Annotated in this window: 40 protein-coding genes and 1 pseudogene; 19 read left to right on the top strand and 22 right to left on the bottom strand. The window is 40.4% G+C overall.

Annotated features, from left to right (window positions below; all coding sequences use genetic code 11):
- A partial coding sequence (locus tag P20439_RS04805) for an L-threonylcarbamoyladenylate synthase (protein WP_036932933.1) occupies positions 1–871 on the top strand: 871 nt, incomplete at its 5' end.
- Between the two features lies 1 nt (position 872).
- Here the strand turns inward: P20439_RS04805 and P20439_RS04800 are convergent.
- Positions 873–3,050: an EAL domain-containing protein gene (locus P20439_RS04800; RefSeq protein ID WP_008464963.1), complete on the bottom strand. Its 2,178-nt coding sequence runs from the start codon at positions 3,048–3,050 to the stop codon at positions 873–875.
- A gap of 508 nt (positions 3,051–3,558) precedes the next feature.
- Here P20439_RS04800 and P20439_RS04795 point away from each other — a divergent pair.
- The gene (locus P20439_RS04795) at positions 3,559–4,044 is read left to right on the top strand and encodes a hypothetical protein (RefSeq protein ID WP_008114385.1); all 486 of its coding nucleotides are present in this window, start codon (positions 3,559–3,561) and stop codon (positions 4,042–4,044) included.
- A gap of 36 nt (positions 4,045–4,080) precedes the next feature.
- On the opposite strand, the gene P20439_RS04790 is transcribed toward P20439_RS04795, so the two are convergent.
- Positions 4,081–5,286, bottom strand: coding sequence for an anhydro-N-acetylmuramic acid kinase (locus P20439_RS04790; protein WP_008464962.1), 1,206 nt, complete (start codon positions 5,284–5,286; stop codon positions 4,081–4,083).
- A 152-nt stretch (positions 5,287–5,438) separates the two neighbouring features.
- Here P20439_RS04790 and P20439_RS04785 point away from each other — a divergent pair, with 152 nt between their 5' ends.
- The 3 genes from P20439_RS04785 to P20439_RS04775 all read left to right on the top strand — a co-directional run bounded on the left by P20439_RS04785 (position 5,439) and on the right by P20439_RS04775 (position 7,800).
- On the top strand, positions 5,439–5,945 hold the full coding sequence (locus tag P20439_RS04785) for a GNAT family N-acetyltransferase (protein WP_036932935.1): 507 nt from the start codon (positions 5,439–5,441) through the stop codon (positions 5,943–5,945).
- A gap of 160 nt (positions 5,946–6,105) precedes the next feature.
- A complete protein-coding gene (locus tag P20439_RS04780; RefSeq protein ID WP_008464960.1) occupies positions 6,106–7,134 on the top strand; it encodes an NADP-dependent oxidoreductase in 1,029 nt (342 codons plus the stop codon).
- Positions 7,135–7,182: 48 nt separating this feature from the next.
- Positions 7,183–7,800, top strand: coding sequence for a glutathione S-transferase family protein (locus P20439_RS04775; protein WP_008464959.1), 618 nt, complete (start codon positions 7,183–7,185; stop codon positions 7,798–7,800).
- 71 nt (positions 7,801–7,871) lie between these two features.
- Here the strand turns inward: P20439_RS04775 and P20439_RS04770 are convergent, their stop codons facing one another.
- Together P20439_RS04770 and P20439_RS04765 are read right to left on the bottom strand one after the other, a co-directional pair.
- Positions 7,872–8,180, bottom strand: a complete 309-nt coding sequence (locus tag P20439_RS04770) for a YkgJ family cysteine cluster protein (protein ID WP_036932929.1) — start codon at positions 8,178–8,180, stop codon at positions 7,872–7,874.
- 70 nt (positions 8,181–8,250) lie between these two features.
- A complete protein-coding gene (locus tag P20439_RS04765; protein ID WP_008464957.1) occupies positions 8,251–10,179 on the bottom strand; it encodes an ATP-dependent DNA helicase RecQ in 1,929 nt (642 codons plus the stop codon).
- Between the two features lie 231 nt (positions 10,180–10,410).
- On the opposite strand from P20439_RS04765, the pseudogene P20439_RS04760 reads away from it, so the two are divergent.
- Positions 10,411–11,714: pseudogene (locus tag P20439_RS04760) on the top strand (NAD(P)/FAD-dependent oxidoreductase).
- A 93-nt stretch (positions 11,715–11,807) separates the two neighbouring features.
- Positions 11,808–13,307: a DUF2235 domain-containing protein gene (locus P20439_RS04755; RefSeq protein ID WP_008464954.1), complete on the top strand. Its 1,500-nt coding sequence runs from the start codon at positions 11,808–11,810 to the stop codon at positions 13,305–13,307.
- Between the two features lie 68 nt (positions 13,308–13,375).
- Here P20439_RS04755 and nagP read toward each other — a convergent pair whose 3' ends face one another.
- From nagP to P20439_RS04730, 5 genes are all read right to left on the bottom strand, one after another.
- Positions 13,376–14,671: an N-acetylglucosamine MFS transporter NagP gene (gene nagP / locus P20439_RS04750; protein ID WP_036932927.1), complete on the bottom strand. Its 1,296-nt coding sequence runs from the start codon at positions 14,669–14,671 to the stop codon at positions 13,376–13,378.
- A 32-nt stretch (positions 14,672–14,703) separates the two neighbouring features.
- On the bottom strand, positions 14,704–15,831 hold the full coding sequence (gene nagA / locus P20439_RS04745) for an N-acetylglucosamine-6-phosphate deacetylase (RefSeq protein ID WP_008464951.1): 1,128 nt from the start codon (positions 15,829–15,831) through the stop codon (positions 14,704–14,706).
- Complete coding sequence (gene nagB-II, locus P20439_RS04740; protein WP_008464949.1) at positions 15,832–16,830, bottom strand: glucosamine-6-phosphate deaminase NagB-II; 999 nt, start codon at positions 16,828–16,830, stop codon at positions 15,832–15,834.
- Positions 16,830–17,741 (bottom strand): N-acetylglucosamine kinase, encoded by a 912-nt coding sequence (gene nagK / locus P20439_RS04735; RefSeq protein WP_008464947.1) that lies wholly within the window; start codon positions 17,739–17,741, stop codon positions 16,830–16,832. The genes nagB-II and nagK overlap by 1 nt, the downstream gene beginning before the upstream one ends.
- 162 nt (positions 17,742–17,903) lie before the next feature.
- Complete coding sequence (locus P20439_RS04730; protein ID WP_008464945.1) at positions 17,904–20,594, bottom strand: family 20 glycosylhydrolase; 2,691 nt, start codon at positions 20,592–20,594, stop codon at positions 17,904–17,906.
- Between the two features lie 572 nt (positions 20,595–21,166).
- Here P20439_RS04730 and P20439_RS04725 point away from each other — a divergent pair.
- Both P20439_RS04725 and P20439_RS04720 read left to right on the top strand, forming a co-directional pair.
- The gene (locus P20439_RS04725; RefSeq protein WP_008114359.1) at positions 21,167–22,183 is read left to right on the top strand and encodes a LacI family DNA-binding transcriptional regulator; all 1,017 of its coding nucleotides are present in this window, start codon (positions 21,167–21,169) and stop codon (positions 22,181–22,183) included.
- Between the two features lie 265 nt (positions 22,184–22,448).
- Positions 22,449–23,174 carry a MauE/DoxX family redox-associated membrane protein gene (locus P20439_RS04720; RefSeq protein ID WP_008464943.1) on the top strand — a complete coding sequence of 242 codons (726 nt, stop codon included), beginning with the start codon at positions 22,449–22,451 and terminating at the stop codon, positions 23,172–23,174.
- A gap of 87 nt (positions 23,175–23,261) precedes the next feature.
- On the opposite strand, the gene eat is transcribed toward P20439_RS04720, so the two are convergent.
- From eat to P20439_RS04705, 3 genes are read right to left on the bottom strand one after another with little or no spacing between them, the layout of a single operon-like run.
- Complete coding sequence (eat, locus tag P20439_RS04715) at positions 23,262–24,674, bottom strand: ethanolamine permease (protein ID WP_008114357.1); 1,413 nt, start codon at positions 24,672–24,674, stop codon at positions 23,262–23,264.
- Positions 24,675–24,711: 37 nt separating this feature from the next.
- The gene (eutC, locus tag P20439_RS04710; protein ID WP_008114356.1) at positions 24,712–25,584 is read right to left on the bottom strand and encodes an ethanolamine ammonia-lyase subunit EutC; all 873 of its coding nucleotides are present in this window, start codon (positions 25,582–25,584) and stop codon (positions 24,712–24,714) included.
- Positions 25,581–26,987, bottom strand: a complete 1,407-nt coding sequence (locus P20439_RS04705) for an ethanolamine ammonia-lyase subunit EutB (RefSeq protein WP_008464941.1) — start codon at positions 26,985–26,987, stop codon at positions 25,581–25,583. The genes eutC and P20439_RS04705 overlap by 4 nt, the downstream gene beginning before the upstream one ends.
- Positions 26,988–27,208: 221 nt before the next feature.
- Here P20439_RS04705 and P20439_RS04700 point away from each other — a divergent pair, with 221 nt between their 5' ends.
- Complete coding sequence (locus tag P20439_RS04700) at positions 27,209–28,192, top strand: helix-turn-helix domain-containing protein (RefSeq protein ID WP_008464939.1); 984 nt, start codon at positions 27,209–27,211, stop codon at positions 28,190–28,192.
- Positions 28,193–28,515: 323 nt separating this feature from the next.
- On the opposite strand, the gene arfA is transcribed toward P20439_RS04700, so the two are convergent.
- The 5 genes from arfA to P20439_RS04675 form a co-directional block, all read right to left on the bottom strand.
- Complete coding sequence (gene arfA, locus P20439_RS04695) at positions 28,516–28,716, bottom strand: alternative ribosome rescue factor ArfA (protein ID WP_008464937.1); 201 nt, start codon at positions 28,714–28,716, stop codon at positions 28,516–28,518.
- Between the two features lie 175 nt (positions 28,717–28,891).
- Positions 28,892–31,420 (bottom strand): TonB-dependent siderophore receptor, encoded by a 2,529-nt coding sequence (locus P20439_RS04690; protein ID WP_008464935.1) that lies wholly within the window; start codon positions 31,418–31,420, stop codon positions 28,892–28,894.
- Between the two features lie 439 nt (positions 31,421–31,859).
- Complete coding sequence (locus P20439_RS04685) at positions 31,860–33,017, bottom strand: HDOD domain-containing protein (protein WP_008464933.1); 1,158 nt, start codon at positions 33,015–33,017, stop codon at positions 31,860–31,862.
- Complete coding sequence (locus tag P20439_RS04680) at positions 33,014–35,023, bottom strand: EAL domain-containing protein (RefSeq protein ID WP_008464931.1); 2,010 nt, start codon at positions 35,021–35,023, stop codon at positions 33,014–33,016. Before P20439_RS04680 ends, P20439_RS04685 begins: the two co-directional genes overlap by 4 nt.
- A 3-nt stretch (positions 35,024–35,026) precedes the next feature.
- Positions 35,027–35,605, bottom strand: a complete 579-nt coding sequence (locus P20439_RS04675) for a response regulator (protein WP_008464929.1) — start codon at positions 35,603–35,605, stop codon at positions 35,027–35,029.
- A 209-nt stretch (positions 35,606–35,814) separates the two neighbouring features.
- Between P20439_RS04675 and P20439_RS04670 the strand changes: the two genes are divergently transcribed.
- From P20439_RS04670 to hemH, 4 genes are all read left to right on the top strand, one after another.
- Positions 35,815–36,999: an FIST signal transduction protein gene (locus P20439_RS04670; protein WP_008464927.1), complete on the top strand. Its 1,185-nt coding sequence runs from the start codon at positions 35,815–35,817 to the stop codon at positions 36,997–36,999.
- Positions 36,996–38,408 carry a sensor histidine kinase gene (locus tag P20439_RS04665; protein ID WP_008464925.1) on the top strand — a complete coding sequence of 471 codons (1,413 nt, stop codon included), beginning with the start codon at positions 36,996–36,998 and terminating at the stop codon, positions 38,406–38,408. The genes P20439_RS04670 and P20439_RS04665 overlap by 4 nt, the downstream gene beginning before the upstream one ends.
- 89 nt (positions 38,409–38,497) lie before the next feature.
- Positions 38,498–39,835 carry an HD domain-containing phosphohydrolase gene (locus tag P20439_RS04660; RefSeq protein ID WP_008464923.1) on the top strand — a complete coding sequence of 446 codons (1,338 nt, stop codon included), beginning with the start codon at positions 38,498–38,500 and terminating at the stop codon, positions 39,833–39,835.
- Positions 39,836–39,908: 73 nt separating this feature from the next.
- The gene (gene hemH / locus P20439_RS04655) at positions 39,909–40,928 is read left to right on the top strand and encodes a ferrochelatase (RefSeq protein ID WP_008114337.1); all 1,020 of its coding nucleotides are present in this window, start codon (positions 39,909–39,911) and stop codon (positions 40,926–40,928) included.
- Positions 40,929–41,073: 145 nt separating this feature from the next.
- Here the strand turns inward: hemH and P20439_RS04650 are convergent, their stop codons facing one another.
- Positions 41,074–42,231 (bottom strand): benzoate/H(+) symporter BenE family transporter, encoded by a 1,158-nt coding sequence (locus tag P20439_RS04650; protein ID WP_008114336.1) that lies wholly within the window; start codon positions 42,229–42,231, stop codon positions 41,074–41,076.
- Positions 42,232–42,598: 367 nt separating this feature from the next.
- Here P20439_RS04650 and P20439_RS04645 point away from each other — a divergent pair, with 367 nt between their 5' ends.
- The gene (locus P20439_RS04645) at positions 42,599–43,312 is read left to right on the top strand and encodes a hypothetical protein (RefSeq protein ID WP_008464920.1); all 714 of its coding nucleotides are present in this window, start codon (positions 42,599–42,601) and stop codon (positions 43,310–43,312) included.
- A 65-nt stretch (positions 43,313–43,377) separates the two neighbouring features.
- The gene (locus P20439_RS04640) at positions 43,378–44,121 is read left to right on the top strand and encodes a zinc-dependent metalloprotease family protein (RefSeq protein WP_008464918.1); all 744 of its coding nucleotides are present in this window, start codon (positions 43,378–43,380) and stop codon (positions 44,119–44,121) included.
- Positions 44,122–44,190: 69 nt separating this feature from the next.
- Here P20439_RS04640 and P20439_RS04635 read toward each other — a convergent pair whose 3' ends face one another.
- From P20439_RS04635 to P20439_RS04625, 4 genes are all read right to left on the bottom strand, one after another.
- The gene (locus tag P20439_RS04635) at positions 44,191–45,405 is read right to left on the bottom strand and encodes an alkaline phosphatase family protein (RefSeq protein WP_008115262.1); all 1,215 of its coding nucleotides are present in this window, start codon (positions 45,403–45,405) and stop codon (positions 44,191–44,193) included.
- A gap of 99 nt (positions 45,406–45,504) precedes the next feature.
- Positions 45,505–46,296, bottom strand: coding sequence for a hypothetical protein (locus tag P20439_RS18935; protein ID WP_242375998.1), 792 nt, complete (start codon positions 46,294–46,296; stop codon positions 45,505–45,507).
- Complete coding sequence (locus P20439_RS04630) at positions 46,254–47,828, bottom strand: hypothetical protein (RefSeq protein WP_008464915.1); 1,575 nt, start codon at positions 47,826–47,828, stop codon at positions 46,254–46,256. The genes P20439_RS18935 and P20439_RS04630 overlap by 43 nt, the downstream gene beginning before the upstream one ends.
- A gap of 14 nt (positions 47,829–47,842) precedes the next feature.
- Positions 47,843–49,249 (bottom strand): glycerophosphodiester phosphodiesterase family protein, encoded by a 1,407-nt coding sequence (locus tag P20439_RS04625; RefSeq protein ID WP_008115257.1) that lies wholly within the window; start codon positions 49,247–49,249, stop codon positions 47,843–47,845.
- A gap of 186 nt (positions 49,250–49,435) precedes the next feature.
- On the opposite strand from P20439_RS04625, the gene dgt reads away from it, so the two are divergent.
- The 3 genes from dgt to P20439_RS04610 all read left to right on the top strand — a co-directional run bounded on the left by dgt (position 49,436) and on the right by P20439_RS04610 (position 53,608).
- Positions 49,436–50,899: a dGTPase gene (gene dgt, locus P20439_RS04620; RefSeq protein WP_008115255.1), complete on the top strand. Its 1,464-nt coding sequence runs from the start codon at positions 49,436–49,438 to the stop codon at positions 50,897–50,899.
- A 192-nt stretch (positions 50,900–51,091) separates the two neighbouring features.
- Positions 51,092–52,597: a hypothetical protein gene (locus P20439_RS04615; RefSeq protein ID WP_008115253.1), complete on the top strand. Its 1,506-nt coding sequence runs from the start codon at positions 51,092–51,094 to the stop codon at positions 52,595–52,597.
- A 162-nt stretch (positions 52,598–52,759) separates the two neighbouring features.
- Positions 52,760–53,608, top strand: a complete 849-nt coding sequence (locus tag P20439_RS04610; RefSeq protein ID WP_008115251.1) for an ABC transporter substrate-binding protein — start codon at positions 52,760–52,762, stop codon at positions 53,606–53,608.
- Positions 53,609–53,835: the final 227 nt, after the last annotated feature.

The following is a 53,835-nucleotide window of genomic DNA, read 5'->3' as shown; positions in this document are numbered from 1 at the left end:
AGATGCCGTAGCGAAAATATTTACCGCAAAAGGACGCCCAACAAATCACCCGCTCATTGTGCATATTCCCAATCAGTCGCATCTACACAATTGGGCAAAAAATGTAAATAAGGCAGCCATCACACTTGCTGATGCATTTTGGCCCGGCCCACTCACCCTAATTTTAAATGCTAAAAATGATTTAAACAGTCCGGTAACAGGCGGTTTGCCCACCATTGGGCTTCGCGTGCCTGCGCACCCTGAGTTTTTAGCGGTATTAAAGCAATTAAACACCGGTCTTGCAGCTCCCTCGGCTAATCGCTATAAGCAATTGAGCCCAATCAGTGCAGCTCATGTAATACGCGATTTGAATGGTCGAATTAGTGCGGTATTACAAGGAGGTGAATGTAATGTAGGTATTGAATCGACCATTGTAGATGCAAGCTCACAGCAGTTACGCATATTACGCCCAGGGCCAATTTCAGCAGCTGATATTTTGCAAAAAACTGGACTGCATGTCAGCACGCCACATTCACATAACGAAGTGGTACCGGGTAATGTAAAAGCGCATTATCAGCCTCATGCACCAGCCATGTTGGCTAATACTGAAGATTTCGCTAAAATTTTAAGTGAAAACTCTCAGGGTAAAAGTCACTATTTAATCTATTCGACTCAAGTGCAACAGCAATTATTAGCGAGCGACATTCCATCCGAACGTATTACTAAGCTAAGTAGTTGCCCTATTGAATACGCTAAAAATATGTATAAAGCACTGCATCTTATTGATGAGAAAACACCATTGAATATTTATATCGAAAAACCGCCAGTAGGCAGTGAGTGGGCTGCAGTGAATGACCGACTTAGTCGCGCCACCACAGTATTTGTAGGATAAGTTAATTAACCGTTAGGTATTCAATAACCGTTGCTGCTGCCACTGGTTTATAAAAGTAATACCCCTGAAAGCGTTTACAGCCAATATCCACTAACATATCAAACTGTGCCTGTTCTTCCACGCCTTCAGCGATAACACTTAAGTTATGGCTGTTGGCAATGGCGATAATACTTTGCACCATACTGTTAGACTTAGGGTCTATTAAAATATCATCTACAAAGCTTTTATCTATTTTCAGTTCATCTATGGGTAAGCGCCTTAATAAACTCAGTGATGAATAACCTGTACCAAAATCATCCATCGAGAAGCGTATCCCTCTAGATTTTAAGCTATTTATCGTATCAATCACATGCTCAAGGTTATCCATAAACAGTGACTCTGTAATTTCTAAGATTATACTTTGCGGGGCAACATTATGGGTTTCTATGCTTTGCAATAATGTCGGAATAAAAGCACTGCTTTGAAATTGCATCACTGAAATGTTGATTGCTAATTCAAGAGGGGTATCGCTGTGTTGTTGCATCTTTGCAAATTCACTAATAGAACGCGCTAAAACAAAGTCACCTATTTTAAATATTAAATCACTTTGTTCTGCAATAGCAATAAACTCGGCAGGTGAAACCATACCCAATTCACCGTCATGCCAACGAATAAGTGCTTCCATAGCATGGATTTTTCCCTGTTCATTCACTTGGCACTGATAGACCATAGAGAATGATTGTTCACTTAGCGCTACATTTAATCGCTCTTCTACTTTTAAACGGCGCAAATAAGCTTGTTTTATATCTGCATGGTAATGGCACAGCCATTGCCCTGTATCTTTTGCCCATTGATTAGCCAAATGCGCACTGCGGACCAGCTTACTTTTGGTTATGCCATGCTCTGGGTAGTTGGCCACACCGACACTCATATTTAAAGGACGTTCGGTATTTTTGGTTTCATATTGTTCAATAGAAGATGCTAATATTTGTTCAAAAGCGTGCCTATTTTGCTCATCCGATAAATGCGGTGTAATAATGCAAAACTCATTACCACTGTTTCTAAAAACTAGGTATGGAACTGCGAATGTAGCTTGCAACATTGCGGCATAGGCTTTAATTGCCTTATCGCCATACTCCATACCAAAGCGATTATTCATTGAGCGTAAATTGGTAATGTTTATGATTGCTAGACTAAAAGATGTCTCTTTTTTTGCTTCAAAGCTATCACGCAGTGCTTTTCGATTGGGTAACTTTGTTAAATCGTCGTTCCGAGAAAGGTAAAACAGTTCATCAACTCGTTTTTGCTCAGCACGAGCAATAAACCTAAAACCAAAATATAACACCGTACAAATCAGTAAGTAGATTAAAAAGTACCAGCATACCTTCCAATAAAAGACGTTTTTTATTGGCTGCATTGCCCGATTTGAGAGTGTCCATAATTGATAGCGATTATCAAATTTTGCAGATGTTAAATAAGGCTTACCACCTACATGTGTATCAATACTAAACACCTCTTCTGAGGATTTAAATATTTCTTTATCCTTGCCTGTTTGCTTTATCAAAGCATTATCAGATAACCCTAATGCCTGCTTAATTTTGGTTTTTGTATAGCTAGCTATATCTGCATCTTTTACGGAACTGTATTGAATAAAACCATCAATTTCTCTTGCTAGCATTATGTAATCGTCACTATTACTTTGCAAAATATTGAGGTATTTAGCGCCTCTTGATACCGCCATCCCTGCAGTCATTACAGCAATCACAGTGCCACTTTTGTCTCGTAATGACTTCCTTATTGGAATAACCCATTCTTGTAACGATAGATTAAAATAAGTTTGCCCTAACACCATTTTGTCTGAGCTAAGGGTTTGTGAAAAACTTTGGCGGGTTTTTTCATTTTCTTTCAGATTAATCATTGTTGAGGCATTTAAATTTGAGCTGTAGTAAATAATTTCCCCTTGGGGATTAAACAGTCCAAAGCCTAATAACACAGGATTCTCTAGTAAAATATTGTCTAGAAGTTTAATTGTTGATGTTTTTTCGGTTAAGTTATTGTTTGAAAGGATGTCTCTGCCAATTAAATCCAGCATAAGTTCTTTATTTCTAAGGGTGCTTTTAAGTGCTTGCGCAGAAAATTCGACACGGTTTTGGGAGCTTGTGCGGTATTCTTTTTCGATATTTCGCCATTCATAAGCCAACAAAACGCTTAATAGGACTAGACCGCCCAATAGCAAAAAACAAAAGAGTTTCCATAAATTATTTTTTATTAGTGCCATCTAATTTCTCACAACCCGTTTGGTAGTGTGTTATGTATTTGGGCCCTTAAATGCACTTTATGGCTAGCTTGGTTTTTTTTCAAGCTGTTTTATTGCAAAGTTGAGAAAAACACATAAAAAAAAGCCCATTATTTAACATTAAAAATAAAATAAATTAACAATAAAGTTGGTAAGTGTTTTATTTTATTGTTAAGACAAGGCTCGTATACATTTGAACCCGGTAAACTGTATTTACGTTTATCGCAGAGGTTATTGAGCGACTATTATAGTTTATTTATTAAATATAATATTGATTTAAAACAATAGCTTTAGTTATAAACTGCAAGTCAAATTAACCCTTGCATCAAGCGCTTTAGTTTAGTCATAATTTTGCAATAATCATCAGCGATAATAGCTGCATTATTAGTCAACAAAGCTTTATAAGACCCTCATGAGCGAATCTATGGTGCAATTAACCTTTGCACTACCGTCATTTGAAGATCCAATGTCTGCGGCATTAAGCCACAGCATGGAATTTGAAACGCTGTCATTGCATGCTAATAGCCAGCATCAAATTGCTTTGCAATGCGTTTTGCCTGAAGCGGCCCATGAAGGTGATATTATTTCGCTGAGCGCAACTTTACCAAATGCACGAGCAGCTCAGTACTACACAGAAAAAAAGCTCAATCAATTTGATTTAGAACAGGGACGGGTCACGCTTAGGTTGAACCAAATAGCGCATAGTCGTGGTTTTGTAATGCAAATGATTTTGCACGGTAAACACGGCACGTTAAAGAATAGTTTGCAGTTCGATATGCATATTAACCAATTTGGTAGTGGATATACTATACCAGTAACTTCGATTACCCCACCAAAGCCGCACCGCGTTCGTCAGTACCTCGCCAGTATGGGAACAGCTTTAATCTCACTTTTTTAGCTCTTGTTATAAATTTTACCATTAAGCTTTAATTAGTTAATCAGCAAAGCTCACTTTACCCATAGTAATATCTAAAATTCCACCTCTTTTATTTTTAGCACTTTGTCGCTGCCCTGCTAAACATTCGTTTGCCAAAATAGCAAACAGCACCGCCTCTTTGGCATCAGGGTGAACACCCAAATCATCAGTATTCTTAAACGCCTTAATATTTAGGCAGTGTATTAGTAATTGCTCCATCAATAATGGATTATGAATACCTCCACCACTGGCATATACCACACAGTTTTGAACCCCTTTAGCACAGTCATTTAACGCCCTAGCAATCGTAGTCGCAGAAAGCGCATTTAATGTCGCCAACACATCTTCATGGCTTAAATCTTGGGTTGCGGTTTGGGCTTGGGCTGCACGTAATAAGGCTAAATTAAACACCTCAGGTCCTGTTGTTTTTGGCAGTGGTAATTTAAAAAACGCATTATCGCTGAGCGATTTTAGCAGTATTACATTTACCTTGCCTGCTTTGGCAAGCTTTGCGCCCTCATCATAATGCATTCCTTTAAAGTAATACTGTACGTAGGCATCCATAATGGTGTTACCTGGGCCTATGTCGCTACTAAACACGCTACTAGCATCACCGCTTTTAGGTAAAAACGTTAAATTAGCAATGCCACCCATGTTTAATAAAATGCGGTTTTCGTCAGGGCTGGCAAAAAATAAATAATCGCCATACACGGCCAGCGGCGCACCTTCTCCACCAGCGGCAATATGCTTTTGCCTAAAATCGCCAACAGTGGTAATGCCTGTAGTAACGGCTATTTGGTCACTATCACCTATTTGCAAGGTGCCATGTTTAAAGTCATGATGGTTATGCTGCGACTGCGGACAGTGATAAATAGTTTGCCCGTGGCTTGCAATGGCATCAATACTCGCAGGATCAATTCCCCATGCAATTAAACACTGATTAACCATCTCGCCATGGAGTTTGCCCACCCAAGGATGTAATAAAGTCAGCACTTCTAAATCGCATTCGCGCTTAGCAAATACCTGCTTTATTTTAGTTTTATATTCGTCGTTATACTCAACCGTAGTAAAATTTAACACCTCTATTTGTGTATGCAAACCTGCACCGGTTATTTTACATAGCGCTACATCTAAACCATCCAAAGAGGTGCCACTCATTAATCCAATAATTAAACGGCTGGGCTTTTTAGCGCTATTATAAAGGGCTTCGATATGAGGATGCATAGAGACTCTGTCTGGGTGTTTTTTTACATTTTAAAAGAGTTTTAAGCAAAGTTATACCTGTATACACTTTAATTTTAATGAATTGTTTTTCATTGTTTAAGCGTTTAAAGCTTGCTAAGTTATTGGCTGATAATAACAAACTCATTTGTAGCATGATCACTTTACGAGCATTTAAACAACACGATACCTGCCAAATAGTCACCATTTTGAACGATCAACAAGTAGCTCGCTATTTGTCCTCTAAAATTCCATTTCCTTATACTCAAGCAGATGCAAACTGGTGGGTAAACGAAGGAGCAAAATGTGGCATCATTAAAGCTATTGAAGTTGATGGCCTATGTGTTGGTTGTATTGGTGTTATCCCTGGTGAGTTTGAGTATAGCCGCAGTGGCGAAATAGGTTATTGGCTTAGTCAGCAATATTGGGGGCAAGGTCTTATTACCCAAGCCATAGAGTTGATTACTAAAGAAGTGTTTGAAAGTACTAACTTAAACCGTATTCATGCGGCTGTATTTGCTGGTAATGTTGGCTCAATGAGCGCGTTGCTTAAAAATGGCTTTAATAACGAAGCTATTTTAAAGAAAGCAATTTATAAAAATGGTCACTATTTAGATAGCCATGTATTTAGTGTGCTAAAACAGAGTAATTGTTCTAATTAAATTCTTTCGACGGTTGAATTAACCACCTCTCGCCCAAAGCTCGTGTATCAAGGTACAAATCTTTTCTACCTATCCGCGCATTATTGTTGAGCAATGTATAGTTTTAAAGCTTAAACATTCGGTATATAGGTCGTTTTTTCACTCTATCATGGAGATTTTTATGTCCACAACCAGTCGTCAATTTACTTTAGCATCACGCCCACATGGCGCTCCTACTAATGAAAATTTTGAACTTAAAAACGTAGCGTTACCATCATTAAAAGATGGTGAAGTATTGCTGCGTACTATTTATTTATCACTAGACCCTTATATGCGTGGCCGCATGAGCGATGCTAAATCGTATGCCGACCCTGTCGAAATTGGTGATGTAATGGTCGGTGCAACGGTTTGCCAAGTAGAATCATCTAAAAACGATACCTTTAGCGAAGGCGAATGGGTATTAGCATATACAGGCTGGCAAACTTACGCTATCTCAAACGGCGAGGGCTTAATGTCATTAGGCAAAGAGCCTAAAAATCCATCTTATGCACTCGGTATTATGGGTATGCCTGGTTTTACTGCCTACATGGGATTGTTAGATATTGGCGCACCTAAAGCAGGTGAAACTGTGGTCGTTGCAGCAGCAACAGGGCCTGTGGGGGCCACGGTTGGTCAAATAGCGAAAATTAAAGGCTGTAAAGTAGTAGGGGTTGCCGGAGGCAGCGAAAAATGTACGCATGCTGTTAAAAATCTTGGCTTTGATGCCTGTATTGACCATAAAGCAGATGACTTTGCCGAACAATTAGAAAAGGCATGTGAGCAAGGCATTGATGTTTATTATGAAAATGTGGGCGGAAAAGTATTTGATGCCGTATTACCTTTGCTGAATACCTCAGCACGCGTACCTGTGTGCGGGTTAGTATCGCAATATAATGCCACTAGCCTGCCTGAAGGCCCAGATAGAATGGGCATGCTTATGGGTCAATTGCTTACTAAACGAATAAAAATGCAAGGCTTTATAATTTTTGATGATTACGGCCACCGCTATGACGAATTTGCCCAAGACATGCAACAGTGGCTAAAAGACGGAAAAGTTCAATACCGCGAACATCTTGTCGATGGGTTCGAAAAAACCATCGGCGCATTTAACGACATGATCAGCGGGAAGAACTTCGGTAAAACCGTAGTAAAGGTTAACGGCCCACTATAATAACATTCAGGCTGTGTTGTAATTCAGCACAGTCCAATAAGGAAGATAATGATTAAACTACACCACTTAAATAAATCTCGCTCTAAACGTATTATTTGGTTACTCGAAGAGCTTGAAGTTGATTACGAAATTGTTGCTTATCAGCGCAACACTGAAACCTTTTTAGCCCCTGATGAACTAAAAAATGTGCATCCACTGGGTAAATCACCGGTTATCGAAGATGATGGCTTAGTGATTGCCGAGTCTGGCGCTATCACAGATTACCTGATCACTAACTATGGCAAAGGTAAATTTGCACCAGCCACAGGTACTGCGGAATTTGTAGACTATCAGCAATGGCTTCACTTTGCCGAAAGCTCTGCTATTTTACCATTATTGCTGAAAATGTTTGTACAAAAAGATGGCGCTAAAACGCAATTTTTAGAGGGCTATGCCGATGCTGAAACCGCTAAAGTAATTAGCTATTTTAACAACCGCCTTGAAGGTAAGCGCTATTTAGTAGGCGACACCCTAACTGGTGCCGATTTCATGATGTCGTTTATTGTTGAAATAGTTAAAAACGCTGGCCAGCTTACACACTTTAAAAACCTTGTTAAATATGATGAGCAATTGCAAAGCCACGAGAAGTTTCATACTGCTAACGAGCTTGAAGCTAAATACGATTAACTGGTTAAACACGAATGAAGAAAGGGTCATAAGATCCTTTTTTTTATGATCACCCTTTGCAAAATTGCATTTTAAATACCCGCCAACTCTCGCTCAGTAATACACTCACCCGATGCCATTTCGAATTCTCGACACGTTAATGGGCGATTTTCGTAAATAGTACACATTAACGTGTTTCTATCGAGAGCTTGACACCAGCCATCGTCGCCACGCTTCATAACTTCACTGCCCCATTTGTCGTAATCAATATACTGAAAAGGCACACCGGTATCACTAACAATACGCACTTCTAATTGACAACAACACGCTTGGCAATTAGCGCATGTGATGGGTTCGTTAGTCGGGGTTATATTTCTTACAGGGATAACGTTGTGCGGCATAATGGCTTACTGTTTAGAATAAGCCACCAGAATACAGGAACTAATAGCAATTGCATTAAATTAATATAATTTATCGTGCCAGTAATATCGCTTTAGTTTCGCTGTAGCGCTGTTGCTCACACAGTGCAAAACCACTTAGCTGGCGTACCTTATTACGCGCAAATAGCGGCACACTCATTCCCGCTAAAAACCGACATTGGGTTTCAATGCCCACATTGTGCGCTCCTTTCGTTGCCATATGCGCCAAAAACTCATCCACCTTTTGATAGATAAGTGACTCATTAATCTCTGGTGGGGTGAGTGAATACTCAAGCTTGACCGCATGCCCACGGCACACACTACAATGCCCACATTGCTGTGGCGCATTCGCATCATCAAAATAACGGGCTAAGTTATAGCTTAAGCAAGATTGCAGCTCAAAAAAGCGTACTAGTGCAGCAATTCGTTTTATTTCAGCTTGCTCTTTATCGGTAAAATAATCGTGTAACTGCTGGGCAAGTTCGATGTTATTAATCACCTCGCTATGCACTTTGTACACTTGAGTAATACGTTTGGTTTCAAGGGTGATAAGGTTTTTTTCTGCTAGGTAATCAAGTGCGGCTACCACACGTTTACGGTCAACTTGCGCGGCTTGGGTCAAGCTATCAAAGTTAAGTGTACCCCATATTTTTTTAAAGTCGGTATGGCTAAATATTTGTGTTAAAAAGGCTTGGCGCTGCTGATCAAACTGGCAAAGTAACTCACTTTTATCAACCAAAAATTTATACTTAAAATCGGCGTAATACGCATACTGCGGGGTTATTGCGCCTTGCATTTCCAATTGTACCAGCAAGGTTTTAAGGGCAAGCTGGCGAATATTACTCTCGCTTGAAAGGCTATATTCTTGCATTTCCCATTGCTGTTGGGCTTGGCGAATATCGTTAATCACGTGCTCAATACCGCTGAGCTCTGGGGTATCGCCGTACACAAAATTTTCTACTGTGTTTAAGCCATCTAAATTAGCCAATGTATAACAATTGGAAGGGTTGCCATCACGCCCTGCACGACCAATTTCTTGGCTGTAGTTTTCAATTGATTTAGGTAAATCGTAGTGAATCACAAAGCGTATGTCTGATTTATCAACCCCCATGCCAAAGGCAATAGTGGCGACCACCACATTTATTTTACCCGCCATAAAATCATCTTGAATTTGCCCGCGTAAGGTATCTTCAAGCCCTGCATGATACGCCACCGCCTGCAGGCCCTGTGCGCTTAACATATTGGCCACTTGCTCAGCACTTTGCTGCAGAGTGACATACACAATACCGGGGCCGGTTTGCGCACGGACAATTTTAGTAAGCTCAGTGTTTTTATCGGCAGTTTTAACACTCAGCACACTTAAATCTAAATTAGCGCGATAAAACCCCGTTTGCACAATACATTGTGGCTCAATAGCAAAGCGTTCTGCCATATCGCGTTTTACTTTTTTAGTGGCTGTGGCGGTTAATAGTAACACTAACGGAATATTTAGCTCTTCACGGTAACGCGGTAGTTTTAAATAGTCGGGTCTAAAATTATGACCCCACTCAGATATACAATGCGCTTCGTCTACCACCAACATAGAAAGCGCTACTTGGCTAATAAACTCTCTAAAGCGTTCGTTTTTAAAGCGCTCAACCGATACCATTAACACTTTAACTTTACCACTGCGCACATCGTTCATTACGGTACTGCTTTGCATTTGATCTTGGCTTGAATCGAGGCTTGCAGCATAGATGCCTTTACTGTTTAAAAAGCTTATTTGATCTTTCATAAGCGCTAATAATGGCGATACCACTAAAGTTAAATGCGGTAAATGTAACGCGGTGAGTTGATAGCACAAGGATTTACCCGACCCTGTAGGAAATATCGCCAGTGATGATTGACCATTTAGCAGTTGCTCTATGGTTTGTTGTTGCCCTGCTCTAAACTGATTAAAACCAAAATGTTGCTCAAGAGACTGAACTAGCGAGGTACTCATAAAAGCGTCCTTTTTATGTCGGTGCCCATAAATACTGTAAATGCGCATTAGATGAAATATTTGCATATAAGTATACAGCAAATGACGTGATTTTTTGCTGACATGCGTGTTATTTAGGCGCACAATATTACCTAAGTGATGCATTGCCAAAATAATTTTTTTGATACCCAAGTCATTTTAAAAATCAACGTACAGAAATTGCTTCGGTATATTATTTTTAAGGGCATAGTCATGGACAAAACCATACCAAAAATCGTCATCATAGGCGGTGGCGCTGGTGGGCTGGAGCTAGCAACTCAATTAGGGCACAAATTAGGAAAGAAGCAACACGCAAATATATTACTTATTGATAAAAACCGCACTCATATTTGGAAACCGTTATTACATGAGGTTGCAACCGGCTCTATTGATGCAGATTTAGATGGCGTTGTATACTCAGCCCATGCAGCCAAGCACCACTACAACTTCCAGCTTGGCACCTTTTGTAACCTCGATAACAATAATAAAACCATCACCTTAAGTTCCCTAAATGATGAATTAGGGCATCAAATTTTACCAAAACGAACTGTTCACTATGACCACCTTGTTATTGCTATAGGCAGTGTCAGTAATGACTTTAATACCCCTGGCATTAAAGAGCATTGCTTTTACCTCGATTCAAACCAACAAGCCGAACGCTTTCAACACGCCTTACTAGATAACTTTACTCGCCTTCATCAAGACGACGACCCATTGCATTCATTAAACATTGCTATTGTTGGCGGTGGGGCAACAGGTGTTGAGCTCTCGGCTGAGCTGTATCATGTTTCTGACTTACTCAAAATATACGGTTTAACCAATATGTCGGCTAAGCGCTTACACATACACTTGATTGAAGCGGGCCCCCGCATTTTACCTGCGCTATCTGAGCGAATTGCCAGCTCAGCCAAACGTGAGTTATTAAGATTAGGGGTTATCGTACGAGAAAACACCCAAGTTAAACAAGCAACCGAGCATGGCTTTATCACAAAAGGTGACGAGCAAATAAATGCAGATATTATGGTGTGGGCAGCAGGGGTAAAAGCCCCTGACTTCATTAAAGAGCTAGACATATTTGAGCTAACACGTAACAACCAAATAAAAGTGAATGATTACTTACAAAGTAACCTAGACCCACAAATATATGTGCTTGGTGATTGCTGCGCGTTTACTCAAGACGATGGGACGCAAGTGCCACCACGCGCACAATCGGCGCATCAAATGGCGCAGTGCGTTGAAAAAAACCTGATTGCTACATTACGTGAGCAACCCCTTAAGAAGTTTGAATATAACGACCATGGCTCACTGGTAAATTTATCGCGCTACAGCACGGTGGGCAGCTTAATGGGCAACCTAACCAGTAGTAGTTTTTTATTGAAGGTAAAATTGCTCGCTTTATGTATATTTCATTATACAGAATGCATCAGCGCGCTATTCACGGCAGTGCCAAAACCTTTGCTTTATGGATCAGCGAAAAGGTGCTGCGTGTTGTGCGTCCTAAAATGAAGCTGCACTAGCCAAGATTAAAGACAGTGGTAATTTAAGTTATCACTGTCTTTAATCTTTAATATTAGCTATATAAAGTACACAAAAATTTTAAGGAACAGGCTATGTCGGGTAAAACGCTTATTTTTAATTTTGATGGTACCGGCAGTGAACCCCGCGACGCAGACCAATTTAGTACTGAGCATTTTAAAGAAGACGCTAGTATTTCTAATATTTTAAAACTACATTTATTGCTCGGCGGTAAACTTGATGATTCACCCACCACCCCATTTTCCAAGCAATTAAGCTTTTATTACCAAGGCATAGGCACCAAGGGCAGTCGTTTAAAGCGAATTTTAAATCAAGCACTTGCCCCACGCTCTGATGACGTAGCCAGCATTTTAACTCACGCTATTAATGATTTTAAACAACACTACCAAAGCGGCGATACCCTACTGCTTACTGGTTTTAGTAGAGGCGCGGCCTTAGCACGGCGCTTTGCTAAATGTTTAGAACCATTAATAAATGAGCGAGTGTATTTGTGTGTGTTTGATACCGTCGCCTCAATTGGCCTGTCAAAGGTAAGTAAGGCTACCCGCGGTGCTGAACATGTTATTTTTGAAAACCATACCATTGCCAATAATGTCACTGAGGCATTGCACTGTGTTGCGCTTGATGAAAAACGTCGCGCCTTTGAACCGACGTTAATGAACCAGCAAGCTAACATTACCGAGCTGTGGTTTGCAGGAGCCCATTCCGATGTGGGAGGCGGCTACTATCGCGATGGACTTGCCGATATTTGCTTGCGTTATGCACTTGAGTGGCTTATTGCTCAGCCGCTGTCAGTTTCATTGCTAACCAGTCATGACATCGATTACGAAAGCCTTTTACCTGAGAGTAACTTGGTTGCCCAAGACGATGTGACTGTTATTCCCGATCCACTGGCGTTAAGTCATCAGCAAAATTACTTTTGGCTAAACCCATTTTTTAAACTTGTTGATAGGCAGTGCTGTGTATTAATTGAGGATGAAATCAGCCACGTCGCCCCATTAATACATCACAGTGTTGCACAGCGAATTAATAAACTAACCAGCTATCGTCCTGAATCATTAAAAAACTTACATTATAAAATGATTTACAGCGACGACAGCACGTTAAACTTTATGGGACTCAGTGCCCATATAATGCTAGCCAACCAAAATATGAGTTTACTTAGCATAAACCAAAGCCAAGATGTGATGGTATATGCCAGTGAAGCCTACAACGCCACCGGCTTAATGCTTGCCCAAGGTGCGACCTACCGTTTTACACCTTATCCTAATCAATATTGGTATGACGATGGTATAAAGTGCTCTCCTTCTGGGTGGCATCGCGATAACGTGCAACTCGGCGTTAAAGAAATCCCCATGGCATTACTTGAGCCATTTAGACGTTTAGCTACAGCGCAGTGGTTTAGTTTAATCGGCACGATTGGTCAAAGCGATGAACATGCCTTTGAAATTGCTGAAGGCGTTGAAATAACCATTAAAAAATCGGGAGAGTTTTGCCCATTTGCTAATGATTTAAGTCGTTTTTATGGTGCGAATGCCGGTAGAATAAAACTTAAAGTAACGCGATTAAGCTGATAAAGTGCCCTAATAATCAGTGCACTTTATACTGCAAAGTGCACTGAGCTAGGGATAGCTGGTGGATGTTATTGCTTTTTCATTTTATGCCCTTTCACGGCATAAAATAATATAAATAAGTAACAAGGTAACAATACAGAGTAACCTGTTTGTAGCGAGGTAAAACCACTTAGTAAGCCCCATAACACCGGACCAAATGCACCGCCCGCTATACCCATTACTAACAGTGCTGAGCCTGTGCTGGTTAGTTTACCTAAACCCGATAACGCAAGTGGGAAAACCGCCGGCCAAACAATGGCGTTTGCTAAGCCTAAAAAGGCAATTAGCAGTAAAGCATCTGGTAAATTAGCGCCTCCTAAAGGCACCAGTATAGCATTGGCAATAACATACGACTGCGCATCAATAAACAAAATGCACAGGGTGATCACAATACCCAATACAGCCGATGCTGTTAAGGCCGCTTGTTGAGAGATAAATTTAGGGATAAGCATAATACCTAAAATATAACCAAACACCATAAACATCATAGTGTATGAAGTCATTACCCCATAGTTTTCAATACCCAGCGATAGTGCAAAAGTACCTATGGTATCGCCAGCAATAACCTCTACCGCAACATACAAAAAGATAGCAATTGCACCTAACACCAAGTTTGGATGAGAGAGTGTTTCACGAATTTCACCTTTGTCGTTTATTGCTTCTACTTCATCATTGATAAGCTCAGGCAGCGGAGACTTTTTAACCGCAAAAGCTAATACACCAATAAATAAGGCCATGCCTAAGTAAGGTAAAATAAGACCATTTGCCATATCATCAACTTGCTGTTGGCTTAGATCTGTGCCTACCGTACCGGTAAAGTTACTTAAAATTAAGGCGGTAAATACCATCGGCGAGATAACTCCTGCGCCTTTATTTAAAATCCCCATAATACTAATACGTACAGCAGCCGATTCTTCTGGCCCTAAACGTACTACATACGGATTAACCGCGGTTTGTAATAAGGTTTGCCCTGCGCCCATTACCAACTGCGCTAGTAAAAACAAAGGAAAAAACTGCGACATAGCAGCAGGAATAAACATTAAGCCTGCTAACATCATACAGCCCATCCCCAATGCCATACCGTTTTTGTAGCCGACCTTTTTGATCAGTACTGCCGAGGGCAGCGCAGTAAATGTGACCGCAATATAAAAGGAAAATAAAATTAACGACCCTTGAAATGGGGTTAACTGTAAAATTTGACTTAAGTAAGGCATTAACGAGCCATTAAGCCAAGTAGCAAAGCCCAGTATAAAAAATAATACCGCAACAATGGCCATTGGGACCACGCTACTATTTTTGGACGTATCCATAACATTGGTTGTCATGTTATTTTCCTTTATTTATATTTATTATGTTGTTAACAAACCCGAGCGCCGCCAATCCACGTGCTAATGACTTGTTGTTGTGTGTTTAATTGTACAAAATCTGCTGGACTACCCAGTATTAATCGTCCGTGTGTGGCAGGCAACTTTAAATACTGAGCAGGATATAAACTGGCCATATTAAGCGCTTGCGCTAATGGCTGCTTTAAATGAGTTACAGTGTTTCTAACTGCGGTTGCCATATCAAGCGCAGAGCCGGCCAACTCACCGGTTGTAGACGTGAGCTTACCATTCTCTAAGTTGACAGTTCGGTCAAAAAAAGCAAATTGAGTGTCATCTGTTCCCACTGGTGGCATCGCATCAGTAACTAAAAACACGCGCCCTATTGGTTTTGCTTTTAATGCCAGTTGGCATGCTGCGTAATCAACATGATGGCCATCAACAATTAAGCCACAATAAGTATCATCATTTAATAATGCACAGCCAACCACTCCCGGCTCACGCCCTTGTAATGGTGACATGGCATTATATAAATGCGTAAATCCAGTTGCGCCAGCATCAACTGCGCGCTGAGCTTGAGCAAAGCTTGCATTGGTATGACCTAAACAAACGTGTATGCCTACCTCACGCATTTTAGCGATATCACTTGGCAAAACATTTTCAGGTGCAACCGTTACCACCACCTTACCTAAATCCTGACGAGATAATACTTGCCATTCTTGATCAGAAATAGGGCGAATAAAATCAGCGCTATGAGCGCCCTTTTTTGCAACTGATAAGTGCGGGCCTTCAAAGTGAATGCCAATAATACCTGGCGTTTTTTGGGCTATCGCCTTAGCAATTACATCGGCTGCTTGGCGCATTACTTCTACGGTGTCAGTAATTAACGTTGGCAGCATAGCAGTTGTACCGTATTTGGCATGTGCTAGCAGTATTTTTTTAACCCCTGCAACACTGCTAGTACGGTTAAACAACTCACCGCCACCGCCATTAACTTGTAGATCAATAAAGCCAGGTGCAACTAAACCCGTTAGGTGCTCGTCTGCCTGCTGTACGTTATCATCTATTGCCGTAATAATACCCGCATCAACGCTTAGCACTTTGTCGTTAACAAAGTGCTCGCCATCAAAAAACTGGGCTACATGAATTCGTTTAACTGACATTTATAATGTCCTTGTTACTTTTTTAAGCCCCTTTGGCTCATCAGGATTAAAACCACGGCTTAATGCCACTTTTGCCACATCAAGGTAAAAACGCTGTAATACTAAAAATGGCGCTAATCGCGGGTGTACTTTAATACCTTGTTGGTTAAGGCTAATCACTTGTGCACCGCGTTTTTTGACCTCAGCAATTTGCTGCTGATGTGACTCTTTGGTTTCATCTTCAACCGAGCAATCTAAAATCACTAACCCTTGCTCAACTAAGGTCACCGGACCATGTAAAAACTCCGCACTACTAAATGACTCAGCATGAATAGCACACACTTCTTTAAGCTTAAGTGCCATTTCTTTTGAGATAGAAAATCCTAAACCACGTGCCAATACCACCATATTCTTAATATTTGCAAACTCAGTAGGTTGTAGCTGAGTTGGCGAATCTATAATGGCATTAAGCGCACTAGGTAACTCGTTAAGCGATTGTAATAATGACTCATTTTGCGTCCAATTAGCAACAATATGTACCAATGCCGACAACGTTGCCAAATAGCTTTTTGTTGCCGCCACCGAAATTTCATCACCGGCTTTAAGAGGTACAAAATCATCGACTATGTCTTGTAGAGGTGACGCTTCATCGTTAACCAACGCAATACAATAAGCGCCCGCCTCTTTAGCCATTTTTGCCTGAGCTAGAATATCTGGGCTGCGTCCTGATTGAGAAATAACAATTACCACGGCGCCTTCCAGCTTTAATGTTTTACCATATACACTCGCCACTGAGGGCGCAGCTGAACTGACCGGTACACCCGCTTCAATTTCAATTAAATACTTACCAAAAACGCCAGCATGATCAGATGAACCGCGACCAATCATCATAACTACTTTAGGGGCCATATCGCGAAGCTTATGACCAATTTTTTCCACTAAAGGTTGGTTGGCAATAATTTGCTTTTCAATAACATTTGGCGTTTGCGCCGCTTCTTTTTCCATTAGTGTGTTAAACATCATAACTCCTGGCTGCTGTAATTAACGTGCTGTTGTTTAGCGTAAAGTACAGACCCCATTTCTGGTGACGATAATGGGGCTGATAAAATAGCTTGTATGTCTGGATCTAACCATGTTGTCATCACGGTTGATAAACCACCAATAAACGAAAGCCTTGGTGGATTTTTATCTAATAATTGTCGTGCAATGTCGCTTAAATAAGCGCCACCTTCTTTTAAAATAGCAATTGCTGTGGCATCGTTAGCTTGTGCGGATTGAAAAACACAACCTGCAAGTTGCGCAAAAAAGGCGGCGGGTTTATTGGCAATCACTTCAACAAGTTGCATCGCATCGCTGACTTCTAAATACTTCATTAACAAGTTAGTAAGCGCACCACTTGGGATTAATTTATCTAGGCTAAGCAGCACATACTGACACGCAGTAAAGCCAATCCATGCACCACTGCCTTTATCACCATGTGGAAAGCCATGACCACCAATCATAAACGATTGGCCATTAACGTATGAAAATCCACACGAGCCAGTGCCAGCAATCATCACTGCGCCATCCTCGCCCTGATGAGCGCCCATACAAGCAATAAGTAAATCAGTAGTTAAGTGCATAGTTTTAAATGGGTGTTGCCATTGTGTCATTTGATTATGCAAACTTGGTAAGTTAACCCCTGCTAGGCCAACCCCTGCAATAAGCTCAGATAAAGGCGTATCTTTAAGCCCCGCATCTTGTAATGCTAAACGCACTGATTGCTCAATAGAATGAGTTGCTTGATTAAACCCATGTAACGGGTTACCTGGGCCTGACACGCCGGTGCCGACTATGTCATTACAGCTATTGACGATAATTGCTTTACATTTAGTGCCGCCGCCATCGATCCCCACAAAGAGTTGATTGTTTTTAAGATTGTTGGTGATCATTTTTGCCTCTTAAGTTGTTCGACCGTTTTGCAAAACACTAAAATAAAACCGGACTGTCATACTGTATGAATCTTATACTAGCACAAATGACAGCGTTGTCATTATTTTTATTTACAAATAAATAACTTCTTTTTGTCTTCAATAATTTAAGGAAAACGCACCTTAACGGTGCGTTACTTTAAGCTTTCTGCTAACACGATTCGCATAAGGCGTTTTAGAACGAACCCATACATCTTGTGTTACTTTGACAGGTTGTGTGTAGGTTTGCCATTGCTCATCACCTTGTTTATATTCAATCACTAAACCAGGGTAAGCAATATTGGCGAACAACATGCCGTTATCAATTTTAGCCCCCGCATTTGCAAGGCGATAATGCACATTTGCACGTTCTAACTTGGCAAATTCCTTTAGCCCCATGGTGGCAGCAAACGTTTGCCATTGCTGATCGCGCTGCTGCTTTAATTCAGGGCTAAAGCGATTTGTTTGTTGGCTATAAACAAAGCCATTATGATCATACGGTACCGCCCAATCTGCCTTATGCCAAGCGCGCTGTGCCAGCGATAATAATCGTGGGAATAGCTTATATTCAGCCATATTATTGGTACGCGTATTTTCGCTCCATAATTGACCCTGAATACCCACAAAACGTTTATCTTTAGCTAAAGGCGCGGATACGACCTTGCCTTGCTCATCATGCTGTAATGTGTCATCAGCTACATAAGGCTTATCTTCTCTATCAAGCCAAAATTCAGCATGAATAGGCAAATTATCTGGCATAAACTGAAATATCTTTTCAGTATTTATATGCCTTGAAGCCCAGTAATAACCATGCTCCTGTGGGTCTGCCTCATACGGAAAGTCAAAATACAGTACATCTGGTGACGAAAGCACTGCTTGCCAATTTCTGTTGGCAAATTCATGTGCACGCTGATGGCCATTCCACATTAATAAATCCCAAACATTACCTTGCACAACCTCTGGCATATTCTCTGGGTTAGTATGCGATAAGCCATCGCTCCATGCTGCGGTTTCAATATTCATATCAGCTAACATATTGGCAATACGTTCAATAAAATAGCTGCCCAGCTGATTCGCTTTAGTAATTTCTAACTTATTTTGTTTAATAAAATCAGCACAAGCAGGTGAATCGACCCATGCTCCGGCGGTTTCATCGGCGCCTATGTGATAACGAGTTAGTGGATGCTGTGCCTCACTATGAATACTTTTTACTTGTTCCATTACTTCACGGATAAACGCATAGGATGAGTCTAAACACACATTAATGGTATTGTCGTTATAGTGTTGTACCGACGAATAGAGCGTTGTATCAAGCGGGTCATACAGTAAAAACTGTTCGGCTTTTTGTTTATCGCCTTGTTTTATGTATTTATTATAACGCGCTTGCATGGCTTTAATTGCAGCGCGAGAATGCCCTGGCATGTCAAGCGATGGGATCACTTGAATATGGCGCGCACTCGCCGCTTTAAGTATTTCTTGGTAGTCAGCTACCGAATAATAGCCGTTTGCTGCACTTGAAGTATCAAGCCCTGCGCCTAATTGTGGCATTAAACATTGCTGCTCGCTTTGATCAAAACAGCGCTTTGCACCTACATCGGTTAGTTCAGGCAGTGATGGAATTTCTAAACGCCAGCCTTCATCATCACCTAAGTGCAAATGTAGCTTGTTAAGTTTATAAGCTGCCATTTGATCAAGTAACTTTAAAATAAAGCCTTTATCACGAAAGTTTCGTGCTACATCAACCAATACCCCTCTAAACTGATAATGCGGTGCATCAATAACCTCTCCCACAGGTAACATATTACTATTAACCTGATATAAGCTCGCTAAGCTTTGCAGAGCATAAAAAATCCCAGTTTCGTCAGCGGCATCAATAACCACCTCATCGGCTTTAATCGCTAATTTATAACTGCCATTAAGCTGATCTTTTTTAACAGTGGAATTAAGTGTGACCTTAATTGCCGCTGCATCATCACTTATATTAATACCTAACAGTGCCAAGCGCTCAATTGCAGCCAATACACTTGATTTATCAACTTCTGCATAGTTAATATTAAGCCCTTGGCTAATATCAAGCGTTTGAGTTTGACTAAATTCGCTAACGCGTGGGGTGGGTATAATTTGTTGAGCAATCACATTGCTTACTTGATTTTGCGAGGTTAAATAAGCTGAAAAGTCATACTTTTCATTACGCTCAAACAAGCGCTCAGAAGTAAGCCACTGAGTTTTATCGCTCTCAGTACGTTTAAACTGACGAGTGTAATCGGTATAAGGTTCTACATGTGGTAAAAGCTCTAAGCCCGTCTCTGGGTCAATTTTAGGCCTTGTACTTTCAATCACTTTAGCGGTGTCATTGTTATTCACCACGATATAGTTAGGAATAGCGTCGCTTTGCGATAATGACCAAAAATGCGCATAAAAAGTAATCGTTTTAGTCTCACCGGCTTTAAAGCCAGTAAACCCGTCTTTAAGCTCAATAACATGAATATCGCCATTAACGTGTTTAATAGTAAATTCATCGCTAACCGACTTTTGTATTGGCGTAATTTGACTAAAGTAAATTTTCCATTGGTCAACATTGATTGCCGAGTTGGCTGTTAAATGTAAGTTTGCTTTAAAACAGTGACCGTTTTCAATATTTGGATCGCACTGAGCTGATGGGCGGTTATCAACTTGCTGATATTTTATTTGCAATGTGTTAGCAAGTAACTCCACAGCACTATCGTTTGCAGGGCTTAGCTGAACCGATACGGTGCTTTGTTCATCAACATTGCCCTGACACGCACTTAAACCCAGTGCTAAGCAGCATGCTGTCAGTAATGATTTAATCTTCATTCGCTACTTTCCTCTATTGTATTAACTTAGTCACTTAAGCACCTATTTCAAATGCTAAAAATTAAGCCGATTTTTCAATGCATTCATTCTTAGTGTGGTTAGTTTATAATGTACTATCAGCTAAAAAATATTTTATGCTTTTAAATCAATCACTATTCATATCTAGCAATTGCTACCTTAGCCAAACAATCCACTACGAAGGTTTTAAATAATAATTAACATTGCGCTTTAACTTATGACAACGCTGTCATTTAGCTGTTAATGTATCCTTTTTTTCTTTTATAGCTACACAAGGGGGCAAAAAAGATACAAATAATTTACATGCATACGTATGGTTTTATTTTAAATCATTGTATTTAAATGAGATTTAAATATTACCAAATCATTACCTGAAACTTTATCTACCATTCTCACAAGAAAGGCGTATAAATTAACTGTTAATATTCAATGATGTCTTTATAATTTAGCCGTCAAATAATAAAAACCGAGTACAGTTAACTGCATTTGCTGTAGTTGTTTGCCGATAAAGATAATTTAGTGCCCAAAATGATATGTAAAGGTCTATTAAGCCGATGAGAACAACAATAAACGACGTGGCAAAAGATGCCGGGGTATCAATAAAAACGGTATCAAGAGTAATAAATAACGAAACCTCGGTACGTGACAACACCCGTGAAAAAGTCATGGCGTCGGTCGAAAAGTTGAACTTCCAGCCTAACTTAGCTGCAAGAAGTCTTGCAGGAACAAAAGCCTACAGCATAGCTTACATATACGACAACCCTAATGCGTACTATATCATCGATATGCAAAACGGTATTTTAGATGCGTGCAAAAAGCAGGGGTTTGAACTACTCATTCACCCTTGTGATGCCAAAGAAGCGCATATTTTTGATGAAATTACGAACATGATTAAACGCACACGTATCGCGGGAATTTTACTCACCCCGCCCTTTTCTGAAATGCCTGAGTTTGTTGAAAAGCTGACTCAGTTAGACCTAAAAGTTGTGCGTATTTTATCAGGGCACGACGCGCCTGACTCATTAACACCCTGTATTATGATTGACGATAATCTCGCCTCAAAGTCAATTACTGAGCATCTAATTAATAACGGCCACACGCGCATTGGCTTTTTAGCCGGTGGCAGCGAGCATAATTCGACCAAAGAGCGCTTGGAAGGTTACAAAGCAGCGTTAACCCAATACGACATTACTATAGATCCAAGTTTAATTATTGATGGCGAATATTCATTTGAGTCGGGGGTTGAGGGCGCTAAAACACTGATTAGCCAAACAAACAGACCAACCGCTATCGTCTCATGTAACGATGAAATTGCCGCCGGTGCGTTATTTGCAGCCAGATTAATGAACATTGATATACCCAGTGAACTTTCTATAACAGGGTTTGAGGATAGCCCATTCTCGCGTCAAACCTGGCCAAAACTTACCACCGCTCATCAGCCTAATAATAAAATTGCCGAGGATGCGGCCAGCTTGTTAATAGCACAAATTCGTAATGGCAATGACCGCGATATTATAAAACTATACACTCCTGAGCTCGTCGTCAGAGACTCTACCGCACGCCCTAGTTAACCGTGTAAATAGGATCACCGTATCATTAATTTCCCCTGTGCGTTGTAAAAAAACCTTCAGCGCAGGGTCATATTAAAAAACGGCCTACTTTTTGATTATACCTTCTGTATTACTGAGTTTATTAACAGTTAGACGGCTTTCAGTGTAAATTTTACACTTAGGGTCGGTTGATCTTTCAAGGTTACATAACTCAGTTCAACTCTCTAATACCGATTCACTTAATTAAGTATTATTGCAAATTGGTATAAATATGCAGGAGTAAATTATGGCCAAGTCAGCCCAATTGTATAGAATGGCAACCGATGAACATATTTGCCCATTTGGTTTAAAATCTAAAGATTTGCTTGAACGTCAAGGCTTTGAAGTAGACGATCAATTGCTCACCTCAAGAGCGCAAACCGATGCGTTTAAACAGCAACACGACGTAGAAACAACACCACAAACGTTTATAGATGATAAGCGCATAGGTGGCTATGATGAACTTAGAAGTTTCTTTAATAAATCGCCTGCCGGTCAGCAAGGTACAACCTATACCCCTGTGATAGCGATTTTTGCGGTTACCTTGTTGCTCAGTTTAGCTTTTTCGTTAAGTGGTGCAGGGCTAAGCATGTATACACTTGAGCTTTTCGTGGCATTAACCATGGCCGTATTAGCCATTCAAAAGCTACAAGATTTAACCAGCTTCTCAAACTCGTTTATCACTTACGACTTACTCGCCATGAAAGTGATCCCTTACGCTTATGTATATCCATTTTTAGAAGCCTTTGTGGGTATAGGTATGATTGCAGCGCTGCCCGCTTATTCAATTGCCCCTATCTCTTTATTTATAGGTAGTATTGGCGCAGTCTCTGTTATTAAAGCTGTATACATAGACAAGCGAACACTAAAATGCGCCTGTGTTGGCGGCGACAGCAATGTACCGCTTGGCTTTATTTCATTAACCGAAAACCTATTTATGATAGCAGCCGGTCTATGGATGCTAGTCAAATAATAAAAAGGTGCGGTAAGTTAAAACTTACCGCGCCAGTGCAAACTCTTCGAATATTAAAGCCACATGAGTTATTTTAGTAAATGAGAATTACCCCTCACTTATCGCTGTATTTAAACCGGCCTCAGCATCAGCGAGCATAGCAAACTCCTCATCTGCACTTTTGGCCACTAAATGTTTAGAGCTAAAGCCAAAGTAATACGCCGCACCGACTATAAATAGCACCATAGTGTATAAAAAAGCACGGGGGTCAAAGGCGTACACACCGGTCAGAGCAATCAAGGATAAACACAATGCTATGCTTGAAGTGACAATGCCGCCAGGCGTTTTATAAGGTCGAGGTAAGTCGGGTTGTTTTAAGCGCAACATTATATGACTGAACGCCATTAACGCATACGATACTGTTGCACCAACCACCGCCATAGCTAACATTAAATCGCCCTCACCACTTAGTGAAGCTAAAAAACCAAATACAGCAGGTACAATAAGCGCTCGTGCTGGCACTTTACGCACTGTAGTAATTGATAACGAACGCGGTAAATATCCTGCACGCGATAACGCAAACACCAACCGACTATAGCCATAAATAATAGAGAAAAATGAAGCCACCAGCCCTGCTAATCCCAGTATATTAACCACGGTTGCTAAATCGCTATTGCCTGTCGCATTTAACGCATCTACCAACGGAACTGCACTTGCGCCCATTGCTGTTGCACCTGCTGCGCCGGGTACTAACACAACCACTAATAACGCAGTAAACAATAAAAATACCATGGCGCCAATAATACCTTTAGGTACATCTTTAGCCGGATCTTTTGCTTCTTCAGCCGCCAATGGCACGCCTTCAACCGCTAAAAACAACCACATAGCAAAAGGTAATGCAGCCCACACCCCATACCAACCCAAAGGTAAAAATTCATTCGCACCTGCGGCATCTGTTACTGCAACATCAAATAAATTGGTAGCATCAAAATTTGTAATTAAAACCACTGCCGTTGCAACAATAGCCAGTACCGCTAAACCGCTTATTACCATCATTACTTTTAGCGCTTCACCTACTCCAGCTAAATGAATACCTACAAACACCAAATAAAATAGTGCATAAACCCATGGGCCATTGAACCCCGTTAACGCCTCCACTGCAGAGCCAATAAATATCACAATGGCGGCCGGTGCTAACGCATATTCAATTAATACCGCAAGACCGGTTAAATAACCACCCGTTGGCCCCATTGCTTGACGAGCAAAACTATAACCCCCTCCAGCAGCAGGAATAGCAGCCGACATTTCAGCCAGCGATAACACCAAAGTTAAATACATAATCGCCATTAACACTGCAGCTATCGCGAAGCCGCCCCAGCCAGCTTCTGCAATACCAAAGTTCCACCCAGCAAAGTCACCTGAAATAACATACGATACCCCTAACCCTGCCAGCAATAGCCAACCTGCAGTGCCACCTTTGAGCTGCCTTTTTGCTAAGTATTCTGAATTATTAGTAGACATAACATCCTCTTTATCGATTTTTTATTTTTAGTTACCGCTATTCCGCATTTAAAAAATGACGGCTCGATTGTTGATGCTCAATCACATCATCCTGTGTCCGATCTTTTAAGTTCACTCCTGTTAGTTTTAATGTTTTAGCTTCATTTAATAAGTAGGCTGCCCGTCTTGCCGCATCGATATAGGGCAAACCAGCAGGACGAATATTAGATATACAATTACGCAGCGAATCGTTAAGCCCTGTTTTAGGCTCCCAGGTTAAATAAAGTCCCAAGCTATCTGGTGAGCTAAGCCCAGGACGTTCACCAATGAGCACCATCACAATTTGGGCATTCAATAACTCACCAATATCATCACCAATGGCTACTCGCCCTTGTTCAACTAAGGTGATTGGAGCAAGAGTAAGTGGCTTATTAACGCTCAACTGTGAAAGTAATTCAGCTATAAAAGGAGCTGCATTTTTTTGAACCGCCAACGATGACAAACCATCAGCGACTACAATGGCTAAGTCGTATTTTTCTTGGGTGCTTTGCTGTTGCTCAGCAACAAAATCAAGTAATAATTGACGACTATTCTCATTTAGCTTTCGACCCAAATCTGGTCGTTGTAAATAAGTAACTCTATCAACCGCTTGGCTATGTAAATGCAATACACGCGCATTAGCTGCATTAACAGTCGCTAACTTTGCTTTCATTTCATTGATATCAAGTGGAAAATTGACTGCATCGCGCGCTTGCGCATGCGACAGTTGAAACGCCAGCATTTCAGAGGTTGGTAAACTAATACCCGCTCGACCAAGTCCTATGCGGGCATCAGTAAACTGGCGTAAGTCACGCCATGGGTTGTGTACCACATTGCCATTATTTTTATGATCAGTATTAGCAAGGTCATTTGATTTAAAATCTGCAGTCATGAACGGCCTCCCGCCAGTGCATCTAACGGCTTAGCAAATGCAGCGGGAAGACTGTGCGATAAAGTAACATCGCTGCTGTTTTTCATAATGTTCATGCTAGTAAGCCACTTTTCAAATTCAGGAGCTGCACGAGAGCCCAAGACTCGGCGCACGTATAACGCATCATGAAATGAGGTAGTTTGGTAATTGAGCATAATGTCATCGGAGCCCGGAATCCCCATCACAAACGAGCACCCAGCTACACCAAGGAGCGTAAGTAAGTTATCCATATCATTTTGGTCAGCCTCGGCATGATTGGTGTAACACACGTCACATCCCATCGGAATACCCAGTAATTTGGCACAAAAATGATCCTCAAGCCCCGCGCGGGTAATTTCTTTGCCATCAAATAAATACTCCGGGCCTATAAATCCCACCACCGTATTAACTAATAGCGGATTAAATTTTCGTGCAACGGCATACGCGCGAGTTTCGCAGGTTTGCTGATCTAGCCCGTGATGAGCATTAGCCGAAAGCGAGCTGCCTTGCCCTGTTTCAAAATACATCACATTATTGCCTACCGTGCCACGCTTTAAACTCAGCGCGGCATCTTGTGCCTCAGCTAAAGTATTTAAACTAAAACCAAAACTCGAATTGGTGGCTTCTGTTCCACCAATAGACTGAAACACTAAATCAACTGGCGCCCCCGCTTCTATGCATTCAATCGTATTAGTGACATGGGTAAGCACACAGCTTTGGGTAGGAATTTCATATTTTTGAATCACCTCATCCATCAATGTCATCAATTTAATAGCCTGCGCCACGTTGTCGGTTGCGGGGTTTATACCTATCACCGCATCACCATTACCGTACAGCAACCCATCTAAAATACAGGCGGCAATGCCGTTAATATCATCTGTTGGGTGATTAGGTTGTAAACGCGTGGATAAATGCCCAGGTAAACCAATGGTGTTTCTAAATGCACTAGTTACATGGCATTTTTTAGCAATAAGGATAAGATCCTGATTACGCATTATTTTGCTAACAGCCGCAGCCATTTCCGGAGTGATCCCCTGTCTTACACTTGCAAGTACCGAGGGAGTTGCAAAGTCACTTAACAACCAATTACGAAAATCTCCCACGGTTAAATGAGCAATCGCCATAAATGCATTAGCATCGTGATCGTCCATAATTAAGCGAGTTATTTCATCGTCTTCATAAGCAATCAGTGCCTCATTTAAAAATGCCTTCAACGGAATATCTGCTAAGGTCATTTGGGCAACCGCTCGCTCTTGCGCTGATTGTGCAATAACACCCGCTAACCTGTCACCTGAGCGATGAGGAGTGGCTTTTGCCATTACTTGCGCCAAATTTTTAAAATTATACACCTGCGTGCCCAGTGTATATCGGTACCTTTGCCCCATGATCTACTCCACATAACAACTAGTTCAAACCTTGGTACAGGTTTTGCTGACCTATAAGCTATAAATCAATTTTGTTTAGTTTCAAGAGAGCTTAATTCATACCAAGACACTATCGAATTTTGGCAAATCATCATTTTTAGCTTTATTTCATATAGTTAACTATAGTTACAGGTGGTAACTTAATCTTAATAAAAATAAAAAAGACAAAGAGTAACTCCATTATGACGCAGCAAGATTTAGCTAGCGCACCACAAAAGAGCATGGTGCATACCCAAGATATAGATGAGCAGGCGCATAATCTAACGCAGTGGCAGCAAAAATATGATCAGCTCAGTGATGGGCGATTTTTTGGGTGTATAGAAAGCGTGGGTTACCCTCATATTCATGCATTTGAAGAATACACAGAGCGTGCTCTTCACCAACAATGCGCAATAGCGCCACGATCTATTTGGCTCGGGATCCCAAAGCAGTCGCAGCAGAGCAAAATTAATGGCTTAAATGTGGCAAGTAATCAATTTATGTGTCGCACTAGTGAGAGTAACTTTGAGCTTATTACACCTGAGCAGTTTAATATTTATGGTTTAGTAATAGACACGCAATCGTTAGAACATATGGCTCAGATACAAGGGATGCACTTAAAAAATATAACGTCTTCAGGTACTGAGCGACTGACAACATGCAACGCCATGCTAAAAAGTGCCCGGGGTATAATAAACAGTATGGTTAGCAACAACGCTTTTGGCCTAAATGCCGATTTACAGCAAGACATGCTTAATATGCTGGCATTACATTTACTAAACGAACAGCTCCCATGTCAACGCATCGCTCCCAGTTATAAACACCGTAAAGCGGTCGTTGATAAAGTTAAAGATTATATAAAAGCGCATCCACAAAACACAGTAACAATTACTCAATTATGCGAACTCACCTTTGTGAGCAGGCGTACCTTACAATATAGTTTTGAGAGTATTTTAGGGATAAACCCACTGCGGTTTTTACGTTTAACCCGATTAAATAATGTTAGAAGAGAGCTAAAATTAGCAAAGCAAGATAAACCCATTTCTGTGGTTGCTGCCAATTGGGGGTTTTGGCATGCAGGGCAATTTACCAAAGACTACACGCAATTATTTGGTGAGAATCCCTCGCAAACAGTGATAAACCATGGTTCTTATTTGGCAAATTCTAAATCGATAATACATGGATAACGAGGATACGGGTTTCGGGTGGCGGGAGACGCTGCGCTGAAAGAATAGATTTAAGGGCTGATATGACTAGGTGCTAGACTGTTTGCACAAGCTCGCTACTCGTCACTCGAAGCCCGTTGCCTTCTCATTTACTCCTCATTCACTTCTCTTTGTGCAAACATGTTTTAAGTGATTAATTCACAAAGAGATCATGAGACGCTGCGCGGAAAGAGAAGGCTAAAGGTGCTAGGTTGTGTTCGCTGCTCGTGACTCGAAACCCGAAGCTCTTAGCTCGAAGTCAGCCTTATTTCGGTAAGTCAAAAGCCCTATTTGATCGGTGCTAATTAAGCCGCGATTAAATAGGACTCTTGTCCTGCATGTTTGTTGTTGCGTTTAAACGAGCCTTTGCCTTTTTTAGCTTTAACCACTTGCGGCTTAAATACTTTAGAGGTTACCAGTGCTGCTAATGCGTTGTGTTTGATCACTCCGCGGCCGGTGTCTACAGCGGATTTATTAACCGCTTTTGCTTTGCATTTTTTAGTCATATTATTTCCTATTCGTTAAAAATAAAAGAATCACTCGAAGGAGCAATGCGCCTTCGTTATTGATGGCGATTGTATGCTTAATTTTCAAGCATGCAATCATTTTTAATGCTGTTTTAAATATATTTTAGCCATAAAAAAAGCGCCGTTTATAACGGCGCCTATTTAGCTTATAAAATTAAAAACTAAAACTTAATTTTGCATAGTAACTACGGCCATCAAAGCCATAGGGTACAGCACGCAATGGGTATTTAAATGCCCCATTAGAGATAGCATTTAATACTTCATCATCACCTAGTTCATCCGGTGTTTCATCAAATACATTATCCGCACCAACCGATAGCGAAAACATCTCGTTAATTTCATAGCTTACGTTTAAATCTACGAGTACTGCCGTTTCTACGGTACTCGTTGCTTTAAATGAGCCATCAGTAGCTAGCTCAATATGATCGTTAGCAAAATACTTCACATCGGTTTCGCCAAAGTAATTAAAGCGAATCATTGAGCTGTACGAATCACGCTCATAATCAAAAGTAAGCGTTGCACGTTCACCCGGTTGTCCATCAGTTAAGAAGCTACTCTGAATATCATCAAGTGCCACATTTTTTGGAATACCTGGCGCTGCATTCACACTATCAATTTTAGTTTCGTTTAAGTTACCCGCAAACGTAGCAGAGAAATTACCGTCATATAAATCGGTGCGGTATGACGCAATAATGTCCACGCCTTGAGTGGTTGAGTTTACAGAGTTTGAAAAGTAATTCGCTTGCACTGCACCCGTTGCTTGCAGAGCAGCAACCGCCTCAGGACTAAACGCCACATCATCCGCCGACAACAAGCTACCTAATGTAATACGGTCTTCAATTTCTACTCGGTAAAAATCCACCGTTAACGATAAATCACTGGTCACATCGTAAACAAAACCGGCACTGTAGTTAGTTGATGTTTCAAGCTTTAAAGTATCAACGCCTAAAGCTGCAGGAAATGCTGAACCTGTTGTCGCAGTAAACGACTGACTTAACGTGCCGTCAGACCCTAAGTTAGTGGTAAAAGCAGTGTAACCACTTTGCTGTAATGATGGTGCTCTAAAACCCGTTGATAACGCACCACGTACCGCAAAGTCATCATTAAATTCATAACGTGTTGCTACTTTACCTATGATGTCGTCACCCGCATTAGAAAAATCTTCATAGCGAAGTGCGCCGCTCACATTCCATGCATCGTTTAACATGGTTTCTGCATCAACATACACCGCATAGCTATCACGGTCGCTCTTATTCGAGGCTTCAGGACGAAGGCCGTTATAAGCTTGAAAACCACATTGTGCAAATTGACTCGGATCGTTCACCGATGGGTATGAGGTATCCGTGTTGGCTGTTCCACATGCGTATGATGCTTCTTCACCGGGTACAATTTCATAGTTTTCTTTACGGTATTCAGCGCCAATTGAAACATAAACAGGCTCACTACGACCAATATCAACAATCCCGTTTATATCTGCATTAAAGGTTGTTTGATCAAACCTAAAACCACCCGAGTATCCCTCTGTTGGGCCAGCATTCGCGGTTATATCGGCATCGCTTGCATCCGGGTTATTAAATAAATACTCCGCCGCGTATGACGCATTTAAAGTATTGCGTGAGGTAAAATCGTATTGGTTTTCACCATAAACTGCAGAAACATCGTAGGTCCAATCAGGGTTAATTTCACCTTTAAAACCAACTGATACCGAAATATCTTGTGCTTCATTATCTATTTGCGGTAAAAAACCGTCGCTGTAAACTTGCGTTACGTTTTTAGACGCTTCATTAAAATTACGGTAAAAGCCGTTGCCTAGTGCAGTACGCTCAGAGTAACCACCAAATGAGTAAAGCTCCCCCTCACCCATTGGCAACGCCATATTGTAAAATACCGAAGTAAATTCACTCTCTGCATTACCTTGTCCCCAACGTACTTCGTCCGATAAAGTACCTGGTGCGACATTAAGTGAACCACCGGTATCTCGCTCTGCGCGGTTAGTTTTATCTGCATCACGGTACTCAAGCGATAAATTAATAAAACCGCCTTCATTACCTAATTCAAAACCACGGTTTAAACCCGCAGAAATTGTTTCTCCATCCCCTTCTGCCGTTTCGCCATATTGTACGTACCCGGTGGTTAAATCTGTTGAGTTATTAAGTGATAAGTTGATAACCCCTGCAATTGCATCTGAGCCATACTGCGCCGCCGCACCATCACGCAACACTTCAACCCCTTTTAAAGCAATAAGCGGGATCGCATTCATATCAGTACCCGCAGAGCCGCCGCCCACAGTACTGGTTAAACCAAAAATAGATTGATTATGACGGCGTTTACCGTTTACTAAAACCAAGGTTTGATCTGGTTGTAAGCCGCGTAATGTAGCAGGGCGAAATAAATCTGAACCATCAGAAACCTGTGTACGCGAGAAGTTAAATGACGGTGCCGTTGCCTGTAAGCTTTGGCCAAGCTCGGTAAAGCCACCTTTATTTAAATCATCTGCGTCAATTAAATCAATAGGTGATGACGACTCAGTGGCAGTTCGGTTTGAAACTCGCGATCCTAAAACAGATATTTGTTCGATATTTTTTTCAGCTTTAGCAGGCGCTTCTTGTGCATTAACCATACTTGGCGCACTGAAAGCAAAAGCAACCGCTACAGCCAATGTGTTTAAACGATATGTTGACATAATGATGACCCTGTTTTGTGTATTCTTATAATGTGTGTGGGGTATATTCCTTTATCCCCTTGCCAACATCCTAGCAACATACACAAACAAAAAGAAACAAAAAAATTGATAAAATTAGCATAAGAATGCAAATAACTTTAAAAACAGAAAAATAACACCTTTAAAAGCTCAAAATACAACCAAAGTAGCAATTTAATATCACAACCCCAAAAGTTAATGCAATGTTAACATTAAGATTTCGTTTATAATTAGTAAAAACAACAGTTTTGTATGTTTTTTGCCCTGCACTGGGTAAAAAACACACTCTAAATGACGTTTTATGCGGTTTTTATTAGACTAAAGTAGATAGCAAAAGGTAAGAAAGGGTACTCAGCTGAAACTATAAATAGGTCGTTATGTAGTACTGTCCGTTTTTAAACAATATTTTATACAGGCCTATTTAAGAGGTGTAACTATGCCAATCAAACTCACTAATAAGATGACAAAGTAGAGGGTCTACGCCTGTTGATTCACAGTACGCACGTAATTGCATGGGGGTTTGTTTATCAAAAATAACTTGCCTAACTACATATAACATATGATTGAATGTGATTAGATCATTATCATTAATACCATCTAAATCATGGCAACTCATCAGTAAGTTACATATTTTAGTATCGTATCCCCATAACTTTAAAACGTAGGCCGAAATAAAATTGGCACTTACGTACCCATCGGCCATAGTTTGGGCATGCTCATCTGGCGCATCGCTTTGAGCTTGAGACAATAAAATAATCTTGCCAACAAAACTCAATAACGCCACCGAGAAAAGTAGCTCTTGATGTTGTAGACTAAACCCAGCTTGTTTAGCAAAGCGCTTAACACAGCTAGCGTAATTCGCCGCTATATTTAATTGCTTTTCATGTACGTCACTAGGAATAGACGATTCAAAGTTTTTAGCAACTAATAAAGACGTCGTAATTGCCATTAATATGGTAATTCCAAGCCTCGATACAGCTTCATCTATTGACGATGTAGGCCTAACAAAACCAAGATAAGCGGAGTTTGCAAGTTGTAACAATTTAGCCGTTATTATTGGCTCTTGAGAAACAACATTGGCTATATCGTGCAAATCAAATTCATTGCTTTGTATTAAGTCTCTAAGTTCTTTTAAAATAAGAGGGTAAACAGGAAAGCTAATCATAGCCCCTAACTGCCTGCGCACATTAAAAGCAAAAGGTAACGACTTTAACGCCGCTACATTGTCAAAAAGCGCGGTTATATCTGCTTCATTAAACGGCTTAGCAAGGTAAGCATGCACAACATTAGGTTGTCGCATCATGGTGCTCAATGTCATATCACCAGTAAGTAATGCTCTGACTGGGTAGGGGTTTTGTGAAGAGCATTGCTCTAAAACATCCAATCCATTCATTTGCGGCATTAAATAATCACTTAATACTAAATCTAAGTCTTGCTTAGTGTTTAGCAGCTGCCAAAATTCATCAATATCAGAGGTTGTCATTATATCAACCTCTGGATAGGCTCGATGAATAGTCCTTTGTAATACTTTTAATAAAAAAGCATCATCGTCTAGTATGACTACCGTTATCGAACTCATTGCGCACCTTGAGAATTAAAATGGTTTAAATAATTACAAAAATCATCCTGCTCTAAAGGCTCACTGTAGTAATAGCCTTGTATGTAGTCACACCCTAACTTTTTAATTAATTCACATTGATAGGCTGTTTCTACCCCCTCAGCAACAACTTTTAAATTTAGATCATGCGACATACGCGTAATATTACGAATCATACTTTGCATCGCTAAAGACGATTCAATATCAGTAATAAGGGTTCTATCTAGTTTAACGCCATCTACAGGCAGCTTAGAAAGATAGCCAAGTGATGAGTAACCTACACCAAAGTCATCAATTAATAGCTTAAACCCCAACGATCTTAGCCTTATTAATTGCTGTTCGCAGGTAGTAAAATCTTCGATTAGATAAGTTTCTGTTAACTCAAAAACTAACTGTGACGGCTCTAAACTATTGCTGCTTAAACACTCGAGCATGTAGTCAATCCAATCGGGATCATCTTTTAATTGCCTAGCAGACAAGTTAATTGCTAATACACCCACCCCTGTTTTGTTGTCTGCCCAGTATTTTAATGTTTTACAGCTTTGAGAAATAACCCAGCGCCCTATTGAGATAATTTGACCATCGCATTCAGCAATAGGGATAAAATGAGCTGGCGCTACCCAGCCATGTTTACTCGGCTCATACCAGCGAATTAACGCCTCAGCAATAAATATTTGGCCTGTTTTAGTATCAATCTTTGGTTGAAAGCGTAATGAAAGCTCATCTTTATTTACCGCTGTTAATAATAAACGGCTTAACTCAAAGTTCTTTTTATAATCAGCTACCAACTGAGGATCAAACCGAGAACAAATACGCTGCTGATCACCTACTTGATAATTCATCGTCAACTGCATTTGATTAACGAGTTCTTTTCCCTCTAAGCTATCCTCAGGAAACAAACCATACACCCCATAAAGCTGCACATGAGCATCGGTGTATTTACTAGGGAGTACTTTTTTCAGATCATTCATCGCCTTATTTAAATCGGTTAAAATTTCACTATCAGATTTAATTTCAGGAACAAATAATACGAACCGATCGGCGCTCTTATGAAGAACTTTGACCGCTTTTTCTGATACACCTTTTAGCACTTCCAAAACCAATTTTACAAGGTGGCTGCCATCTTCTTCCCCTAGCAGATCATTGATTAATTGAAACTGCGCAATACCTATATAAACTAATGCATAACATTCTTTATTCGCTTCACATAAAGCTAAATGATTATAAAAGTCAGACTCGTTGGTTACCACCGACTGTGTTCTGGTGAGTTGAAAAATGTTACTCATGCTATTTGAGTTGCTTGATAACTTTAAAAGTTGATAAGAATCATCATTTAAACAACGCTCTATCATAACTTCTTCGCTTTTAGCTAGATCAGAGGCGTGTGCGTAATTAATAAAAAGTGTACTGCTTTTCTTATCAACAAATGACTGACTCACCGCTTTGTTTTGAGCTGTATCTAAATGGGCGAGGTGTTTATTTTCATATAAATGAATATCTGGAATGATTTCAGCGGCAGGCGCGTTAAAACGATTAATAATACCGTTATTGTCTATTTCTATTAGGCCAGACATGCTGCCCATTAATAATTGATCTCTTACTCTTTTAGCTCGGCGCTGTTCATATTTTACTTGCGCCTCGCTAATGTTCTCAAGTAGCTCACTATCGACCCATGGCTTTTCTAAAAAACGAAATACCAATCCCTGATTCAATAACTCAACCACAGACTTAAAATCAGCATATCCACTTAGCACTAAGTTTACGCAATCGGGCCAGCGACTTTTAACCTGCCGTAATAAGTCAGCGCCGTTCATTTCTGGCATTCTAAAATCGGTAATGATGATTTCAATTTGATTAGCCGCTAATATTTCAAGCGCTTCAAAACCAGTGGATGCTGTTATTACATCATAACCAGAACGAACAAGTACTCGCTTTAAAGACTTCAATACATTGAGTTCATCGTCTACTAATAAAATTCGCAAAGCCACTATTTACACCCCAAGAAGAATTCTATTTTCACCAAATAAAATATTTACACGGTTTATCAATGTATCGTTACTAAATGGCTTACAAATATACCCATCAGCACCGGCATTAACTGCATCGATTAGTTGAGTTTCAGGCATCCCTGAAATCACTAATACCTTAATATCTTTAAACTCTTCGCAAGAGCGGATAAAACGAATGACCTCAATACCGCTTAGTCCCGGCATAGATAAATCAACAGTTATCAGCTCTGGTTTTCGCTGGTGCATTAACGTACCAGCCTCGAACCCACCTGCGGCTTCTACAACGTCAAAACCGCTTCGTTTTAAAACACGCTTAATTGCAGAACGAACATTAGCCTCATCATCAATAATTAAGACTTGCGGCTTATGCGACAAACTTTGTGGAACGGGCATTTTATTTCTGACTAAAAAGTCAATAAAGTCAACCACCTGCACCCTGTAATTACCTCTACCAGTCAGCTTATGCCCTTTTAAGTCTCCCGCGTTAATCCAACGGCTTACCGTACGTTGGTGAACATCGCAATAACTAGCAATCTCACTTGGCTTTAATGTTTTTAGCATGCTAATAAAATTCAACTTGATTTTAAAATCACATTAACATAAGTTTAATGATATAGCGACAAATAGGACATTTAAGACGTAAGTGACATTAATTAACAGCTAACTCAATAACACACCCTATTCAAGAATAGTCTAGAATAAATCCTAAGCTATTATTAATAGTTAAAAACACCCACAATTGTGGCTATCTTTATTACCAAGGGGCATCTATGTTCGCCATTGATACTTTTCACACACACGGCAGCGATATAGATAAATTTATTCAACCTATAAGCCAATTTGTAGACCATGGCCCAGACTTGCTGCTAGGGTTTGCAACAACCGATACCATTAAATACCTTTATAATAATCAGCCACGCTTTTTAAAAAACACTCAAAATTGTTTAATCATCTCTTCGTGCCTTGGTTCATCAACCGAGCAAACCCTCTCATTAAATGAGCAAAGTATCAGTTTATTCTCGATTAAAGACTCAAGGGGTCATTATGGGATTGCCAGTTGCAATACAACCAATAATCTAAGAGAAAATGCCTCTAAAACCGTACTCAAAGCCATTGCTAATGCAGGCCAGCCAGGAATAACCCCCAAAATGGTCTGGTGCTTTCAAGTCCCAGGGAACGAAGAGCTAGTATTACAAGGAATTCAAGATGCGATAGGGCAGCGTATACCCGTTTTTGGAGGAAGTTGCGCCGACAACGACATTTCAGCACAGTGGCGTTTTAGCGATGCTAATAGTGTATACCAACAAGGCTTTATTATTGCGGTGTTATATCCCTCTGTAGAAACGTTCGGCTTTTATAGTTCAGGCTACGATAAAACCGACCAGCTGGGTACAGTTACAAACGTTGATGGTCGCATATTAAAAACAATTGATAACTTACCCGCCTTTGATGTTTATAATCAGTGGCGAAAAAACATAGGGTTTGAACAGTTAAAAGCGGGAAATATACTTGCCCAATCAACGATGACCCCACTGGCAAGAGCCCTTTCCTCTGATGATGATATTCCTAGGCTGCTGCTAAGCCACCCAGCGGTAGCTGAAAATGGCACGCTAGAATTATTTTCAAATTTAAGCGTTGGCGATACTGTTTATCTTGCTTCGGGAAGCCCTGAACAATTAATAAAACGAGGCGATATGGTCGTTTCTTTACTGACCAAACTGGCAGACTTACATGCAATAAAAAATATAAAGGGCGCTATTATTATTTTTTGTGGCGGCTGCATGTTATCTATTCAAAGTGCAATGCAAGAAGTAAAAGACTCTATTGCAGCACAATTACCCAACACACCGTTTATTATGGGCTTTACCTTTGGAGAACTTGGCACATTTAGCGACTCAACTAGTAAGCACGGTAACTTAATGATCTCATGCGAAATATTTGGTGATTCTGTATGACTACCAACGAAATACTATTAGAAAAACTGCATTTATTACAGGTTCATAATTTAGCACTTGAAGAAAACCGTGCCTTTAACAGCCTGATTTTAGACGGCCTAGATGCAATCTTAAAAAACGACAGCACAGAAACCTTACTCACTGAGTTTTTTAATATTTTGCAACAAGCGATCTCTTTTTCTGCGGCTATTTTAATTAAAATAAATCCCAGTGATGAATTATCTACATTAGTTACAGCATCGCACCCTCATAGTGATGCAATAATTACCCAGCTTACAGTTCTCGATAAACCGAATAGAAACATTAAAAATGTATTTAACTTACACCAACTTCCTAATTGGCAAGTAACCGATCCTTTTTGGAATTCGCAGCATGCAATGCTCACCACTCCAGTAAGTACCAGCACAGAGAGCTACCAGCTCTATATTTTTTCTGAAACAATTGGCGCGTTTAATCAGCACGATATTACTTTAATGCAACGCTTTGTCAGTTTTGCAGGGAATACGATTTCACAATTTGAAAAACGAAATCTACTTGTGAAACAAAAAGAAATGGAGGAAAAACAAAGCAACATTGAACAAGTGCTAATCAACTCTGAAAAAATGGCTTCGTTAGGACAAATGGCGGCAGGCGTTGCACACGAAATAAATAACCCTTTAAGCTACATTGTCAGTAATATCCAAAATTTGGCTTACAACCTTGAGCAATTTAGTCATTTAATTAACACACTCAAAGCAGAAAAAGCCATAACGCAGCAAACATTAGTAGATACGCTACAGCATTACCAATTTGATGAATTACAAACAGACTCAAGCGATATCATTGCTGAAATGACTGAAGGGGCTGATCGAGTTAAAGAGATTGTTCAAGGGTTAAGGCAATTTGCTCATCCGGATCAAACCCAAATTGGCGATATTGATATAACCGAGCTCATTGATAACACATTACGTGTTGCCTGGAACGAAATTAAATATAACGCCAACGTTGAAAAAAACTACAACACAGAACCAATCATCATCACTGGTCGTTCGACTCAACTCTCTCAAGTATTTTTAAATTTATTTTTTAATGCCGCTCAAGCTATTTGCGACAAAGTTGGAGTGATCAGTATTACCACTAAAGCCGATAAAAAAAATGCCTATATAACGATTGCAGATAATGGCTGTGGAATTGATAACGATAAACTTAATAAAATTTTTGACCCATTTTACACTACAAAACCAATTGGCCAAGGCACAGGGTTGGGACTGGCTATAAGTAAAGCAATAATAGAACAACACGGTGGCCTAATTAGTGTTAAAAGTCAGTTAAATCAAGGCACTACTTTTAACATTACCTTACCTAAAAAGCCTAACTTAACTGACGATGCTTTGAGTATTTTAAACGCGAAAAAAATCACTAATGAATGATTTTTTATCACATTATCAGTTGTTTACAGCCAAATTTTAAACTAAATTTAATCTTATAACTCATAATCACATTGGTGGTAAAAAGATCAATGACAGATATTGCTCAATTAGAACAGTTAAAGCAGCAGCCACCGAGCATTTTATGCTTAGATGATGAAGCCAATGTACTTAAATCTTTAGTGCGCTTATTACGCCAACATAAATTTGATGTGAGTGTTTCAACCAGTGGTGAAGATGCACTGGAAAAAATGCAAAATAAACAGTTTGATGTGGTAATAAGCGACATGCGCATGCCACACATGAGCGGTGCAGAGTTTTTAGCCAAAGCCAGAAAACTCGCCCCCGATAGCCAACGTATTTTGTTAACTGGTTTTTCTGATTTAGAGTCAACAATAAGTGCGGTAAACGAAGGAGGCATTCACGCCTATGTGCAAAAGCCTTGGCAAAATGACCACTTAATTAGTGTTATACAATCGGGCGTAGAAAAGTTTAGACTAAAAAAACAAAATGAAATTTTACAGTTTCATGTAAATCAGCAAAACCTGCAATTAAAAGAACTTAACAGTAATCTAGAACAACTCGTCGACAAACGAACAAAGCAAATTAGAAACGTACTAAAAAAGCTCGAAGTCGCAAATGAAAATGAAAAACGCGAGCACCAATCCACCGTTGAGCTGCTTTATAACTTTATTAACGCAAACCCTTACCTCGATGGAAAAATAGCCGAAAGTATAGCAGGCACATGTACCCAAATTGCGCGCTTTCTTAATGTATCTCAAAAAAGTATTACATTGGCACCTATGGCAGGATACTTAGCTCAAATTGGTTTACTTGCTATGGATCCTGAGCTTTACAACAAACCCATTAATAAGCTGAATGAAGTACAAAGAAAAACCTTTTATACACATCCTAGTATTTCACAATTAATGCTCATGCCAGCAACTCATTTAAGCGATGTATCTGATGCTATTTATTATCAATTCGAACGTTACGATGGCCAGGGTATCCCTAAAGGACTGGCAGGAAAAGATATTCCCATTGGAGCTATGGTACTGAGCGTAGCACGTGATTATTGGGATTATTACCAGCAAAGTGAGCCATTACTAACAACAAAACAACGCCATGAGTTTGCCCTAAATAATATAAAACTTCACAGTGGTAGCTTTTACCATCCAAAAATTGTAAACGCACTAGAAGCAAGCCATGCAGCGCTTATCGCTTCTGACACTTCAATTGGCTCAATTAAAGTAATGAGTGCTCAAGAGCTTGAAGAAAATATGACACTGGCAAACTCACTGCACAGCCATACAGGCATTATGCTTTTACCTAAAGGACATGTTTTTAATACAAAATCGATTATTAAACTACAACAACTCGAAGCTAAAAAGCCGACCCCATTTAGAATTATGGTTAAAACTGCTAAATGATTGATCTAAATTGCTCTTTTATTCGTTACAATGGGCTTAAATAAATTAATAACTTTGCTTGAAGGAGCACAACGTGTCGCGATTTTCTGCCGTTACCGATAATCCCCACGACGGGCGTTTTAACCAAAAAACGGGAATATTACTGACCAACTTAGGCAGCCCTGATGCCCCCACAGCAAGCGCGTTACGTGTTTACTTACGTGAGTTTTTATCTGATCCGCGCATTGTAGAAATTCCGCGTATTTTATGGATGATCATACTGCATGGTATTATTTTACGCATTCGCCCAAAACGTTCTGCCAAGCTATATAAAAGTATTTGGACTGAAAATGGCTCGCCACTAACCCATATTACTCGCCAACAAAGCCTTAAGCTTAATGACCTGTTAAAGCAACATGGCTACACTAATACCGAAGTTGTCATGGCAATGCGCTACGGCAATCCATCAATCGAAGCGGGCCTTGAAGAGCTTAGAGACAAAGGTTTAACCCGTATTATTGTGCTGCCGCTTTACCCGCAGTATTCAAGCCCAACTACAGGCTCCACATTTGATGCGGTTGCCAATGTATTAAAAAAATGGCGCTGGGTGCCAGAGCTGCACTTTGTAAATGGGTATCACAAAAACCCAACCTACCTAGAATCACTCGCTAACAGCATTAGCGAAGATTTAGAAAAACACGGAATGCCACAAAGAATGGTGTTTTCATACCACGGTATGCCTAAACAGTTTTTAGATAATGGCGACCCATATCACTGCCTATGCCAACAAACCACGCGTTTAGTGGTTGAAAAACTAGGGCTAGACAAAGATAAAGTGCTCACTACTTTTCAAAGTCGCTTTGGTAAAGCTGAATGGTTAAAACCATACACAGATGCAACTCTTGAGAGCTTACCTAGCGAAGGAATTAAAGATATCGCAATTATCAGCCCTGCATTTAGCGCCGACTGCCTTGAAACACTTGAAGAATTAGAAGGTGAAAACCGAGAAATTTTTGAAGAAGCTGGCGGCGAAAAATACCGATACATTGCAGCCCTAAATGACCGTGATGATCACATTGACGCCATGTTTGATGTGTTAAAGCCAATGCTATAAAAAAGAGAGCAGCGGTTAGGTTTTAGCTCTCAGCGTTCAGCTGGAGATTAGCCAAGTGCGGTGAAAGCTTGTAGGCGCGAGTATATCTCGCGCTTTCTCTTGTATCACTTTCTGATAGCTGACAACTTATAACTCAAAGCTGCGCTTAGCGCTTACGTGTCACTATTAATGTGATTGCCCCGGCAATTATCCCCCAGCATGCTGAACCTACCGACCACAAAGTTAAATCAGAAGCCGTTACTAAAAAAGTAATAATGGCTGCTTCAGTATATTCAGCACTATGCAAAGACTGCTGCAAACTATTGGCTATGGTGCCAAACAAAGCAATACCCGCCAGCGCCAATACCAAGGCCTGTGGCAAGCTTGCCACAATTGCCACTAACATAGCCGCACATAACGCCATAATTATATAAAACACGCCACCAGCAATACTTGCCCAATAACGCTTATCAGGGTCTTTATCGGCCTCTTCGCTCATACAAATAGCCGCTGTTATGGCTGCTAAATTAATAGAATAGGTACCAAAGGGAGCCGTCACACAATTTATTAACCCGGTCACAGTTAATGACGATGATATAGGCGCCTTATAATTATGTGCTTTCAAAATAGCAAAACCGGGTAAGTTTTGAGAAGTCATAGTTACTATATACAAAGGAATACTAATGCTTACGAATGCCTGCAAGCTAAACGTTGGCGCAATATAGGCAAAACTACTCGCTTGCCAATGCACAGTACTGGTATCGATGTTGCCCATATACCACGCTAAAAATATACCCGCGAGCAGCACACTTAGCATCGCAAAACGAGCAAAAAAGCGCTTACCAATAAAGTACACCACCACCATTAAACCAATCACCAATGGCATTTCGTTCATAAAGTTAAACACGTCAATGCCAAATGTCACTAATACTCCCGCTAACATGGCACAAGCCAGCTCACTAGGAATACGGTTCATTATTTTTGCAAACCACCCCGTTATCCCCGACACCAGCACCAATAAGGCTGATAACATAAAGGCACCAATGGCTTCATGTAGGCTATAGCCTTGCGCGCTTGAGATGAGTAATGCAGCCCCAGTGGTAGACCATGCTATTAAAATGGGCACTTTATAATAAAACGACAACACAATAGAGGTACTGCCCATTACCAAGCCCAGCATTAATATCCAGCTTGCCACTAATTCAGGTGTGCCACCTAAAGTGATCACCACTTGGTAAATCAATGCTATTGAACTTGAAAAACCAATAATAACGGCAACAAGTCCCGCCATAGTGCGACTAAGTAACTGATCAGTCCCTACCATAATTCCCTCATTTCATGTTTTAACGTTACAACATACTTTGCCTATTTATACTTTGCAATTTTGAATAATGAATAATGAAAAATGATCACGTTGCTAAAAAATTTTATTGGTCAGTTTTGTCTTTCAAAATCATTGCAATTTAAAAAACACATACGTACCTAAAAACATGCCACAGGGTGTGTCATTACTAAAAAAAATCATACTTATTAAATCAAAAACAAATACCTAAAAAAGGTAAAGTAAATACTTACAATAAGTTACAAAAACACCCATTAACACTTTATGGTTACAATTTAAATTTGATCTCATCCTATTTTTAATATAAAACTTAACAATTAGTTCACCAATAACCCTAAAAGAGAAACAGATGAAACGTTACATTGTTTTAATTATCGCTATTCCTTTGTCTGTATTTGCCATTTATACACTGCTTAATAATCAGCAAAAAACCGATGAGGTAGACCCACTCATTGCCATTGACATCGTCCCTGTTGATTCTGAATTTGTAAAACAAACTCGTAAACCATTGCCCATTGATATGAGTAAAGATCCTATTAAAACCAAACCCTCAGAAACAAAATTAGCCGTTATTGAAAGTTCGTTTGACGCAATTAATAAACCCTCAACCAAGGCCAAAGAAATCCTTAAAGCGGCAAAAGTACTGCCTACCGATTTGCAAAATGAAGCCTATATAGAATTTGATTTAGCAGCGCTTAAAACCCTTAAAGCGGGCGATAATTTTGACCTCGCCATACCGCAAACTGCCGAAACCTACAGCGCTGAAATAACTAACGTTACCAGTGCCAGTAACGGCGATAAAAGTATTGTAGGCCAAGTGATTGGTGCCAACGGAGCAATGCACACCACCATACTAACCGTGGGCAATGATGCGGTGTATGGTCAATTTACTGCACCTAGTGGCAATTATGTTTTTGAAAGCAAAGGCCAATATGGCTGGATTGCAGCAAAGCGCGATTTATACAAATCACATATAGAACACCAAGTGGGTGAACCCGCACCAAAAAATACGGATGGTAAAGACCCGTTTGCGCCCAGTGATAAAAAATCACCTGCTAGTTAATTTTTAACCTAAACACAGATGACTCAGCAGTAAAACTGCAATTACAAAAGAAAGGAAATACGACAATGAAAAAAATAATATCAACAGCCGCTATTGCAACGGCATTCTGTGCCGCCAGCACAGTGTCAGCAGAAACAATTGATATTGGTATTTTATATACCGATCAATCAGCTGCCGCTACTAGTAACATTAATACTAAAATTAATCAGCTTATTGCTTTTAGTAATCAAGTATATAGCCAAAATGGCGTTGATATAACACTGCGTTTAGTGGGCTCTCAAAACTTAGGTAATCATGCAATAACGCCTTCAGAAGACTGGCTTAACGCCGTGACAAATAGCAGCTATGTCGATGGTTTACGTAATAATTGGAAAGCCGACATGGTAGCCGTATTAGGCACAGGCCAAAGTGCAGGCAGTGGTTTAATCTCTTGTGGACTAGCTTGGGTTGGCCAAGGCACGAATGGCAATTTATACAGCTCTATGAGTAACCGTATGTATTCAATAACAGCCGTTGACTGTGGCGCTTCAACATTCGTACACGAACTAGGTCATAACCAAGGTTTAGCGCATTCTCGTAAGCAAGGCGATACGGAAGGTGGCGTATACGTTGATGGTATGGGCCACGGCGTACAAAATGAATTTGCCAGTATTATGGCTTATCCACATGTGTTTGGCAGTGCAACTCAGTACGATTACTTCTCAAACCCAAACTGGAGTGTAAACGGCATTCCATTTGGTGTAACCAATCAGGCATATGCCATTCGTACCGTCACTGATACCAAAACCAGTATCGCCAATTTTAAATAACAGCGTAAAAATGGGTTAATAACCCATTTAGCTAATTAAGTTCCCCTGCAGAGCGCCTTGGCGCTCTTTTTAATGATTAATCATTTTCTGCTTTATTGCAGGGAGTAAGGTTTTGCCATCGCTATCTACTTTACTCATTAGCTTCAACCCCATTACCTTGGCAAGCACAGGGTAAATATCTAAGTTATTTACCAGCTCAATGCTCATTCCTTGTTTAAACGCTGGGCCTGTTGCTATAAAGGTGGCTGCCATATCGTCGCTATACGCATAGCCGTGCGTACCTAAATAAGGCGCTTTAGTACCGTTGCTAAATACTGCAGGCGCATTGGTTTGCACCACAATGTCGCCCACTCGGCTCCCGCTATTATAATGATAGCCATTAAGCTGTTCGCTACTTAAAACACTATAACGCCCCTTAGCTGCCTTTTGTAAGCGTGCTTTATACGCGTCAATATCTGCATTTTTAGCATCGCTTTTGGTATAAATAAGCAAGCGAGGACCGGTATTCACAGTAATAAAGTTATCATCTTTAGGTAAACTGCTGACAATAATGCTTTGCTCAGGATCAACCTGTGCCATACCGTGATCAGAAACAATCACTAAGTTTATATCCTGCGCTAATTTGCTCAAACGAGTGCGTAACTGCCCCATTAAGGCATCTAGTTTATGAACAGCGTCACGTGTTTGCACTGCATCTGGGCCAAATTCATGCCCCATACTATCAACCAACGAAAAGTAACTGGCTACAAAACGTGGGCGCTGCGCTTGAGGTAAACTTAACCATTGTACAATTTGGTCAATTCTATCTTGGTAGTCACCTTGTTTAGAATAATGAAAATAGTAGTCTGGCGTCATACCATTAAAGCGCGCATCCGATTCAGGCCAAAAATACACCGCCGATTTAAGCCCATGCATTTTTACTAAATTCCACAGCGGAGTACCCCGTACCCAGGTACTGTCTTTTTGTCCTTTTCCCATGCTGTAGCATTCATTATTGCGCGCTTTGTCACAAAATTTATTATCAACAATACCGTGGTTAACTGGCAGTAAACCGGTGATCACCGAAATATGATTAGGAAACGTTTTACTAGGGTACACAGGCTGCATTTTTTGCGCCCTAACCCCCTGCTCACCCATTGCTTTTAAATTTGGCGCGCCATGTTTTTCAATATAGTCCCAGCGCAAACCATCAATTGAAATCATCACTACGGTTTGCTCTTTGGCAGCAAATGCAAGCGGACTTATCAGTAATAACACACTCACAACAACGAATAATAAACGCATCATTTATCCTATTTAAGTTAATTTTTAAGCGACTTGAATACACTAACATAGCTATTTTAAAATTTTGTGGTATTGAGACTAATCTAATTCACAACACAATTACTTCGCAGTTAATTTAATAGCAAGTGTGTGTTCGCCAGACTCAATTTGATGCCAACGTCTATATGTTTTAAAACCGGGCGCACTTACCTGTATATCGTAACTGCTTGCATTGAGCACCATACCAGGACGATATTTAGGACCAATATTCATAATTCTGATATCTGCATTAGGGGCATTGCTGGTAATGGTAAGCTTAGTTTTTTGCTCAACCATATATTTCTGACGCTGTTGTTGCTCTGCGCTAAGAGAGCTATCGCCATGACGTAAAATATCGACCTTAGCAAGTGCATGGCTTAAAGGCGTAAAATGCTCATAAATACCCAACTTTTCTTCAAACGCTAAACCTAATGGATGCAATACGGGTTGGGCATGTAATGTCCAGCGAATTGCATAACTAAATACCGGGTTGCTCGACTCTTCTACCTTAGCTAAAAAGTAATTAACGGGGCTTTGCTGGTCTTTAGTAAAGGTATTATTTATTAATACTACTGGGGCAATTAAAATAACCGCAGGCATAATGAGCTTTTTAAGCCAAGATAACGGGTGTTTCTTATCTATGGCGTTTACAGAGACAGGCTTAATTAGCAGCCATAATTTTAGCGGTAACTTACTAAAAGTAAGACAAATTAAAAATAATGATAACGACATTGAAATAGGCGGAATGAGTACAGAACGCAGTGCTTGCTTACCATATTCAGCATATTCCCCCCCATCTACAAACTTACTTTGGGCGCTATTAAGCATCGTTAGATATTTATCGGTACGTTTTTCGATATTAGGATCAAGCACGTACTCTTTAAAACTTTTTTATTCCAATCTGCGCGAATATTTTTTACATATAAATCGCCCATACGATCAGCAATTTTAGCTTGTATTTGTTTATGCAACTGAAACCTAACCCACGGCAAATTAGGCTTTAAACTCAAATCATGCTTTGCCATTTCACTGCGCCACTGGCTGTTTGCTTCATTAGTGACTTTTTTAGCGACAGCCTGTGCAAATTCCGCGCGGTCATTAATATTCCAGCGCTCATTGAGTGCTAAGCCCTTACTAGAAAAATGTGTGCGCAACTTTTTAGAGGTGGTGTCATGAGCGCGAAAAGTGATTAAATTTTCGATACCAAATTCGTAGCCGGTTTCAGTTACAAATAACTGTCCAAATTTAGGGTGTTGTAAAAAGCGTAATTGATAATGATCAGGATCATCCGTGTACTTATATCGCTTATCTTTAATACCACCGTCGCCCCCAGTAGCTAAACTAGCCGCTTGTAAGGCAGTATATACCCCCCCTGTTAAAAACCCCATTAATAGGCTGCTGGCCGCATTTTCTGTTGCAGAAATATCTTCAACAATAAGCCAGTAATCGGGCTCGATGTAACCAATACCAGCTTGAAGAATATCGCTGCGATAATCAGCTGCCGCTCTTTCGTAACAGCGGTTACGACGATCTTTTTGGCTACTTTTATCATAACGCTCTGAACATCGAGCAACTTGCTTGTGGTAGCCGTAAATTTTAGGGCCATATTTTTGCGCACGCGCAGACGCTTTTGCTATATGCGCTTTTTGCGCTTGTTGATAGTTGCCCCACCCATCATTTATTTGCTGCTCAACTTGTTGCCAATAACCTTGCTCACGCGTACTAATACCCGCCAAAGTTTGATTATATTTTTTACTACCCGATGCATACGCTTTATATTGCACGACTAGCTCATCGTACAGCTGACTATACTCGCCATAGTGTTGATCAAAGTCTTGGTAGGCCTTTTTTTGCACAAAAGAAGCAATAATCTTACGCTTATCATCCTCTAAGTTGTCAGATAAAGCAGCATCACTATATAAAAGCCCACCAAAAAGCGCTAAAAACGTGAGGTTTTCTGAGCTGTGTAATTGCTCAGAGTCGTAATCTAGACCGTTTACTTTAATTGAATTAATCGCCAAAGCATCTCTGAGTGCTGCACTATAAACAGCAAATTGGCGCTGCTGCGAAGATGAAGGCTCAATTAAGGTTTTTTCTATCACATATTTTTGACCATAAAAAACAACTGGCCAAACTAAACACACTAATGCAACCAAAGAAATAACGCCTCGGCCTACTTTTGCAACCATAGCTTTAGGTAAAAAATCAGCAAGCAGTAACGCCACTCCAACCCCAGAAACAGCTCGTCCATAAATTTCTAAATGCTCTAAGTCTTGTGCCGAGGGTGTCCCCAGCCCCACTAAAGAAACTAATTGTGCATTAAAAATAGCCTCGGGTAATAAATATAAAGAGGCTAGCAGTAGCAGTAAAAAACGCCACCAAAATGGTTTTATGGTTGTGCTCATAGTCAATGGTCTTATTATTTTTGTTTACGAAGTTCAAGCTCAACGGCTGGGTCGGTTTCAAGGCTAAATTTTTCATCAGCCTCGCGCGCGCCAACCTCTAAATTAGGCACACTCTTAACCGGTAACATCTTCACTGGGTAAAGCGTCCTTTTAAGCGACTTTAATTGCCCACCAATTGCAGGGTATAAATGGTTTTTTTGATAAGCCGATAGTTCGTCTAATCGCATTAAATCTAAATCGTCAGGTAGTGTTGTAATTTGTTTTGCTGCGGGATGTGATCCTTTATATGGCTGAACATTTGGTAAACCGAATACCGAACAGAACCCATAAACAGAATCATCAATAATCACTGAGTCAGGACGTAGTCGCTTTGATTGAGCTAATAAAGTTTGCTCATGGTAGTCGTGGCCGTTAATCGAATAAGTCGCTATATCAATTCCCTGTGCCTTAGCAGTCACTTTTAACTGTGCTGCACTTTGCTGATAGTGGCGAATATCTAACACATAGCCAAAATTACGTTTTAACTTTTTTGTTAGCGAGGCTAATTTAATTGGACGATCGTAACGCGTTTCACGATGACGACGATTGGCATACGACTGAATGCTTTCAAGTTGCTCTTTATTTCGCTCATAAATAGGATCGCTCCCCGCGCCACGTTTTAGATCAGCCGCCAGTTTGTTCATCGATATCTTTGAAGGAGACTGAATAAACATCATATAAATGTCAGGGTTAATATCGCGCAAACGAGTTAAGTTACGCAGCTCTAAACTACTAAAAAAATAATTATTCTCCCCCACATATTGATGAGCAAGATAATCAAGCATTTTTAAATCGTTGATTGATGCTCGCGACTTAATTTCAATATTTAGCTTTTGCTGCACTTTTCGATAGCGAGAAAACGTACTGGCAAGCGCCTTAAACGAAGGGGGAATATCGTTAGTTAACAGCCCCGTTTCTTGGTTGCGGTGGCGTAAATATCCCCATTCTTTAGCGTAATTAATAGACTCAATTTTTCGCTGTTTATTATCAACTGTGCCAGTTTCACGACCAGTACGGGCATCATGATGTACCACCCACACATTGTCACGGGTTATGCGCACATCAATCTCTATTACATCAAAATTATTATCAATCGCATCAATTACCGCATTAAGGGAGTTTTCAGGGTAACGCACAGAACCACGGTGGCTTTGTAAGTTAAAATCACTACATTGACGCGCTGATAAATAGTTAATATTGCCCAGTTGCGTTTGATAAAAACCACGAGCAGCTAAGGCACTAGCACGCGCATTAGCTGCTTGTTGTTGCTCGATTGAGAGAGCATTAGTGCTCGGTTTATTTTCTGTGCTATTACACCCAGTTAAGATACTGGCTAACACGCACACCGATAAAATATTAATGTAAGCTAAAAGACGCATCATGCTGACTAAGCCAAAAGGCTTAAACTCCCTGAAAAGACAAAAGATTAACTAAACTTTAAAGGTTATATGAACAAAAACTGAATTAAAAGTAAAACTTATCAGCTAAACTAATAATTTTAATTTAATATACAAGCTGTTAGATTAAATTTAACATTCAGACAGGCCGGAAAGTAAAAAAGGATTGCCATGATCGACTTCAGCAGCAAAATAACTCCTGCGCGTATGCAGCGCACTACAGCCAATTTACAAATGGCACTTGAGAGCGATCGTGGCCGAATTATTAATAGTGCAGCCATTCGTCGGCTGCAACAAAAAACCCAAGTATTTCCGCTTGAGCGCAATGCAGCCGTGCGCTCACGCCTTACTCATTCATTAGAAGTGCAACAAGTTGGCCGGTTTATTGTGCAACGTATTTTTGCTAACTTAAACTACCAACAGCAAAAAGAATATGGTTTATCGGGCTTAGAACGCCCACTAGAAACCCTAGTAGAAATGGCCTGCCTAATGCACGATATTGGTAATCCGCCGTTTGGTCACTTTGGCGAAGCCGCCATTAATAATTGGTTTAATGCTAACTTGGCCAGTATTACACCTGAGCGTTGCCAAACAGCCAATAGCAGCATAGGGGTTATTTTTAAACATTTAGCGCAAGATATTTGCAACTTTGAAGGTAACGCCCAAGGCATTCGCATTATTCACTCCCTGCTCAGCCTTAATTTAACTTATAGCCAAAGTGCGGCAATTTTAAAGTACACACGCCCTGCAAGCTTAGCAAAGCAAGATATCCCACAAAATAAAAACTACATTATGAAAAAAGTGGGCTACTACTACAGTGAAAAAAGCTTTATAGAAGCACTGCAAACAGAGTTAAAAATGGAGCCTTATTGCCGCCATCCTGCCAGCTACATTATGGAAGCCGCAGACGATATTTCTTATTGCTTGGCTGACATAGAAGACGCGGTAGAAAAAGACATAATAAGCACTCAGCATTTATGCGAGCAATTAAAAAAGCAGTATCAAAAAGCACTGATTAACTTAACCTTAAACGACACCCAACACCAAAGCTTTGTAGATGACGCAATTAACTACGCTATTGAACGCGCTCAAGCACAGCCTTTTAATTTTAATAGTGAATTTTTTATTTATTTACGTGTGTCGTTACTACACCCGTTAGTGAATCATGCCGCTAAACGCTTTATTGAAAATATAGAGCCAATTTATCATGGCGACTTTAACCATGCATTATTAGAAGATCGCAGCTACCTGCATGCAGCAACCCAAGCGCTCAAACAAGTCGCGCTTGAGCATGTATTTTCGCACAAAGAAGTCGAAAAGCTCGAACTGCAAGGCTACCGTATTATTAATGGCCTACTCGATTGTTATAAACCTTTGCTGCTTTTGAGTAGCGATGACTTTAAACGTGCATTGCATGGCGACAACCGCTTATTAATAGAATCGAGACTCGTTAAAAAACTCTCTAAAAAGCATTTAAGTAGCTATCAGCATGCCATAAATGCGATGCAAGAAGAGCCCGATCATTTTGCCGCCTATGAATTTTATTATCGCTGTCGGTTAATTCAAGACTACATTAGCGGTATGACCGACCAATTTGCTTACGACGAATACCGAAGCTTATTGGTAATTGATTGACTACAAACATCTCACGCTTGGCATTGCTAAGTCCTAGGATCTGTTTATCTTTCAAGGTTAAATTTGCACGCGCGGCAATTAAATTGTCCGTAGTTTTAACAAAAATTAGTCCGCAAAAGTTAACAGACCCTAGATAACTTTTCACTTTGCGCTTAATATTAGTGCATTGATGCTTAACCGCTTTTGAGTTTTATGAAACCGTTACTGAGTTGCTTACTTTTTTGTTTTGCTTTGTTTTATAGTGCCAGCAGTGCCGCTTATAACGAAGCTATGTGTATTCTTATAAAACAAGAAATGCAGCAACACAGCAATAATAAAGCCAGCCGTAAATACCGTAATGCTGCGCGAGACTTTGAAAAAAACTGCAGTGATCCGCAAGCGGCACGCACTTTGCCAGTACCAAAGCCTAAACCGCAGCCGGTTATTAAACAATCGACCCCGGAGGTTGTAAAACCACAACAAACAGAACCCACTTTACAGCCAACGTTTCCAGACGATGCAACTGAGCAAAGTGCAACTCCACCCCAAAATAATGTAATCGAAAAAAGCGCCACTCAAACTATAGAGCAAGCTAAAAAAAATGCCCCAGTAGCATCAACCACAACCGCACCTGATGAGTCACAAGTCAATGTAACAGCAGCGGCTGAACAAAGCGGCGCTTCTGAAAAAAATGCACAGCCAAATAAAATACCGGCCAGTGAATTATCAAACACTGAGAAAAATACGCAACCAGAGGTAAAAAAAGCCACCGTTAAGCCAGCACAAACCGCCGTACCTATCACTATAAAAACCAGCGAGCAAACAGCCGTTATTGCCTCTTCAATGCCCAAAGGGGCTAATATAATCTCGCTAGTTTTACCGAGTGTGGCACTATTGTTAATTGTGGTAATTACGGTTGTGGTATTAATGCGCCTGCGCAATATTAAGCAAAATAAACAAGTGGCTGATACTGGCATACCATTGCAAATGCCCCCCAGTAACGACAATGATCAAACTCACAGTGTTGTTACTGAGCCGATGGTGACTGGCTCTGATCTGCAAAACCCAGCCGTCGAAAGCAAGGGTAAAGAGCCTGATTCTAGTCGAGTTAATACAGTGAAAATAAAGCCGGAGCCTAATACGGCTGAGTTTGAAGCAGCCGCTAAAGCGACCTTAGAACGGATTAAAAATGCAACTGAGTTTGCTGAGCCACAAGTAAGAGATTTTGATCCCGAAGCCAAACAAAGCAAAATACAGCGTAACTTTATAAATCAACCTAGCGAACAAGTTATACCAGTTAAAAAAGAGGCGCCAATAAAGCCTTCACACATTGCACCTGAGCCTATTGCTCCTGAACCTATTGCACCACATCAACCAAAGGCTGATATACATCCTGCTAAAAAGCAGCGCGCATCGTTAAGCTCACCAACAGAACACGACTTTAAAGAGCCAGAGATACGCACTTTCGATCCCGATGCGCCACTACCAACTAAAAAAACACCGGTAACGCCAGGGCAAGTAAAGGTTACCCCTGAAGAGCCAAGTAAGCCCGATAACTCACTACAAAGCAGCAACCCATTTGCTAATTTATCGCTTGATGAAAGCTGGGATCCAAATTCCCCCGAAAAACCAAAAGTAGAAGAGAAAAAACGGGCGCCTAAATCACAAGCACTCATCGATGCAGAAAAACGCGCAAAAAACATGCAAACAAAAGAATAACGCGGTAACATAAAAATACTTAAAATAAGTCTGTAAAGCCACGGCATAGCCCTTAAGCTTACATTCAGTTAACGCCTTTAAAATAGCCTGTTTTTTAAGCAACACTCAAAGCCGCTTTATATCCAAAAAGGGTATATTTAATAGAAGGAGAGACTTATACACATGCACGTTATGTTATCAGCTAAATTAAGATACCGTATTTATATCGCATCTTTTTTGCTGATGGCTTTTACCTGTCATTACACTCACGCAATTGAAGCAATACAACCCTCAAGCAAAGCGCCTAATCACCATGCTACTTTAAATATAAGTACAGGCGAATGGCCGCCTTTTTTAAGCGAATCGCTGCCTCACAAAGGCGTGGTTGCACATTTAATTACCGATATATTTGCACAAGCCAACATTAAAGTTAACTTTACCTTTTTACCGTGGCCGCGTGCTTACCACGACACCATTAATGATAAATACGCAGCCACTGCCGTATGGATGTTTGAACAACAACGTACTGAGGATTATTTTTACAGTGAGCCAGTGTTAAACGAGCGTTTTGTATTTTTTTATCATAAACAACGCCCTTTTGATTGGCAAAATCTAAACGATTTAAAAGGCTTATTACTCGGTGGTGGGCTTGCCTACAGCTACGGCAAAGAGTTTGATAAAGCAGCTGATGAAGGCTTGTTCGATATGTCGCGTGTAAGTACAACAGAGCAAAATTTTCAGCGTTTAGCTATGGGCCGCATTGATGCCTTTGCCGAAGAGCAAAGCGTAGGCTATCACATATTAGCAGGGCAAAAACCGACAATAAAAAATGGCATTGTGCACCACCCAAGGCCACTATTAATCAATAAAAGCTTTGTGATGTTCCCTAAAAATAACCCACGCAGTGAACAGCGGCTTGAAATATTTAACCAGCAATTACTTAAATTTAAACAAAACGGCCGCTACCAAGCCTACTTTGATGCGTTAGATAATGGCGCTTATCAACCCACAAATAGCGCCCTAGCCGACTAACCTGTAGGCAGGGCTTTATGTAGCGCGTTTTATGTTTGGAACGCGGGTTTCGGGCTACGAGCTAGGTTTTAGGTTTTAGCAAAAGAACGAAGCCCGTTGTCTTCTCATTTACCCTCATTCGCTTCTCTGTGGTTATATATTTTTTAAGTGATTTATTCACAAAGAGGTTATGAGACGCTGCGCTTTTAGAGGAAATAAAAAAGCCAAATATTATTCTGTAGCAGCAA

It is taken from the genome of Pseudoalteromonas sp. BSi20439 (assembly GCF_000241165.1).
GTDB lineage: Bacteria > Pseudomonadota > Gammaproteobacteria > Enterobacterales > Alteromonadaceae > Pseudoalteromonas.
This window is presented reverse-complemented; position numbering and strand designations above follow the sequence as displayed.

Bases quoted from the DNA above. Each gene is read 5' to 3' on its own strand.
- P20439_RS04795 (WP_008114385.1), top strand. From the start codon at position 3,559: ATGAGCGAATCTATGGTGCAATTAACCTTTGCACTACCGTCATTTGAA.
- P20439_RS04790 (WP_008464962.1), bottom strand. From the start codon at position 5,286: ATGCATCCTCATATCGAAGCCCTTTATAATAGCGCTAAAAAGCCCAGC.
- P20439_RS04785 (WP_036932935.1), top strand. From the start codon at position 5,439: ATGATCACTTTACGAGCATTTAAACAACACGATACCTGCCAAATAGTC.
- P20439_RS04780 (WP_008464960.1), top strand. From the start codon at position 6,106: ATGTCCACAACCAGTCGTCAATTTACTTTAGCATCACGCCCACATGGC.
- P20439_RS04775 (WP_008464959.1), top strand. From the start codon at position 7,183: ATGATTAAACTACACCACTTAAATAAATCTCGCTCTAAACGTATTATT.
- P20439_RS04770 (WP_036932929.1), bottom strand. From the start codon at position 8,180: ATGCCGCACAACGTTATCCCTGTAAGAAATATAACCCCGACTAACGAA.
- P20439_RS04765 (WP_008464957.1), bottom strand. From the start codon at position 10,179: ATGAGTACCTCGCTAGTTCAGTCTCTTGAGCAACATTTTGGTTTTAAT.
- P20439_RS04755 (WP_008464954.1), top strand. From the start codon at position 11,808: ATGTCGGGTAAAACGCTTATTTTTAATTTTGATGGTACCGGCAGTGAA.
- nagP (WP_036932927.1), bottom strand. From the start codon at position 14,671: ATGACAACCAATGTTATGGATACGTCCAAAAATAGTAGCGTGGTCCCA.
- nagA (WP_008464951.1), bottom strand. From the start codon at position 15,831: ATGTCAGTTAAACGAATTCATGTAGCCCAGTTTTTTGATGGCGAGCAC.
- nagB-II (WP_008464949.1), bottom strand. From the start codon at position 16,830: ATGTTTAACACACTAATGGAAAAAGAAGCGGCGCAAACGCCAAATGTT.
- nagK (WP_008464947.1), bottom strand. From the start codon at position 17,741: ATGATCACCAACAATCTTAAAAACAATCAACTCTTTGTGGGGATCGAT.
- P20439_RS04730 (WP_008464945.1), bottom strand. From the start codon at position 20,594: ATGAAGATTAAATCATTACTGACAGCATGCTGCTTAGCACTGGGTTTA.
- P20439_RS04725 (WP_008114359.1), top strand. From the start codon at position 21,167: ATGAGAACAACAATAAACGACGTGGCAAAAGATGCCGGGGTATCAATA.
- P20439_RS04720 (WP_008464943.1), top strand. From the start codon at position 22,449: ATGGCCAAGTCAGCCCAATTGTATAGAATGGCAACCGATGAACATATT.
- eat (WP_008114357.1), bottom strand. From the start codon at position 24,674: ATGTCTACTAATAATTCAGAATACTTAGCAAAAAGGCAGCTCAAAGGT.
- eutC (WP_008114356.1), bottom strand. From the start codon at position 25,584: ATGACTGCAGATTTTAAATCAAATGACCTTGCTAATACTGATCATAAA.
- P20439_RS04705 (WP_008464941.1), bottom strand. From the start codon at position 26,987: ATGGGGCAAAGGTACCGATATACACTGGGCACGCAGGTGTATAATTTT.
- P20439_RS04700 (WP_008464939.1), top strand. From the start codon at position 27,209: ATGACGCAGCAAGATTTAGCTAGCGCACCACAAAAGAGCATGGTGCAT.
- arfA (WP_008464937.1), bottom strand. From the start codon at position 28,716: ATGACTAAAAAATGCAAAGCAAAAGCGGTTAATAAATCCGCTGTAGAC.
- P20439_RS04690 (WP_008464935.1), bottom strand. From the start codon at position 31,420: ATGTCAACATATCGTTTAAACACATTGGCTGTAGCGGTTGCTTTTGCT.
- P20439_RS04685 (WP_008464933.1), bottom strand. From the start codon at position 33,017: ATGAGTTCGATAACGGTAGTCATACTAGACGATGATGCTTTTTTATTA.
- P20439_RS04675 (WP_008464929.1), bottom strand. From the start codon at position 35,605: ATGCTAAAAACATTAAAGCCAAGTGAGATTGCTAGTTATTGCGATGTT.
- P20439_RS04670 (WP_008464927.1), top strand. From the start codon at position 35,815: ATGTTCGCCATTGATACTTTTCACACACACGGCAGCGATATAGATAAA.
- P20439_RS04665 (WP_008464925.1), top strand. From the start codon at position 36,996: ATGACTACCAACGAAATACTATTAGAAAAACTGCATTTATTACAGGTT.
- P20439_RS04660 (WP_008464923.1), top strand. From the start codon at position 38,498: ATGACAGATATTGCTCAATTAGAACAGTTAAAGCAGCAGCCACCGAGC.
- P20439_RS04650 (WP_008114336.1), bottom strand. From the start codon at position 42,231: ATGGTAGGGACTGATCAGTTACTTAGTCGCACTATGGCGGGACTTGTT.
- P20439_RS04645 (WP_008464920.1), top strand. From the start codon at position 42,599: ATGAAACGTTACATTGTTTTAATTATCGCTATTCCTTTGTCTGTATTT.
- P20439_RS04640 (WP_008464918.1), top strand. From the start codon at position 43,378: ATGAAAAAAATAATATCAACAGCCGCTATTGCAACGGCATTCTGTGCC.
- P20439_RS04635 (WP_008115262.1), bottom strand. From the start codon at position 45,405: ATGCGTTTATTATTCGTTGTTGTGAGTGTGTTATTACTGATAAGTCCG.
- P20439_RS04630 (WP_008464915.1), bottom strand. From the start codon at position 47,828: ATGAGCACAACCATAAAACCATTTTGGTGGCGTTTTTTACTGCTACTG.
- P20439_RS04625 (WP_008115257.1), bottom strand. From the start codon at position 49,249: ATGATGCGTCTTTTAGCTTACATTAATATTTTATCGGTGTGCGTGTTA.
- dgt (WP_008115255.1), top strand. From the start codon at position 49,436: ATGATCGACTTCAGCAGCAAAATAACTCCTGCGCGTATGCAGCGCACT.
- P20439_RS04615 (WP_008115253.1), top strand. From the start codon at position 51,092: ATGAAACCGTTACTGAGTTGCTTACTTTTTTGTTTTGCTTTGTTTTAT.
- P20439_RS04610 (WP_008115251.1), top strand. From the start codon at position 52,760: ATGCACGTTATGTTATCAGCTAAATTAAGATACCGTATTTATATCGCA.